Here is a 56,975-nt window from a genome sequence, read left to right as displayed (position 1 = left end):
TTGATTGTCTCAAAAAATAGTTGCAGTTCCTATGCGAATTAGTTAGAATCCTTTTTTGTGTTTGGTAATCGCGATTTTTAAGTCGTTAGGCTAGTGACTTATTTATAAAATCTAGTGTAATTTTCAGTACTTCCGGTTCAAAAAATGTGTCGGTGCCATGATCGCTGTACTTAATCTTGTAGAAAGTTACATTTTGATGATGGGCACGCAAAGCATTGTAAAATAAAACACTTTGTTCAAATGGGACTAGTCACCCCTTGTTACCATGCATAATTAAGAAAGGCGGTAATGGTTTGTCATCTACATAAGTAATTGGATTTCCTTGTTGAACTAGTTTTGGAACATCATACAAATCTTGAGTACCAAAGAACTCACCTTCCAGGCGGTGTGACGACACGTGATCTTGGGATGTAACTAAAAATTTAGTAACGAGCTTAAAAATAAAATTATTAAAAATAATAATCAATCTGAAACACTAAGCGATCAAGAATTTTTGACTTAGTAACTAATCAATTTCTTTATCAATGACAGAACGCAAAACCTGTTCGCGTATTTTGAGAGAATTAATGTGGTATGTAATGGTATACCCAGTGATTAGTAAGTCGCAAATACATAGTTGAGAAATTTTTCCAGAAAGTGAGCCGCCATTCATTAGAAGTTCTTCAACAGTAGTTTGAAGAACTGCATCTCCTTTTTTAGCAATTGGAGAAAGTAAGTGGTTAGTTATAACAATAATTTTTGCGCCATTTGCCTTAGCAATTCTACAAGAATCAAAAGTGTCTTTGGTACGTCCGGAAAGACTAAAGGCAATAATCAGGTCCTCAGAAGTCATCAATGACGCATTTTGGGCTTGATAGTGAGAATCAGTAATGGCCTCAGCTTGAATTCCTTCTCGAAGAAAACGAGATGCCATATCCACTGCCGTAACACCACTAGCACCAACTCCAAAAATAAAGATTCGTTTGGAATTGCGAATAAGCTCTATTCCTTTATTTAGTTCTTTTGTATTGATCAATTGAATTGTAGACTTGATTGCGTTTATCAACCGACTACCAACCAAAGCAGTATATGAATCAGGCGCTTCTTCGTCACTACCTTTTTCAAATGCGACTTTTGCAATAGCAATTTTTAAATCAGAAAAGCCTTGATAGTCGAGCTTTTGACAAAATCGAATAATTGTTGCATCTCCCACACCGGTGGATTTTTTTATATCGGTTAAGGTTTGGTTAATGATTTTTTCCCCAGAGGAAAGAATGTAATCAGCAACTTTTTTCTCGGATTTTGTTAAATCTTCATAACGTATCTTTATATTTTCTATATAATTCACTTTAATTTCCTCCAATAATCTGCTACCAACTATATTACACTTCAAACTTAATAAATAAAAACAATTTATTGAATGCGTTTACAAAAGTGAAACAAAGTGTTATTCTTCTTTTTGGAGTTATTATCCAAAAGAAAGAAAAAATGGAGGAAAACGAAAATGAACAAAAAAGATTTTGTTAATCAAGTAAAAGGAAATCTAATTGTATCTTGTCAAGCACTGCCAACAGAACCTATGTATACAAAGGAAGGCGGTATAATGCCACTTTTTGCTAAAGCTGCAGAGGAGGCTGGGGCAAAGGGAATCAGGGCCAATTCAATTCGCGACATTAAACAAATTCAAGCTGTAACAAATTTGCCAATTATTGGCATTATTAAACGTGATTATTTACCTGAAAAGCCATTTATTACAGCAACTCAAAAAGAGATTGATGAATTAGTGAAAACTGGAGTAGCCGTAATTGCATTTGATTGTACAAACCGTCCTCGACACGATGGGCTTACCGTACAAACGTTTATTCAAAAAAATAAACTCAAATATCCTGATCAATTATTTATGGCAGATATTTCAACATTTGAAGAAGGAAAATTAGCGTATAAGTATGGAGTGGATTTTGTAGGAACAACATTGAGTGGTTATACCGAAGAAAGTCAGACTCAAACAGGTCCTGACTTTCAACTACTACAGGATTTAGTGTCGGCAAACATTCCTACGATTGCTGAAGGACGAATTCATGATCCACAAATGGCAAAAAAAGCTTTGAAGTGTGGAGCGCTTAGTGTTGTTGTTGGTGGAGCAATTACGCGGCCAAAGGAAATTGCAGAACGGTTTGTCTCAGCGATTCTTAAGTAAAGAAAGAAGGAATACTTATGTTTAAAAAATTTTCACAATTGGGTCGCGCCTTTATGTTGCCGATTGCGATTTTACCTGCGGCTGGATTGCTATTAGGGCTTGGTGGAGCGTTAACAAATAAAGCTGCATTAAATGCGTATCCGTTTTTAGATCAAGCATGGCTACAGACGATACTAACAGTAATGAATGCAGCTGGTAATATTGTTTTTGAGAATATTGCTTTAATTTTTGCGATTGGCTTGGCTGTAGGGTTGGCAAATGGTGATCGAGGTACTGCAGGATTGGCTGGCGGCGTTGCTTTTCTAGTATATACTGCTACTATTAGTGCTTTACTACAGTTGTTTTCAGCTAAAGGCGCAACTATTGATACAGGGGTGGTAGGTTCTATCGTGGTTGGAGGTACAGTTTCTTTTCTGCACAATCGCTATCGAAAAATTGAATTACCACAGTTTTTAGGCTTCTTTGGTGGCTCACGGTTTATTCCAATTGTTTCATCTTTTGCGGCTATCATTTTAGGGGCAATTTTCTTTATCATTTGGCCACCAATTCAAAATGTTTTAACATCAGCTGGTGTTGAAATTGCCCATATGGGTAGCTTTGGGACTTTCTTATATGGATTCTTACTGAGACTTACTGGAGCAGTGGGTTTGCATCATACGATTTATCCAATGTTTTGGTATACATCTTTAGGTGGCACTGCTACGGTTGCAGGTAAAACTGTTGTTGGAGCCCAAAATATCTTTTTTGCACAGTTGGCGGATCCTAATCATACAGGACTATTTACTTATGGAACACGCTTCTTTGCCGGACGTTTTGCAACCATGATGTTTGGTCTACCTGCGGCAGCATTTGCAATGTATAGAGCAATTCCAAAGGAAAATCGAAAAAAATCTGGGGGTCTTTACCTAAGTGGCGCGTTGACCTCATTTTTAACAGGAATTACAGAACCACTTGAATACACTTTCTTGTTTGTTGCCCCATGGCTTTACGTTATTCATGCTTTTCTTGATGGATGTTCATTTTTTATAGCAGATATTTTAAGTATTCGAATAGGAAATTCATTTTCTGGTGGTTTGATAGATTATCTCTTATTTGGTGTGTTACAAGGAGAAAGTAAAACTAACTGGATGCTTGTTATTCCTGTGGGTATTGTTTGGGCCCTAGTTTACTATGTTGTATTTAGCTTCTGTATTCGAAAATTCAAAGTCGCTATTCCGGGAATGGAAAGTGATAGAGATCAGGCAATAAACACGGTAACATCAAGTGATGGTACTTTGACAGATGATGCTAATACAATCATTAAGGCACTTGGTGGTGCTGCGAACATTGAATCGGTTGAAGCTTGTGCAACTAGACTTCGAATTTCGGTTAGAAATGCAGAAGCGGTTGACTTAGCAACGATTAAAAGTATTGGAGCTACTGCTGCATTTAAAGTACAAGATGGAATTCAGGCCGTTTTCGGTGGCAGAGCAGATTTGCTTAGTCAAGAAATTAATCAAATATTAGGTACAGATGATTAAAGGAGAGATGTTATATGTTTGGTTTTAAAAAGAAAGATTCAACTGTAAAGCTATTTGCACCAGTTGATGGTGAATTTGTGAAAATTGAAAAGGTATCGGATCCAGTATTTTCAGAAAAAGCAATGGGTGATGGATTTGCGGTTCGGCCCAGTTGTAGTACAATTGTTTCTCCAGTTTCTGCAACCATTAAAAGTATTTTTAGAACGAAGCACGCGATTGGGTTGGTTACAAATTCTAAAATAGAAATTTTACTACACATGGGATTAGATACAGTAGAATTAAATGGTGCACCATTTAAAATTTCTGTCCATGAAGGCGATCAAGTAGCTGCTGGTGATGTTTTAGGTAGTATGAATATTGACTATATTACTGAACATGATAAAGACCCGATTGTAATTACTATTTTGACAAATATGGATCTTATTCAAAATTTTTCAACGAATACTTCAGGCAAAGTAAAAGCTGGTGATGAAGTTGGAAAGGCAGTTTTAAAATAATAATCGATTTTTAGATTTATACAAAAAAGTAGCCTCTCAATGTGCTATAGTTCCCTTGTAATTAACAGATGAAATAATACAAATTTCATTTGTTAATTACAAGGGGATGTATCGCACAGTATTTCAATAAGAGCCAACCTCCTTAATTGAAGGTTGGCTCTTATTGTTTGGATTGGACGGTTTCAATTATGCTATGATTTATTTACCTAGAAATTTAACAAGCTAAGGAAGACGAATTCATGATTACAGATGAAACATATTTATATCTTAAACGAAATTATAGCGATTGTAGTAGTTGGGCGCTTTGGAATCACAAAGATCTTAAACAAGATTCTCATATGCATGCTAGCGACTGCCGGTTAGATCCTTTCGATAAATTATTAGAGGATTCTAGTTTCCGAAAAACACACCTTAACAGTAATGCGATATACCTTGGCCTTAATTTTTCAGAACGTGACAAAAAGGACATCACGCCTGATATTCCATGGTCAGCCTTTCATGATATTACGCCACGCAGAACGCATGATTATAATTCATTACTCATTTTGCAGGGAACAAAGTTTGAGGGTTGTTATATGACGGATCTGATTAAAAATTATCGTCAAACCAAAGGCTCAGAAGCACTCCGCTATATTAAAAAGACTGAAAATAGATCTAAACTCATTGAAGCTGCTCATGTGTTACAAGATGAAATCGATCATATCAAACCAAAATTCATTTTTACTTGTGGCAATGACACTAATAATTTGTTCCAGGAACTGCTGCCTTCAGGCAAATATAAGTTGCTCAATATTTATGATGCTCGCGTTGAGCATATTACCCACTGGTCTAGCCAACAAGCAAGTAGGGACGAATATCTTGCAATTAACAAAAGGCTAAGACAGTTTTAAGTTATCTATTAACAGATACCTTAAAATCAAAAAATGTGTTCTAGTTTTCACACCCAGTACATACTTCTGTAATCATATTTTTAATGGAATCGCATACCGCCATCCACTTGCAGAGACTGGCCTGTCACATAGCCAGCGGCTTTAGAAGCAAACCAGGCGACCACTTCAGCTACATCAGCAGGAGTTGCTTCCCGGCCAATAGCGATTTCACTTAAACAATTAGCCTGTTGTTGGGCAACAGTTTCATGTTTGAGACTGGCAGTTTTTTCATCAATCGCGTCTCGCATTTTCGTGCGTACGATACCAGGATTATAAGCATTCACGGTAATTTTGTCTTTAGCTAATTCCTTGGCGGCAGATTGTGTTAATCCGCGAATCCCGAATTTTGAAGCGGAATAAGCACTTTGTAAGGCAGAAGCTTCATAACCAGCAAGGGATGCGGCATTGATAATGCGTCCCCCGTGGCCCTGTTTTTTAAATTGCGTGGCCGCAGCCTGAATTCCCCAATAAGTTCCCTTGAGATTAACGTCTAATAAACGTTCGACGTCATTTGGATCGGAGTCGATAAATGAATCAATAAATGCAATTCCGGCGTTGTTCACATATACGGCAAGTTCGCCTAAGTCTGCAACTGCATCAGCGACTAATTGGAAAACTTGTTTGCGATTTGCGACGTCTACTAAGTAGGCCTTAGCAGAATATCCCTCGTCTTGTAAGCTTTGTGCGACTTTGTTGGCGGTACTTTGGTTGATATCAGCAACAGCAATTGCATAACCGTCTTTGGCTAAGCGATGCGCGATACCTTCGCCGATACCTTGACCGGCACCTGTAATAATAGCTAATTTACTCATATTTTTTCCTCTTTTTCTCTAATTTAAAATATTCAGCTAGTAACAATATCTGATTTTTAACAGATTTTATTTATATAGTCGTTAAATTGATAACGTTGAGCTTTATGATCTGGAACTTCACCTCCATTTTTTAATTTAAAACAAAAAAAGCAATTTCACCCTTAATCTTTCTATAGATTAAGGACGAAATTGCTTTTCGTGTTACCACCTTATTTTGAACAACTCTCACAAGTTATCCCTTTTCGAGTACGCTTGAATACTCTAGCGTATTATCGGACGCACCCGCTGTCACCTAACTGTTTAGCTCAGTGGCAAAAAACATTAATTTAAGACCATCTTCAATTATTAGTTCCTACTGCCTTACACCAAAATGACAGTTCTCTGTGAGAAAATAATAATTTACTCATCTATTTGTTTGCTTATATATTAACTTGATACAGCATATTATTATACGAAAGAATGTGTGTGTCAAGTGCTTGATTAAAAAAAGATTAGGAAAAACTCTTTGAGCCAGACGTGTCTGAAGACTTGCTGGATTTTGTAAATAGTGATCCAAAATAGCGAATTACGCAGTTGATGAAACACAGTACAATTCGCCATTTTTATATATGCTGTTAGGTAAGTCGCCACTTAGGTAATTTATTTCTAATATCCTTAATTAGGACACTAACTTTTGTTCATTTTTACTTAAACAAAATGTGCTTACAGAATTGATCTGTTTCGGAAAAATTAAATTGTAAGTTGTGCATATAAAAATTATAATAAGCACATGGATAACTTAAAGAAATTATCTTTAGTGCTTATAACAAAAGGTTAGTGCTTAAAGCTTGGGGATACTAGATGAAATCAACAGATAATATATATAACTTTTTAATAAAAGAACACCCTGATGATAAATTGACAACTCAACAAATTGCGAGTTCAGTAGGATTAAGTAGGGGAGTAGTGAGTAGCTATCTTTCACAACTTTATCGTGAGAATAGACTGGTTAAATCGGGAACACGACCGGTATATTGGATGGTTAGGCGTGAAGTTACTGAATTTTCAAAAGTGATTGGTTATAACGGTAGTTTGGCCAAAATTATTAAGCAGTGTACAGAGGCAATTATTTATCCCCCGAAAGGATTTCCACTAATAATTACTGGGCCTAGCGGCATTGGCAAGAGTTATTTGGCCAAGATTATCTTTGAAGAGGCAAAACGGCGAACGATAATCAATAAAGATGCCAACTTTGTAGTACTTAACACAGCTGACTATGCTAATAATCCGGAACTTTTATCATCAATTTTATTCGGCTTCAAAAAAGGGGCTTTTACTGGAGCCGATAAAGACACACCAGGATTAGTTGATCAAGCAAATAATGGCTATTTGTTTTTAGACGAAATTCATCGACTACCAACTGAAAGTCAAGAAAAGCTATTTTCATTACTTGACTCGGGAAAGTTTTATCCTCTTGGAGAAAACAAAGAAGCTCATAAGGTAAATGTAAGATTTATTTTTGCAACAACGGAAAAACTTGATAATTTTATGTTAAAAACATTTATGCGGCGCGTTCCAATGCACATTGATTTGCCGGCTTTTAGAAGAAGGCCATTTATAGAAAGATTTGAACTTGTTTTTCACGCATTTCGTAATGAAGCTAAAAGAACCGGACGGTCTATTGAAGTTTCACTGGATCAACTTAATCGACTAGTACGTACAGATAAGCCTGGTAATATAGGCGCAATGGAAAATGATGTTCAATTGATTTGTGCTTCTGGTTTTGAAAACGTAGATGAAAATGAATGTATTTTCGTTGGAAAGCCGGGGGAACCGACTATTTTTATTAACGCAAATAGTTCCTTTGAAAAAACTTCTTATTATAGTGATTTGATCAAAGATCAAGTAATAAAATTACAGAAGAAGACGAGTAATTTATTAAACAGAGAGTCCAGTCTGGATGACTTAAGCTTAGCGGTGGACCAGATGTTGAAAGCTACAAAATTAATGGTAGATGAAGTTCTTATAAAGGATTTAAAAATTAAAGTTTATAAGAATCTAAAGGAATTTTTAGGAGAACGTTATGGCGTAGATCTTAATCTTGATGAGGAAAAGGTTCAACAAATTGCCAGTGCTTTTAGTTTGGGAGAATTATTTAATGAAGATACGGTACAACTGAGTAAAAATGAGTTACAGAAATCTTTCAAAAAAAGATACCCACGTTGTTTTTATTTGTTCCGACAATTTATCCTACACACATTTAAAAGGTCAATACGGGAGATGGATTTATTTTGTTTTCCACTTATGTTTCAAAATAAGTGTGTTGAATTAGAGAGTATTCATTTTACTGGTATTTTGCTGGCACATGGTAGAAATACGGCTACAAGTATTCAGAGTGTCGTAAATAATCTTTGTGGAAATTATATCTTTGAGGCCTTTGACATGCCAATTGACGTTTCAATACACGATATTAATGAGAAGGTTCAACATTATTTAAATCAAAAAGGGCAATCCAAAGATGGCATATTTGTATTATTTGACATGGGATCACTCAATCAAATGTTTAAAGAAATTAAACATTCATCAGATGACGAGCTTCTCGTTATAAATAATCTAACGACAGCTATGGCTTTAGATATTGGCATTCGCATCCAAAGAGGCGATAGTTTCAAGCAGATTACAAAAGCAGCCCAAAAATTTGGAGATGCAACAGGAGTTCAATATTATGAGGGATTATCTGATCGAGATAATATAATTGTATCTTGCATGTCAGGGGTAGGTATTTCTGAGGAAATCAAAAAAATGATGGCAGAAAGCCTGTCGGGCAAAGAACAAATTATTACGATGGATTACAAAGATTTACAACATACATTAGATACGCACGAACAAGACTTTTTTCATAAGACCAATTTGGTTATTACAACGACAAATATTGAGACAAATTTAGATATTTCCATTATTAATATCTATGACATTATGGAAAAGCCAGGCTATCAGGAACTAAAAAGATTGCTTATTGAGGCTGGAGAAACGCCGGGAAACGTTGATCATCTAATGGAGAGCTTGCTTAAGTTCTTTTCATTGGAGGGGATTAAGGATCGATTACAGTTTCTTAATCCTGATGTCGTCATTAATGAGGCTCAACAAATCACTGCGAAATATCAGGATTATTATCAAGCCGAATTTGAAGGAAAAGTTCGCTTGAATCTCTATATGCACTTGTCTTTAATGATTGAGCGAATGTTAATTCGTTCGCATAAAGATAATGAGTATACTGAAATTCCTCTAAACAATGAACAAGAAAAAGAATTTTTTTCTGTCTCACACGCTATTTTTAAAGGAATTGAAATAAAATACAATTTCAAAGTTGACGATTATGAAATATCGCTAATGTATCAGTTGCTGAAATCATATATATAGATAAATAGTGCTTAATTTTAATTGAGCACTATTTTTTTATATCCTTAAAACAAGGGTGTTATAAGGTTGGCACGCTTTTTGCTTATATATAAGTGAGGGCATACGAGGAGGAAATTAAATGCGAAAGTATATTATTGCGTCTCATGGAGAATTGGCTAAAGGAATGAAAGATACATTACAGCTTTTTGATAGAGATTTGAAGAATGTTGAAGTGGTTACGGCTTATATGGAAAAAACGACAGATATCGAAACGCAAATTCAAACTGCGTTGTCTGAAATTCAGCAAGACGATCAATGTATTATTTTTACAGATTTATATGGTGGAAGTGTGAATCAGAAAATCGCTCTCAGCACCCAAAAAATGGAAAACGTTTTTGTGATAGCTGGATTTAACTTACCAATTATTTTGGAATCGGTTTTATCAACAGAGCCCATCTCACAGGCATATATCAATAATCTTCTAAAGAAGGGAAGAGAAGGATTACAACAGGTGTGTCTTGAGCAAAAAGTAGATAATGATGATCAGGATTTTTTTGAATAATGAAAGGGGAAAATAATTATGATTAAAGCTTTACGTATTGATGAACGATTAATCCATGGACAGATCGCTATGGTTTGGTCAAGGGAGCTCGATATAGACGGTATAGTTGTCGCTAATAATGAAACTGCAGAAAACAAAACTCAGCAAATGGCACTTAAAATGGCAGCACCTTCGAAATTAAAAGTAATTGTCAAAACAATCACAGGTGCTGCTAATCTACTGAATGACCCAAGAGCTGCAAATATGAAGTTATTAGTCTTAGTTAGAACAGTTGCAGACGCAGTTGAGCTGGCAAAACAGATACCACATATTGATTATGTAAATGTCGGAAACGTTGGAAAATCAGTTGAAGAAAGACGAACAACGTTAACACAGTTTGTGATGCTAACAGATAGTGAGCTTTCAGCACTTAAAGAATTGAGTCAATTATATCCAGATACAGCTTTGCAAAATTTACCAAGTGACAAAAAAGAACTAGCAAGTGGATTTGTTGAAAAGCTAAATCTATAGGGAGGAAATATCATGTATGAAGCGTTTATAGTAGCACTTGTTGTATTTCTAACAGTCGGGGGACAAGAATTATTTGGGCTAACTATGCTAGGACGACCAATCGTAATTGGACCACTTATTGGCGTTTTGCTTGGTGATATACAAACTGGTTTAACGGTTGGAGCATCTCTAGAAACAATTTTCATTGGAATAGTAAATATTGGTGGTGCGAGTGCTGCAGAACCTGGTCTTGCGAGTGCTTTGGCAGTGGCCTTTGCAATCACTCTGCACAAGGGACTAGCAGTGGCATTACCCTTAGCAATTCCTTTAGGTATTATTGGATTACAGATCAAAACTTTGCTTTATGTTGCAGTAGTTGGCCCTTTTGCAAGTAAATTTGATAGTATGGCATCTAAAGGAAATCAAAAGGGCATTGTACGATTACACTTTGGTTTATGGGGATTACAATGGTTTCTTTATTCATTAATTCCATTCTTTGCTATGTTATTTGGTTCTCATGCGACGCAAGTAGCCTTAAAAATGATTCCGCAGGTTATTGTAAATGGCTTGACGGTAGCTGGAAATGTGTTACCAGCTGTTGGTATGGCTATGTTAATGAAGATGCTGTGGGATAAAAACATTTCTGTTTTTTATTTTCTGGGATTCGTTATTGTTGCTTACATGAAGTTGCCTTTGGTGGCAGTTGCAGTAATTGCAATTATCATTGCTGTCTTAATTGCACAGCGTGACTATCAATTACATAAACTAACTGAGCAAGTGAACGCAAAGCCAGCCGTTCAGTCCACAAATGATAAAAGTTCAAATTCTGAAGATGACGATTTCTTTAATTAAAAGAGGGGTAAAAAATGTCAAAAATTACTAAAAAATTGAGTTCAGATGAAAAAAAACTAATACGTCAAATGTACTGGCGCTCTTTCACTTTGTATTCGGCTGTTACACCTGCAAAGCAAGGTGCGTCTGGATTCGAATATTCAATGCTACCAGCAATTAATAGGTTTTACAAAAATGCGGAAGATAAAAGAAAAGCTATGGTACGTCAAATGTCGTACTTTAACACTAATATCGCAATGGTTCCATTTGTAATGGGAATTGCAGCATCTATGGAAAAGAAGCGGAGTGAAAATAAAGACTTTAATGAAGACTCTATTAACGCGGTAAAAACTAGTTTAATGGGACCACTGGCTGGAATAGGTGATTCATTAACCTGGGGTGTTCTTAGGGTTTTAGCGGGAAGTATTGCAATTAGTCTGGCACAAGGTGGAAATATTCTTGCACCAATCATCTATTTATTAATCTTTAATATACCAGTCCAACTAGTGCGCTGGTACGGTGGCCAATTAGGGTATACGCTTGGTTCTACTTTAATTAGTGATTTATACGAAAAAGGCTTAATCAATATAATGACTAAGGCTGCAAGTATCGTCGGACTAGTAATGGTTGGTGCAATGACCAGTAGTATGGTCAAATTTAATCTAGCTTGGAATTTGGTGGTCAAAGGAAAAACTATTTTAAAATCACAAGCATTACTTAATCAAATATTCATAGGACTGTTGCCCCTGTTAATTACTTTACTTTGTTTCTATCTATTGAAAAATAAAAATGTGTCTATTAATTGGTTAATCATTGGTGCAATTGTGATTTCGATTATCCTTGCATTGATTGGAGTGGTTTAGATTGGCAAGAAGTGATTGGTGGAAGAAAGCAGTTATTTATCAAATTTATCCTAAAAGCTTTAAAGATAGTAATGGCGATGGTTATGGCGATCTGCAGGGCGTGGTATCTAAACTGGATTATTTAAAAGATTTAGGTGTCGATGCTTTATGGCTGAGTCCAATCTATCTTTCACCTCAGGTGGATAATGGATATGACATCAGTGATTATCGAAAAGTTGATCCAATATTTGGTAATAATCAAGACTTGGAAACACTTATTAGTGAAGCCCATAAACGAAGTATCAAGATAATTATGGATATGGTTGCAAACGACACATCCGATCAGTCTATCTGGTTCAAAGAGAGTCGAAAATCCAAAGACAACTACTTTAGCGATTTTTATATTTGGCGGGATCCTAAGCCAGATGGGAGTGAGCCTAATAATATGGGGTCGAATTTTGGTGGCTCAGCATGGACTTTTGAACCAATGAGAGATCAATATTATTTACACTATTACTCGAAGGAACAGCCAGACTTAAATTGGGAGAATACAAAAGTTCGGCAGGCTGTCTATGACATGATGAGATATTGGAAGGCACATGGGGTAGACGGATGGCGCATGGACATTATTACATCAATCTCCAAAGATCAGTCATTTCCGGATAATCCCAATCCGCATGGCATCAAGTTCGTAGTAGCTAATCAAAATAATGGCCCTAGATTGCACGAATTTATTCAAGAAATGAACCAAGAGGTACTTACACCGTTTGATATGATGAGTGTAGGTGAGTCTCCAGATGCCAAAAGTGAAGATGCAAGAAATTTTGTTGATCCGGTCAGAAAAGAATTAGACATGATTTTTACTTTTGAGCATATGCATGTGGATCGCGTACCAGGAAGTGTTAACGGGAGATGGGCCATTCAACCAATTGATGTCGTTCAATTAAAGAGAATATTAGCTAATTGGCAAAATACACTACGAGACCATGGTTGGAATGCGCTATATTTTGAAAATCATGATAGGGCAAGGACACCATCACGATGGGGAAATGATAAGAAGTACCGCTATGAGTCTGCAACGGCATTCGCCACTGTATTACATGGTTTGCAAGGAACTCCGTTCATTTATCAGGGGGAGGAAATTGGGATGACAAATCCTAAGTTCCAATTAAGTGATTACGAAGATATTGAACTAAAGACAAATTATAAGAAGTTAGTGGAACAAGAGAAGACAATAAACTCGGAGGACTTTTTGAGAGCGGCAAATAAGATAAGTCGTGATAATGCTCGTACTCCTATGCAATGGAATGGTTCAAAAAATGCAGGTTTTAGCGAGACAAAGCCATGGTTCAAATTGAATCCTAATTACACAGAAATTAATGTTCAACGTGACCTTGATTCAGAAAAATCAGTATTTAATTATTTTAAGTCTTTAATTGACTTGCGACACAATAATCTGCTATTGACTGAAGGAAAGTTCAAGCTTTTATTGCCAAATCATCCCCAAATCTTCGCGTATTTAAGATATTCGCAGGAAAAGACTTGGCTGATAATCGCTAACTTATCCGATCACCAGGTTGATAATAATTTAAGCAATGAGTACAGTTATGGAAAAATACTGCTCCATAATTATCGTAACAAAATTACTTTTAACAAATTGAATCCGTATGAGGCGGCAATTATTGAAATCACAGTAAAGTAGGATTAAGAGTAGCGTAACCAAAACAGCGAAAGCTTTTAACGAAATCGAAAACAATATAACGAAATACAATTAACCCCCAAGCTTAGGCACTAAATCCAAGCTTGGGGGTTAATTGTATTCCGTACTTTTTAATTTTTTTCTTTACCTAAATGAAATTTAAAAGTCCTCGTCCTTACCGCTTTCTGGCAAAAAAACATATTGATAAATACCACTGTGCCCGGCTTCAATTACTTGTTTGATGAGGTCAGGCATCTCCGACTGCTCTCTTCTAATGAAGAATTCTAGGAGCATAGGAATATTGACTCCAGTTACAATTTCTAAGGAAGGGTTTGTTTGGGTCATTTTGACTAAAATATTAAATGGAGTGCCGCCCTTTAAATCAGTCAAGCAAAGAAGACCATCGGAGAGATCTAAACCTTGAATTTTGCTTTCCAAATCGGCCATTAACTTATCAGGAGATTCTCCCATGGTAAATGGGATGCTAGCACAATTTTGCTGTTTTCCGCAAATCATTTCTGCAGAGGCCACTAATTCTTTTGCTGACTTTCCGTGAGTACAGACTAAAAGTGCCTTCATAAATAACACCTCGCTTTAATATTTAAGTTGGCGATAATAACGACGAATATCCATTGGGTGTCGATTAATATATTCGATATGAGCATCGATTCTATTGTTAATGGCATGAAAGACAAACGGTGAAAGTGTCCCACGATATTTTTCGGAAATTCCAGGTAGATCATATTCTTTAGAATCAATAATTGTATAATTTCCGCAAATTTGTGGCAAGAAATTAGCCACACGTTCGCTTAAAGGCCGTTGTGTATCTTCACCAACATAAACAGTCACTGGTGTATCACGTTCTACAATTTCAAACATACCGTGGAAAAATTCGGCAGCTTCAATTGATTTCGTTTTGAGCCAGTGTTGTTCTTCCCAATAGCACATCGCATAAGAATAGGTAGCTCCCCACTGATTACCGGCACCAACAAAATAGTGAATGTCGTCTTCGTGATGTTTTTCTGCAAATTTAAGGGCAAAATCATCAGCCTTTTTTTCAACCGCCACAATATCTTCAGCAAAATGCGTATCTAATTCTTTATAGAAGTCTTCGTAATCAGGAAATTCACCAACCAGATTCATTAGACGATCTCCGACCATAAAGAATTTAAGTTGTTCATCGGTAGGATAAGAAATTCGATAATCTACCATTGATGCAAGTGGGGCATTTTCATTATCAATAAAACCTAAAATAGTGGCGTGAACTTTTTCGAGCTTTTTAACGGCCGCTACAATTTCTTCGGTGCTACCACTGACGGAAGAAATAACCACCAAGGTTTTACTAGTAATCCGTTTGTTACCCGTAACTACGTACTCAGCAGCATTTTGATAGAATGTTTCAATGGCAGATTTTTCTTTCATATGAATAACCGCCTGCATAGCCGAAGCGTAAGTACCACCAATTCCTAACCAACAAACATTGGAATAACCTTCTGCATTTATTTTATCAACCACTTCGTTAATTTTTGGGCGTAAACTTAAAGCACCATTCATATTTTCTAATAAAGCTTGTTCGTTAAATTTTAGCATTTTAATTTCCTCTTTTCTTATATTTTGGAGCCTGTAATTTTATCAAAGTCAGGGTAGGTGGAAACTTCAAGATCATTCTTTTTCCTTTGCGATAAACGATAGGCTAAAAGATGAACGGGAATCGTTAAAAAGAGCGAAGCTAGTAGTTCATCTGTGTCAATTTTGAGTGCGAGATCATCTATCTTAGTTGAGCCATCATTAGCAAAAATAGTTGATATGTGTGAAACGTGTTCTTGTAAGAATTGTTTGAGTAAGTCTGCTCGATGTTCTAACTTTCCATGTGGTTCGACAAAAATGATACGATCAGTTTCATGCAGTCCTAAGTAAGGGCCATGCATATATTCTTCTAATTCTTTACCAAGAGAGGTGATTCGTACAGTTTCTGTGATTTTTGTTTCCCCTTCACGTGCCACCCCATAAGCAGCTCCGTAACCAATAAACCATATTCGATTCGCCTCTGTGTATTGATCAATGACTTTATTAACCCAATTGGTAGATTTTCGGATGACGTCCGGAATTGCAAGCGTAATTTCCTGAATTTTTTGATGACAAGCTTCAACTTGACCTATTGTAATTGTCTGACGCTTTTGACTAATAGTTAATGCAATTAACATGAGATCTAGGATGGTGACGCTGTAACCGGCACTTACGTAAGGCATTTCTTCTACGGGCATTCCCATGGAAATCACATTTTTACTTGTTGTCGCAATGGGACTCTGTAAATCACTTGTTAAAACAAACACCTTTTGCTCGTGGCTTTCTAATTCTTTAACCATATGAATGGTTGAATAGCTGTGGCCACCTTGAGAAATTGCAAGATAAAGGGTGTGTTTATTAGCGTACAGTCCGTAATTTGCTGCAATAGAAGGCTCTTCTACATATACGGGCATTTTTAAAATTTTACTCATAAAGGGGCGGGCACTAAAAGCGGCGTTAGAGCTAGATCCCGTTGCATAAATTACAATATTATCAATTTCATTTAGATTAATTTCATTAAAACAATTTGCGAACAACTGGTCTTTATTTGTTAGAACGTCTTCATAAAATTGTGCTTCTAAATTGACATAATCTTCAATACTCTTCATTTTTCTCCTCCTAACCTAGAATGCCGCTCCAAGCACCGAAAATACCGATAGCTGCTATTAATAGTAGGATCCATTGCGCTTTAACACCTTTGCTATTTAGCCAGTAAATAAAGAAGGTAAATAGCAATGGCAGGATTCCAGGAACAATACCGTCAAAAATTTTAGTAATGGATGTAGCTTCAGCACCGGAACCAATTTTTAAAGGCATTTTAACTGTGACCATCGTAGCTACCATAGCGCCTACAACACCCAGTCCCAGTACCGAAGCACCATAAGAGAGACGATCCATCAAACCGGTTTTTTGGACTTTCTCTATGAAAGAGGCACCAATGTTATAACCGATATAAAGCCCATAATATCGTGCTAATAGTGCTGGAATGTTGAAAATTAAAAGAAATAGTAATGGACCAAGAATATTACCTTGTAAAGCAAGTGAAGTTCCGATTCCAGTTGCAATTACACGTAAAGTACCCCAGAAAAAGGAATCGCCTAGCCCGCTTAAGGGTCCCATTAAAGCAACTTTAATATTATTGATGGATTTATCATCAAAATCCGGGTGCAAGGCATTTTGCTCTTCCATAGCGATGGAAATTCCTAATGGAAAGGTAGACAGCCATGGCGTCACGTTAAAAAATTCGAGATGACGTTTATATGCATCTGTCAATTTCTCTTTATTTCCTTTGTAAATCTTTTTTAACGCAGGAATCATGGAGTAGGTATATCCTAAGTTCATCTGACGTTCATAATTCCAGGCCCATTCCATGGTGAAAGAACGCCAAAAAGTTTTACGTAGATCCTTTTTTGTAAGTAACTTAGAACTCTTCATCTTCATAGTCGATTCCTCCCTTGTTGTTTTGATCTTTGTTAGCGCTTGCATTTTCCGTTATAGGTTCGTTTTGTCCCTTGAACGCCGCATATCCTGTCAAAATCAAAGCTAAGCATGCCCCAAAGATAGCAACACCCGTAACTGGTACCTTAAGGTAAACAGCTAAAGCAAAACCAAGAATGAAGAATACAGCATTGTTTTTATTGATCATCAATTTCATGAGTAGTGCAAAACCATAAGCAGGTAGGAGGCCAGTTGCAATGCCTAAGCCGTCAATGACAAACTTGGGAATAATAGCGAGAAAAGCTTTAATCATTGGGCTACCCAGCAAAAATGAAATACCAACAATTAAACCAATTGGTAAATTGATCGAGAAAAAACCACCTAAAATATTCATACGGTCTAGCCCTTTGTCATTTGCCTCTGTCGCATAGCGATCTGCCTTATGTACAAAATAAGGAAGTACGAAAATAAAACAAAGATTTTTGATGACCAATACCAAAGAAGCAATTGGAATGCCAAGTGTTAAGGCTACTGCCGTGCTTTTGCCAGCGCCGATTGCAAATGCAGTTCCTAAAATACTTCCAGAAATAATTTCTGGTGGGATGGAAGCACCAATTGAAAAAGAACCAATGAAAGCTAATTCGAGGGTGGCTCCCATGATAATTCCTGCGGTCATGTTACCCATGATTAATCCAGCAATAGTACATGTAACAAGCGGTCGTGAAAGCATTGATGATCCTAGAAAATATTCACCATTAGCTAACATAGCCGTTAAAGCCAATAAAATGGCAGTGATAACAGGGTTCATTATGAACACCTCACTTTCTATTTTTGTTCAAAGACTTGCTTTTTGTCATTAGGAACTTGTTGAATGTAAACATCAACGTGATCATTTTGCAATTCGGTTAGCATCCTGGCTTCTTCTGGAGTTAGGTTAACGGCTTTAGAATAATTCACAGTTCCTTCTCTAGGCTTTGTGCCACCGATGTTCAAAGAAGTGATTTTTTCATCACAACCGCGTATTAATTTGTTAGCATCTGCAACAGATTCTACGGTGATCAGCATTTTATATTTATTTGTAACACCTGAATTAATGGCCTGTACACTATCATTAACTGACTTCATAACCAATTTTGCATTTTCTGGTTTGGCAAGCCGAATAGCTGATTTACGAAAGTCATCTTTTGCTACAGCATCATTAGCCACTAAAATGGTGTTGACATCTAGTGAATTGAACCAAGATACAGCAACTTGACCATGTAACAAACGATGATCGACTCTTAACAATTTGATCATATTTATTCCTCCATTTGAATTAGAAGTCTACAACATACTTAGTTTGAAGTGCATTTTCATATCGAAGTTCGAGGGCAATGGGCAAGCCTTTTGCATTAAGTGCACGATTCACAATCTTGAATATAGGATCATTTTCACGAACATTAAGTTGTTTGGCATTCTCTTTGTCAGCAACAATTAATTGCAGCTCTTGCTCCAAATCAACGACTTTTTCTTTTCCTAGGTTCATCATCTCCAATACGGTAAGAATTTTTAAGCTTGATAAACTCAATTCTGGAAAATTTTTTAATGGCAAGATTAAAGTTTCTTTAGTGATTGAGGCGGAATTAAATTGTATAAAGTTAATGTAATAAATGAGTTCATCAGTTTTAATATTTAAAATTTGACTATAATAATTACCCGCTTTACGTAAATAATGTTCTTTAAAAATTTGTTTGCCTTGTGACAAAGAGTCAGGCTTCATAATACCTGTCATTTCTAAGATGTTTTGCGTTGAGATTTCAGGAGCTACAAACAGACCAACTCCCTTTCTCCGTGTAACCTGTTTGTTTGTTACTAATATGTCAATTGCTTTGCGAATGGTTGTACGACTGGCACCATATGTTTTCTGCAATTCACCTTCATTGGGTAGTACACTTCCAGATGAATAGTCACCCTTGATTATTTTATTGGATAAATCTTGTGCAATTTTTTCAAAAAGACTCATTGTCATCATCCTCCTGATAATCAAGGACATTTTTAGCGTATAAGCTATATTTGAAGAAGTTACTTACTAAATACTGTTTTGTATATTCAATAGGTGTATCTTGACTGTCGAAAGTAAAACTTGAAACTTGATATAATGGTGTATCTATTGGAACTTTTAAAATTTCTCCTTTTAATTTGTCAGCTAGTGTATAACCAATTTCTTCGTGGCCATAAGCAGGAGTTGTGTGGTAAGTTCTGTCTAAAACCTTATAAAGAGATTGGTCTGTGAAATCGATTGTCAATAGTTTTTCATATTTCTCTTTGAGTAAAAAGGCTGTTTCAAAGGTTGCCGGATGGTCTTCAAAAGTTCGAGAACGACTTATTTTAATCAGCGCTGTATTTTTCTTTATATGGAAAAAATTAGTCATTTTTTCAGAAGCAGGTACTACCTGACTATTCAAAAATTGTATGTGAGTAGAACGGTCTGATGTATTTGAAACAATTTGACTACTCATAGAATTCATACCGAGCATACTGATGTTGACTTTTTTATTCACATGCATGCCTTGTCGCTCTTGACTTAAGATGATACCTTCGTCGCGTAAAGTTTGAAGCGCACTACGTAGAGTACTGCGACTAACGCCAAGTTCCTCAACTAATTGACGTTCGGACGGTAAGGATTCGCCATTTTTTAAATTTTGAACTTTTAAACGAAGTTCTTCTTTGCAAAGATTAATTGGTGTTAGATCTTTATATTCCAAAACACCATCTCCCAACTGTTGGTTTATATATAATCAATAGATATATCTAAAAACACTAAGACGTCTTTGATACCAAACATACAAAGCACAAAGAAGACATCTGCGCCTATATTTGATACCAGTTACAATATAAGCGCTTACATAATTTTTGTCAATAGTTTCGAGTGAAAATATTTTTTGATAATCGTCAGATGAAGATCAAAGGTTTTTGATCTTTTCATTTAACAAATCTAAAAAAGTCGAATTTGTCTATTACAATGAAAAATTGATTCATTAGTTGTAAACGCTTTAATAAATGTGATAAAGTTAACGTGTTAAGTTCGGCGGCTTTAAAAATGTTTACGAAGGGATAATAATAATGACTAAATATATTGTAGGTGTGGATCTAGGAGGCACCAGAATAAAAATCGGATTAGTAAATACAAATGGCGATATTGTTCAGGAATGGAGCATTCCAACAAATAAAGAAAAAGAAGGGTCAATGATACTTCCAGATATAGTAACTGCGTTAAATAAAAAGTTTGAAAGAAAAGAAATAGTTAAAAAAAGTATACTGGGCATTGGAATTGGTGTTGCCGGGAATGTAGATTATAAAACGGGTTATGTTAGAGGCGCGTATAATCTAAATTGGAAACATAAAATTTCTGTTAAAAGTGAATTGCAGGAAAAAATGGGCGTACCGGTTTTTGTTGAAAATGATTCAAATGTCGCGGCACTTGGCGAACATTTGGTAGGAAATTGTAAGTTGGATGACAGCTTTGTATTAATAACTCTTGGAACAGGTATTGGGGCCGGAATGGTAATAAATGGAAATCTATATAGAGGAGCAACAGGGTGTTCTGGAGAGATAGGGCATGATACTGTAGTACCAAATGGGCCTTTGTGTACTTGCGGTAAACGAGGTTGCTTAGAGACGGTTGCAAGCGCTACTGGTGTTGTGAATGTTGCTAAAATGCTGGCTGAACAAACGTCCCAAGTGTCCCAGATAAAAGATTCGTTAAAAGAGCATAAAAATATTTCAAGTAAAGAAATTTTTGAAGCAGCAGAATTTCAACATGATGAATTTGCAAAAGAAGTGGTTGATAAAATTGCGGATTATTTGGGGCATGCTAGCGCTGATATTGCAAACATGCTTAATCCAAATAGCATTGTTTTTGGTGGTGGTGTATCTGCAGCGGGGGAGTTCTTGAGAAGAAGAATTGAACATTATTATCACTACTATGTCTTTAAACCAAATGAAGAAGCAACCAAAATTAAAATGGCTGGTTTGCAAAATAATGCTGGGATTGTTGGTGCTGCAGCTTTAGTGATGGATGAAATTTAAAACGTAAAATAAATTAAAACGAGTTCTCAATATTAAATTTGATGTTATTGAGAGCTCGTTTTTAATTTTATTTAAATACTGTTTAAAATGGCAATTGCTTTTTTTATATTTTTTTTCGTAGTTCCAATGTTAATGCGAAAGTATCCCTGACCGTTAGAACCAAATATACTCCCCATTTGTATACCTAATCCGAGTTTAGTTATTTTTCTGTAGAATGCATTATCATTATAGTTGATTGGTGTGTGAATAAATAATAAAAATGTGCCTTGGCTAGGCAAAATGCTATATTTTTTGTCTAAATGTTTTTTTATATAACAATAGTTTTGGAAAATATATTCGTTCAAATTATCAAGATAAGCATCACCATTATTGAATGCAGCGATGGTTGCGGTTATAGCTAATGTGTTTAATTTAGGGTAGTTATCAATATCGTGTAAACGAGTAAATGCTTCTGTGATTTTAGGATTATAAGAAATCATAAAGCTACTTTTAAGACCTGCAATGTTAAATGTTTTTGTTGGTGCACTCAGAGTGAAAATGTTCTTTTTGTACGCACCTGCAAAAGTAATTAGTGGATTAAAAGATTCGCTAGGAAAAACTAGATCCCCATGTATTTCGTCGGAAATGATTGAAATTTCATACTTTTTCATAATTTGTAATAATTTTTCTAATTCTTCAGGGTCCCATACTCGGCCTCCGGGGTTATGCGGATTGCAAAATAATAATACTTTTGGTTTGCAATTTTTAATTTGTTGTTCCAAAAGATTGAAATCAATCATTAGACCCTTTTTGCCGTACTTTAAGTCGCAATAAATAGGTTTTCTTTTTAAATTGCATATAGTATTGAAAAAAGGAAAGTAAACGGGACTAAAAACTAGAACAGAATCGTTAGATTGTGTTAATGATCTTAGTAACAGATTTATTGAAGACATGACGGTTGCGTTGGCAACAATATTTTGGGATTTAATACGAATTTTATGGCGCCTTAAGTACCAGCTAGTAATAGCTTTAAAAAAATCAGACGGTACAAATGTATACCCTAAAGGGGAACTTGAAACACGTTCTATTATGGCACTTGTAACATATTCAGGCGGCATGAAATCAGTGTCTGCAACCCACATTGGCAGGATATTGGACTGTTTGAAGACATCTTCGCTTAAATCCCATTTTTCTGAAAAACTTTGAGTTCGATCGACCGTTTTATCAAAGTTACAGTTCATTGTTAAGGCTCCCTCGTGATTTGTTGTTTAAAATATTCTGGCAATTCAAAGCTAGTAATATATTCTACTTCTCGATTATGCACTTTGTCCGTAGTTGTTCGCTTTTGAATTAATAGAAGTGCACGGCTGTTTAAATGGAGCAACTGTAAGATTTGGGGGTCTTCAATGTAACCAATAGAATCAATTTCTTTATACGCTAGTTGATACGGATTTATTTGAAAATCTTCACGTAAACGATTGTAAATTGAGGTGAAATTTTCTTTTTTGGAGATTAAGTCTTTTTTTACAAGATTACTTGGAATATACGAAATAAAAGCTTCAGTTACAATGTTCTTAATTTCCCTAGTACGCACAAAAACAAAATAAGTTTCCTTTGATTTCAATCCTAATTTCTTTAATATATTCTTGTCGTTGTCTTCCGTGATACTAATTACTCTTACTTTTACTATTTCCCCCGGAAATCTTTCGATATTCGATAAACGAACTAATTCATTTTTGTCGCTTTTGGAAATGAAGCTACCCTTGCCTTGAATGCGCACGATAATATCACGGCTAGCAAGTTCGTTTAAAACTTTTACTGCAGTTGTTGAACTTACATTGTAAAGCTTCTTTATTTCTGCCTCACTGTAAAATTTATCTCCTCGAAGAAAAAGTGAATTACCGATTTTGCTGATTAAATCATCAACAATAAGAGCGTATTTTGGTTTATCCATAATAATTTCCTCCACACTTAATATATATTTCATCTTATAGTATATACCTTTGTGGCATTGACGTGTTAATTAAAAAAAGTTTTGAAAGGGCTTGCAATACTTTGTGCATGGTATTACTATATACTTGTTGTTGAACTTAACACGTTGAGTTAGGAAGCGAGCCGAAATGGAATATATTGTTAGTGCACATGGAAAGTACGCAGAGGAGATGGTAAAGAGTTGTCAGTTGATTACGGGAAAGGTTGGTCAATTTCACGTATTCAACTTCTCAGTTGATATGGGTATAGATGATGTTGTATCTGGTTACGAAAAAATAGTATCCGGTTTTTCCAAAAAAGAGAAATTTTGTTTTTTAACCGATATTAAATCTGGAACACCTAGTAATGCAGCACTTATTTACTGCCAATTAAGTAATAAAGGAGCCGTTTACACTGGTACTTCTTTAGAAATATTAGTTTTTCTTGCTATGGGTGAAAAAATCGATGATATATATAAAAATATTGAGCAATTTACAGGAAAACTTGAAATTAGAGATGATTCAGATGAAGAGGAGGAAGAATGATGAGTATTGCAGATAAGGGCATTAAGAATATCCGTATTGATGAACGTCTTATTCATGGGCAGGTTGCAACAATGTGGACAAACAGTTTGCAGGCTAGTCGGATTATGGTCGTGGATGATGATGTTGTAAACAATAAAATCGAAAAGATGGCTTTAAAGACAGCGGTTCCTATGGGGATTAAACTAAGTATTTTAACAGCAAAGGGAGCTGCAAAGCGAATTTTGGAAGATAGGTATATTGGTCAGAAAGTATTTCTACTAGTGAAAAAACCGCAAACTTTAGTGGAGTTAATTGATTATGATTTGCCGATCAACAAAATTGTAGTTGGAAATATGTCATCTAGGGAAGGTAGGCGTTCAGTAAAAAAATCAGTTGCGGTTTCTCAAGACGATGTTGAGGCATTTAACTATCTTAAAACAGCTGGTGTTCAAATTGTTGCGCAAATGGTCCCGTCAGAACCAGAAGTAGATTTTATGAATTTATTAAAATGAGAAAGAAGGCATACTTATTATGCATATAACAATACTGCAGATTATTTTGTTAACAGCTTTATCTTTCTGGATGATTATCGATCAGCTGACAGTTGTTGTCATTGGTAATTTTCCGCTTTTAGTAGGTCTAATCGCTGGTGTAATTATGGGTGACGTTAAGATTGGCTTGGCAGTTGGAGGAACGTTGCAATTAATGGTGTTAGGAGTTGGTACATACGGTGGTGCAAGTATTCCAGACTTCTTAACTGGGGCGGTAGTTGGAACTGCATTTGCGGTTACGAGCGGTAAAGGGCTGAATTTTGCCATTGGGCTTGCCGTGCCTGTTGGTTTACTAATGGTACAACTTGATGTTTTAGCGCGCTTTAGCAATACTTATTTTCAACATCGAGTAGACAAATATATTAATGTAAATGATACCAAAGCCGTGGAACGCAATATTTTGTATGGGACTATTCCCTGGGGACTTTCTCGCGCACTTCCAGTATTGATTATGTTGACTCTTGGAAATGGAATTGTAAATGTAATTATTAAGCGTATGCCCGAATGGTTAACTGGTGGACTTCAAGTGGCGGGTGGAATTTTACCAGTCGTTGGTATTGCAATTTTATTGCGTTACTTGCCAACAGCTAAATTTGTCGCATACCTAATTATTGGTTTTTTCTTGGCCTCATACTTGAAAGTTCCGATGTTAGGTGTTGCGCTCGTTGGCGTTGCACTTGGCTTTATTTACTATGAAAATCATAATAAAACAATTGTAAAAGGTGCTAACCAAGAAGAGTCACAAGAAGGGGAGGACTTAGACGATGGCGAATACGAAGACTAACCAAGTTACTACCAAACAATTACATCAGATTAACCGGCGCTGGTTGTGGAGCAGTCAAATATGTTGGAATTACGAAAAAATGATGGCAACGGGATATTTGTACACCGTTATGCCAGTCTTGAAAATGCTGTATAAAGACGACGAATTGCGAGAAATGATGATTATGCATAATCAATTCTTCAATACTAATCCTTTTATAGGCCAGTTGATTATCGGTATGGATATCGCTATTGAGGAAAAAGAAGGTATAAAGTCAAAAGAAGCTGTTGCTGGTTTAAAAACTGGATTAATGGGTCCATTTGCCGGTGTTGGAGATACGATTTTTGGAGTTATTATTCCTACAATTTTTGGATCTATCAGTGCATATATGGCATTGAGAGGGAATCCAATTGGAGCGATCATTTGGATGCTGGTGAATATCGGCATAGTTTTTCTGCGTTATCCAATTTTGAAATTAGGCTATACACAGGGAGCAAAGATTGTTAGTGAATACAGTGAACGTTTGAATTTGCTGACAGATTCGGCAATTTTACTTGGATTAACTGTGGTTGGGGCGTTAATACCAACCGTAGTTACGGCAAAAGTGCCATTTGTGTATCGTTCAGGAAAGGTTGTACTAAAATTACAGACAATTTTGAATCAAATAATGCCTGGGTTAATCCCTGTACTACTCGTTGCGCTGGTGTACTGGATGTTAGGTAGAAAAAAAGTAACTTCTACGAAAATGATTATTTTTGTAATGGTTTTGGCGATTGTGTTAAAGGCACTTAATATTTTAGGATAATACGGAGGAAAATTATAATGACATTAGAATTTTTTGACGAGGCTCGTAAACTTACAGATGAGTTGGAGAGAGATGAAGCACAGCACATTCATGATGCGGCCGTAATAGTTGCACAAGCAATTGAAAATGGAGGGATCACACAAGCATTTGGATGTGGGCACTCTTATGCCGCTGCACTTGAAGTAAGTGGTCGTGCAGGAGGGTTGATTCCATCAAAGATTATTGAAGATCCTGCTGGTGGATTTTATGAACAATATGAAGGAGTAGGAAAGCATTTAATGCATCAAGTAGATTTGCAAAAGCAAGATGTTTTATTTTTAATTTCTAACTCAGGCAGAAATCCAATGATTCTTGAAATTGCGGATATTGCAAAAAAAATGGGTGTTAAAATTATTGTTGTGACGGCTTTGCAATCTTCAAAACTGTCTAGCTCACGGTCTTCGTTAGGGACATTGCTATATCAGTATGGTGATGTTGTTTTAGATAATCATTCGGTTTATGGAGATGCAGCGTTAGATATTGACGGGTTAGATACGAAAGTTTGTGGAACCTCATCTTTTGCTGCTGTGTTAATGTTGCAACAAGTAATTTATGAAGCAATTGACATCATGGTTAAAGATGGACATACGCCTCCAGTATACAAGAGTGCAAATATTGATGGGGGTCCTGAATTTAATGAAGCCATTGAAGACAAGTTTGCCGCAAGAATTTTTCATCAATGATTGATATCAGCGGAAAAATTTAAGAACAAAAAATCTGTAAAAGATTAAATTATTAAATGACTAAAAAATATTGAGAGTGAGTTAGTTTTTATCAATTTTTTAAAATTAAAAATATAGCCAAAATGATGCAAAGGTTAATAAATAAAACCTTTGCATCATTTTTTTGCCGTTTTTAAACTGTTGCAAGAATTTCGTTAATTTGAATTTGGTTTTTTATATTTTGAAAATTTTGTCTATGGATATAACCAGTTTTGGTTTCCATAGCGTTTGCAGTACCTGCTGCCATTGCTGATTTCATAATTTCAATAAAATTACTGTGTCGATCTAATGCATTAAGAATACCACCAACAGTTGCATCACCTGAGCCTTCAGTGTTAACAGCATGTATTTTAGGAATTTTAACGGTATAGAATTGTGAGTAATGTTTAACAAAACCACCATTTTCACCCAAAGAGACAAAAATATTGGGAATCTTTTTTAGGTCACTATTATTAATATTTTTCATTAGAGTTAGTGGATCTGTTGTTACTGGTTTATCGAGTATTTCAGCCAATTCGTGTTCATTAGGTTTTATAAAATCTGGGAATTGAGAGGAAGAGACGACATCCTTCAATGAATTTCCAGAGGTGTCTAAAATAATTTTGATTTTGGAATCAATTGCATGAATGAATTTAATCAAATCTACATAACTATCAGTGGGCATGCCAGTGGCTAGACTCCCGTTAATTGAAATAGAAGAAACATCGGTAGTATTTAATAATGCATGCAAACGAGATCTTAGCACATACATATTTTTAGGAGTAATTAAAAATCCAGTTTCATTTATCTCCGTTTTATTTCCATTTTTTTCAATGATGGTATAACAGTTTCTAGTCTCTCCGTTAACTTGAATAAAATCCGGAACGAATTGTTCTCGTCTAGCAGAATGTAATACAAATTCTCCGTTTTCGCCACCTAAGAACCCACTTGCATAAGTTAGAGTGCCTAAAATTGATGCAACACGTGCTGCATTAATGCCCTTCCCACCAACCATTTTTTTGATTGTTTCTACTCTATTAAGCTTACCTGGTTGAAATTTATTAACTGAGTATAAACGATCTACTGATGGATTTACAGTGATTGTAATAATCATACAACCTCACCTCGTACTATCATTTAATGAATAATTTTAGTATATTTTGAATATTTATCTAATAGTTGTTTGTCTATATTAGAGTCAGTTACAAGATAATCAAATTCAGATAGCTTCCTAAAAGTGAAAGTGTCAGATTTGTCAAGTTTTGTATGGTCAGCCACAATGACTGTTTTGTTTGCATGTTGAAATGCAGTGTTTTGTATACCACCTTCTTGACTGTTATTTGTTGTGACTTGATCATTGATAATACCATTCGTACTTGCAAGCGCGATATCAATATTTATGCCATCAAAAACACGTTCAGCGATAGGACCAAGAAACTCACTTGTGTTTTTATAAAGTTCTCCACCACTTAAAATAACATGACAGTTAACTTTATTTAATTCGGAAAAGGCGGGAAGGCTGTTTGTAATGAAGGTTAAGTCTTTGTCTTTAAGAGCCAAAACTGCGTAAAGTAAAGTGGTTCCTGCACCTAAGAAGATAGTCGAATTGTCGGGAATTAACTCTACTAATTTTTTTGCAATGTCTTTTTTTTCAAGAACATTTTTATTCATTTTTTCATCAGTTGTGTATTCTGAAACAGAATTAGTGACACTTTGTGCGCCACCATACACTTTAATAATTTGTTTCTGATTATTAAGATCATTTAAATCACGTCTAATTGTCATTGGTGAAACATTTAACTGAATGGCAATATCTGATGTCGGAATGTAACCTGTTGAGTCAACCAGGGATTTAATGCGCTTTAGTCTTTCACTTCTTGAAGCCATTATTCTAACCTTCTTTCATTATGCAATCATATCATCATTGATACTTATACATATTATTATATTCCAAAAAGCAAAATATCTTAACCCACACAAACTATAACATTAAAATTAAAATGTTCAAGTACAAACAAATAAAAATCATAGTCGAACATAAAATGATCGAAAAGATTACAAAAGTGGTTGACAACGCTTACAAAAGGAACTATCATTCTTTTTGTAAAGTATTAAAGAAAATACAGAAAGGAAAGTGACAAGTAATGATTAATCAAATGTTTGATATAGACTTGATAAATTTGAATGTCGATGTTGAGGATGAACAACAATTGTTTGACTTTATCGGTAGCGATGCCATCGAAAAGAATTTTGCTAAGTTAGGTTATATTTCGGGGCTCGAAAAACGGGAACTGTCTTATCCGACCGGATTACAATTTCCGGATATTCCAATAGCTTTACCACACGTTGATAGTAAGTATATTGGCAAACCATTTATTTACATTGCTAGAACGAAAAAAGTGCTTAAGGTAAGGCAAATGGGTGATGGTCGGGAAATGAGCACAAATAATTTTCTTTTTCTTGGAATTAAGAATGCTTCTAAGCAACCAGAGTTATTGGCACATATGATGAATGCTTTTCAGAACAAAGAATTTGTTCAAACTTTTTTAAAAATAGATTCAAACGAACAGATGCTTAATTTAATGAATACTACTTTTGAAAAATTAGAAAATGTAAAAAATTAAAAGGAGGAACAAATAATGAAAACAATTTTAGTATGTTGTGGATCAGGGGTTGCTACAAGTCCTCAGGTTGCAAATAAAATTAATGAGTATTTAGCAGATCAAGGTTTAGATGAGGTGGCTAAGGCAACGCCTAAACCTGTGGAAACAGCAAAATCTACAGTAGAAAATGATCCCAGTGTTGTAATTTATGTGGGCATTGCTCCTGCAGATGCCGAATTACAAGAAACACTAGATGCAAATCATGTAGTTGGGATGGTTGGACTGCCATGGTTGACCGGAATGGGGGAAGATGCTGCAGATGAAAAAGTAAAGACAGTTTTGGCCGGATAGAGATTAGTACAAAAATATATAGTTGGGAGTGAATAGAATGGACTGGAATAGTGTTGTGCAAGCAATTTTGGGCGTGGGTGCACAGGTGTTGATTCCAATTTTGATTATTATTTTGGGATTGATTTTTGGAATGAAGCCTTCAAAAGCTGTTTTATCAGGTTTGTACCTTGGTACAGGTTTTATCGGAATGACAATGGCTATCAATCAATTAACAGCCGCCGTGAGTCCAGCAGCCAAAGCGTTAGCTAAATACACAGGAATCAATTTGCCGGCCGTAGATTTTGGTTGGACAGGTGCAGCTGCAATTACTTGGGCATGGCCATTAGCTTTTACATTTTTCGTAATTGAAATTGTGATTAATGTAGTTATGCTATTGATGAAATGGACTAACACCATGAATGCTGATATGTGGAATGTCTGGGGCATCGCTTTAACCGGTTATATGGTTTATCAAATGTCAGGTAGCTTGATTTGGGCATATGTAGCCGGTGGTATTCAAGTGGTTATTAGCTTGAAACTTGGTGATATGTGGGCTCCGGAAATCAAAGATATGTTAGGTTATGAAGGAGTTACAGTTCCTCATATAGAGGCATTTACTGCTGTAATCATGTCACCGGTTAATAAAATAATGGATTTCATTCCAGTTTTTAACCGAAAATGGGATGCAGCTTCTTTAAAAAGAAAGATTGGGGTTCTAAGTGAGCCGGTAACGATGGGCGCCATTATTGGCCTGGTACTAGCCTTGGCCGGTCATTATAGTATTGGTGATGCTTTGAATTTAGCTGTTACAACAGGCGCAATCATGGCAATCTTTCCTGTTATGGCAAAGTTCTTTATGGATGCCTTAACACCCTTTGGGACACAGATGAGCAATTTTATGAAAAAACATGTAAAAGGCCGAGATTTTGTAATTGGTCTTGATTGGCCAATTCTTGGTCAGAGTACGGAACTATGGGTAACAATGGTTGTTTTAATTCCTGTAGCCATTTTATTTGCAGCAATTTTACCAGGAAACACGATTTTACCTTTAGCTGGAGTAATTAATTACTGTATTGGCGTTGGTGGTCTTTTACTGACGGGTGGTAATTTATTAAGAATGCTGGTTCTTGGTGTTATTTATCAGCCGCTGTTTCTTTATGGTGCCACCTACTTTGCCAATATTTTTACAAAATTGGCAAAAGAAACAGGTGCAATTACCGTTCCAAAAGGTTCAAGTGTTTCATGGAGTTCTATTGAAGCTCCGGAATTAAGGTTCTTAATGGGCTTATCTGGTCGCGGTAACGTTTGGGCGATTGTTGGACTTGTAGTGCTGCTAGCATTGTTTGTCTGGTTATATAGGCAGTTTATGAAAAATCCGATTCCAGCGAACAAATATAGTAAGTTAATTAAAAAAGAGGCTAAATAGGTTTCTAGAAAGAAGATATGGAATATGAAACTTTTTCTTGAAAGTAGATCATTTTGGACGGGATTGAGTTTTCTGACGTTTTTGATTTTTGCAGTGGCAATTGTATTTCATATTTATTGGATAAATATATTCGTTATTATTTTAGGATTAGCTATAAATAAATATGCTTCGCCTATTCTATTTCCAGAACAGACAAAGCATAAGAAGATGCAAGCTCAACGACTTGAAGAATTTCGGGCAAGGAAAGACTACAAAATTCGTTGAGTAAAATAAGAAAGGAAGTAATTTTATGAATTACGCAGCAGGTCGTATCCCATTTGAATTTGAACGTGAGGATTTAGCAAAGGTTGTTCGAGAAACAATGGAACGCAGAGATACTAATATTGTTGGTGGCAATATTAGTATCAAAGTTAAAGATGAGAAAGGTAATCCCTTTTATGTGATGACACCAACAATGATGTCAGAAGCTTACCTAGGTCATTTATCACCAGAACAAATTTTAGTTATCGAACCTCATACGCGAAAAATTGTTTCTGGAGTTGGTAAACTAACTCGTGAAATCAATATGCATGAGGCTGTCTACGATGCAAATCCAGAAATTAAATGTGTTTTTCACTCACATGCAGATCAATCGATGTTTTGGGCAACAAGCGGTCTGAACATGCCAAACGTCACAGAAGCTACTCAAAAGCTGAAAGGAATTCGGACTCTTGAATGGCATCCAATGTGTACAGAAGAGCTAGCACAATATGTTGCAGGTGAAATCACAAAATTAGGCGATAAAGCCTTGCGCAACGGCTTCCTTCTTAACTCACATGGTACACTATTCACCAGTGGTGGTGCAAACATGGATCCCTTAACAGCGTTGCATAAATCATTGGCAGATGTTGATATTACTGAATGGAACGCAAAAGTAGCATATCGACAAACTGTATTGCAGCAAAACGGGCAATTAGATGGATATTATTCTGAAGGAGTTAAAATTGGAACCTGGCAAGATGTACTCAACGGAGAAGCTCTTTATAATGAGAAGACATTGCAGGCAGTAAATGGCGATTAGTTTAAACATTAATTAAGGTTAGTTGATACGGGCAGGAAACTACCTGTATTTTTTGTTATCTAAATAAAAAATCACACTTTCTAAAGTAGAAAGGTGATTTTACCAACCGGCTAGCAGTTTATAAATAAATTGTCATCGGAATCATTGTTAGACCTTATTAATATAAGTATTTGGATGAATTAAATAAAAGCAATTTAATTTTGATGGTTGAGACTAACCAATTTACTACGCAGTTTCTTATCCTCAGCAAAAATATAAAGACCATGTATACCGCGTTTCATCAGTACGTTAATAGAATTTAGAATAATTTGTTTTTTTGCTAGCTCACGATTTGAAAGATCATGTCGACCGCGAAAGGCATCAGTATCTTTGTATTTATTTGGGAGTATTTTCAATTCGTTTTTGTGTTCATCAAATGAAATAGATGGACCAAGAATGACACCTACATAATTTAGATCGGCCCCTTGTATTGTGTAAATAGATCCAGCTTCATTAATTGTTTCATCCCGTTCAGCCCAAGAGTTATCATTATTAGTTGTGTTCCATGGTAGTTCTAAAGTACCAGCCTGAACTTTATAGGTGGCTTCTTTTTCACCAATTTTACTTTTCTTAGGAATATGATATTCATAATCAAATGTTGATACTACTCTTGAGAGTTTACACTCGCGATTTCTTTTTTTGATTGCTTCGAACATATCATTGCCATTATTAAATATTCTGAAATCGTAACTTTTCCCTTGCTCATGGATTTTTGGAAATTCATCAATTTTACAATTTACAAAGTCGTTGATCCAGTGAAGGACACTTGGTCCAGCATTGATACGAAATTGTTCGGTTAAACAAAATTCTTTATGTTTATATTTTTGTTTAAATGGTTGTAAATCAGATTCATTCCAGTAACTTTTAAGTTTGAGGAATTGATGGGGATCAAAAAATAAGACAGTTACTTTACTTCTTTTAATGACCTCTTCTAATTGGTTTTGATAAATAAAATTATTGTACTTATCTTTAGAGGTCAACAATAAGTGTGCTTCATCAACTAAGGTAACATCCGCAATATCATGCTTTCCCTTATCTATTTCATTAATAAAAGTAGTTGGTTTAAGAATATGGTTTTTAGATAGGTTTTTTAGACGTTTGGCTAAATGATGATATTGTTTAAGCATTTCGTTGTGGTTTACTAACAAATAATTATTGGTTTGATAAAGGGCATTTTCTTTAACATTTTTATTATGTGAAATGTTTTGGATTTCATTGTAGATAGAGCTTAAAACGACGCTTTTTCCAACGCCGGCATCGCCTTTGACAATATAAATAGCCGGCTTTTGGTCTTGATTATAACTTTTCAACCAATTTTGAGAGACTTTGATGACTTCCTCTTTCAGTGTTAGTTGACTACTGGATAATGATTTAAATGGTGAAATTTTATAGACGTCACTGTTTTCAAGAAAGTCAATAGATTCATTAACTAAGTGCCGTTTTCTTAAGATAGCCCATAAATCTTTTAAAACGACGTCATCATAATACTCTTTTTGATAGTAATCATTTGTTGATAGAAGTTTGGTTTGTTTAGTATTTGAAAGCTTGAAGTTATCCGCTAAAAATAGATTGATTAATCTAGTTTCTAGGTTAACAGTGGCAGATTTGTTAAAAGTTTCTTCACCGATAACTAACATATGATGTAAATTATTAAATTTAGGTTCGTGTTTGTTATCTTGATCGTCAAGAAGATGTTGTTGAGTTCGTCTAACTATTGAGTTAGTTTCTCCAATGTAAGCATATTTGGCCTTTGATAGAGTATAAATAACATATAAAACCGGGAAATTGTTAATATAGTAATCTTTTGAACCGTCAAGATTGTATAACTGTTTTTCAAATGAATCATTATAATCGACTTCTGTAATGTGCAATTTTGTCATTATTTCACCAAACTATTTATCAAAATTCCATTTTCTGTGATTATTAACATTTAATTTATTCTGAATAATCTCATATGGATTAACTCCAAGCTTATCACACATATAGAATGCATAAATTAGAGTATCTGCTAGTTCATCTTCTAGATGCTTTTGATTCTCATCAGAGAGCTTATTATTCTCATCTTGCCACTGGAAAATTTCTAAGACTTCACTTGCTTCTAAATTTAAAGAAATTGCGAGATCTTTTAGATTATGATATTTTTGCCACCCGCGATCGTCACGAAACTTCAATATTTCTTGTCGAATTTGTTCATAATCCATACTGTGTCACCTCTAATAATTGATATCAACATAATTATAACGGATATTTCTATGGAGTACAGCATGTTTAAATAATCATTCGTATATTCTTATTTAAAAAAGAGTTGGTATGTACAGTTAATTAAAGAAATTAAAATTCATCAATTGACAGCGCTTTCTTAGTGTGTTATATTGAGCTGGTAAATTAAATAGTAAACGGCTTGTAACTAATTCGATTAGGCAATACCGCTAGTTTATTCTAGTGGTGTTGTCTTTTTTTGATTAGAAAAGTCAAAAGGAGGAAGTTTAGTATGAAAGTTTTTCCAGAAAAGTTTCTTTGGGGCGGTGCAATTGCAGCAAACCAGGCGGAAGGGGCCTGGAACGTCGATGGGAAGGGAGTTGCTATCACGGATGTGACTGCTAATGGCATAGCTAAAAATATTCATGATCAAAAAGTGGAGTCTGGAAAGTTCTATCCAAGTCATGAAGCGATAGATTTCTACCATCGATATAGTGAAGATCTTGAATATATGGCAGAACTTGGCTTGAGATGTTTTCGAACGTCTATTTCTTGGACGAGAATCTATCCAACTGGTGAAGAAGAAAAACCGAATGAAGCTGGACTAAAATTTTACGATGAACTTTTTAATAAAATGTTATCTTTAGGAATTCAACCAGTTATTACGATTTCACATTATGAAACACCATTGAACTTATATCATAAATACAATGGATGGGAAAGTAAAAAACTTATTCCGCTTTTTGAAAAATATTGTCGAACTATATTTGAACGTTTTGGAAATAAAGTTAAATATTGGATGACATTTAATGAAATGAATAATGTTCATACTATTCCTTATGCAGCTGCGGGAATGGATTTATCGGGAGATTATGCACATCAATTATTACAGGTTTATCAGGCAACCCATAACATGTATGTAGCAAATGCTTTAGCCAATAGACTTGCTAAAGAAATAATGCCTGATGCACATATGGGAATTATGCTTTCGTTAAGCCAAGCAGCTGTTTATCCAGCAAGTCCTAACCCTAAAGATGTGTGGGGAACACTTCAATTGCAAAGGAGAACATTTGTAAGTGCGGATGTTCAATTAAAAGGAGAATATCCGGGGTATGTAAAGCGCATTTGGCGAGACTACAAAATTCAACCAGATATTACAGATGATGAACTAAAATTAATCAAAAAATACACCTCGGAATATCTTGCATTTAGTTATTATCGTTCTAGTACTTTTGAAAATGGAATGAAGATTTATGGTGATACTGGTGGTGTTGTTGGTAAACCTAACCCGTATCTTAAAGATTCTGCTTGGGGTTGGCCAATAGATCCGCTTGGCTTGCGATGGATGTGCAATTTAGTTCAAGATCGGTATGGTTGTCCCATGTTTATCGTTGAAAATGGACTCGGTGCAGCTGATACAGTTGATTCAGACGGAAAAATACACGATCAAGAAAGGTCAGACTATCTTATTGAACATTTGAAGGCGCTTGGGGAAGCTATCAAAGACGGTTGTGATGTGATCGGATATACATGGTGGGGTCCTATAGACATTGTTTCTGCCGGAACAGGTGAAATGAAGAAACGTTATGGTTTTGTCTATGTAGACCGTGATAATAAAGGAAATGGTTCTCTGAAAAGAATAAAAAAAGATAGCTTTAATATTTATAAAAAAATTATTGCATCTAATGGTGAATCCTTGTTTGAAAGTTGATTGGTGTTTTTATGCGAATTACAAAAATTCTTAACAATAATGTTATTGAAGCGAAAGATGAAAGCTCAAATCAGGTGATTGTTATAGGACGTGGGATTGGTCACGATCGAAAACGAGGTGATAATATTTCGCAAAATGAAGTTGAAGAAATGTTTATTATGACTAATAAAAAGCTTTTTCCAACGGTTAAGAATTTATTAACAACAGTGTCTACTGACTTAATTGAAACAAGCAATAAAATTGTGAACTATGGTCAACAAAAGTTAGGTCATAAAATCAATCAAAATATTATTATTACTCTAACTGATCATTTAAATTATGCGGTTAGAAGAACACGAGACGGATTTAATACGCCGAATCCACTTAATCGAGATATAAAGAAATTTTATCCAGTTGAATATGAAATTGGAGAATATGCTCGCAAAGTAGTAAAAAAATATCAATTTACCGACTTATCGGAGGATGAAGCGGGTTTTGTGGCTATGCATTTTGTTGATGCTTCAATTGGTGGTAAAGAGCACCATAATGTGGCAAAAATCACGAAAATAGTTGAATTAACTTTAAGCGTCGTAGACAGGTATATAGTTAAACCTGAGTTGAATTCACTTTCATATAGTCGATTTATCAGACATATACAATATTTAGCAATCCGATTATTAGATAACGTAGAAACAGAAGTTGAAATTGATGGTGAGATTAAAGATTTAGTTTTTAAAAAATATCCACAAGAATTAAAAATTGCTCAAAGTATAAAAGTAATATTACACGAAAAATTTAATCTGACAATTGGTAATTCCGAATTAATGTACATCACAATGCATCTAGTAAGGTTACTTAAAGTAGGGAGTGACAGTAATGAAACATGAAAAAGAGATAAAAGACATTGTTGAAAATATTGGTGGTGCTGCAAACGTTAAAAGAGTAACTCACTGTATGACACGATTAAGATTCAATTTAATAGACAATGGTAAAGCTGATTTAAACAAAATCAGTGAAATTGATGGGGTTTTAAATACTCAAATTCAAAATGATCAACTGCAAGTTGTAATTGGACCAGCCGTTGCAGATTGGTATGATGAATTGTTAGAAGTAACGGGACTATCAGAGAGCTCAAATACGGCTTCAAATGAAGAGAATAAAAAAGGAGTCATCAGTCGGATACTTGATGTTTTATCCAATATTTTTCTTCCCGTTATTCCAGCAATTGCTGCTGCTGGGATGTTAAAGGCTATATTAGGACTATTATCTACTTTTGCCATAATTTCTGCCAAATCCGACACTTATATTGTTCTAAATTTAATGGCCGATACCACATTTTATTTTTTACCATTTCTGCTAGCTATCTCGGCTTCTAAATTATTCAAAACCAATACAATTTTAGCTGCAGTACTGGCTGGTGCATTATTATATCCAACACTAATTAATGAGGTTGGAAAGATTAGTTCTTATCATTTCTTGAGATTGCCTATTCCAGTCATCAGCTATAGTTCTTCAGTTATTCCTATTATTTTATCGGTTTGGTTAATGAGTTATATTTACAAATTTGTAAATAAGCATATGCCAGATATGTTAAAAGTTATTTTTGTGCCAACTGTGGTTTTGTTAATTACAATTCCAATTGAATTAATTGTTTTAGGGCCACTTGGAAATTATGTTGGTGAATTGCTTTCGGGATTTTTTATGAGTCTTTTCTCATTCTCAGGTCTAATTGCAGGATTTGTTATGGGAGCATTACGTCCGTTGATGGTTATAACTGGGATGCACCAAGCAATCACTCCAGTTGTTTTTCAAAATTTTGCTTCTAAGGGATACGATGTATTAATGCCAACAATGTTAATGTCCACATTTGCGCAAGCGGCTGGTGTTTTAACGATGATAATTAAGGTAAAATCTGTTAAGGAAAAATCCGTTATTTATTCATCCGGACTTTCTGCGTTTCTAGGAATTACCGAGCCTGCACTATATGGCGTAATAATTAAGTATAAACGCGTGCTATTATCTGTTTGTATTGGAGGAGGACTTGGTTCTGCTTACGTTTCAATGATGGGTTATCATTTAGGAAGTTTCACACCATCAAATGTATTAAGTCTGGCAGTTTATGCAATGTACCCTAAATTTATTCATATTGTTATTGGTGCTCTTATCTCTGTTGTTTCTACGGTAATATTAGTATTCGTTTTGCAACCCGTAAATCCGATAAAAGATAAAAAACCAATTATTAAAACTAATAGTATAAATAGCACAGACGAAAGTGATGAGGTTGAAGTTTATGCCCCCATTGAGGGGAAACTAACAAGTCTTCAAAATGTTCCAGATACAACATTTTCTTCAGGAGCGATGGGAGATGGATTTGCTATTATACCTGAAAAAGGTGTAGTGGAAGCACCTTTTGATGGTACTGTAGAAGTAATTGCTAATACAGGACATGCTGTTGGTCTTCGTAGTAATAATGGAGTTGAAATTTTGATTCATATTGGGATAGATACAGTTGAATTAAATGGTAAGTACTTCACTGTGCTAGTTACACAGGGAGAGAAAGTTACTCAAGGACAGGAACTTGTTAAATTTGATTTAGAAGCTATTAAGAAAAATTATAATGTAATTAGTCCAGTGATAGTTACAACTGGTAAGGTAGCAACCGATAAAAAACATGAGGGAATTGAAATAAAGCCATCTGATCTAATTACTGTTGCACACCCGTAAGTATATTTTTCAATTTTCTTAAACAAAAATATTCCTCAAATTAATCTTTGGGGAATATTTTTAATCTTAAATGATATTATTTTTACAGCATACCACGTTCCTTCAAATTTTCCTTATAATAATATTCCATATCCAACTCATCAAAACGAGCGTTATCTGGATTCATAGCTTCAAAAATTTAGTGCATAATTCGAATTAGAATTTCGCGGCAGCTTATATATTGCGTTTTTTTTGGTTTTGGTGACTTAGGTACGTGCGTCAATAAATAATTTGTTGGCTGATCAATCTGAATTTGACAATTGAACTGTTTACTCATGTATTTGGTAATATCAACTTAAAAATCATAATATATACGTACTGTGACCAATCTTTTTTGTAAATACTCAAAATTCACTCGAATATTCAAACGGAGTCCATCGTTGAATAATAAATAAAGTCTTTTTGGATCCGCCTGATTCAGATAAGCATCTTTAAGTGATAAAAAGCAATCCAATTTGCAGGGCACGACTGGCACTCCTCGCGGTTAACTGTGTGTTTTCAAGTACGTATGGCCAGCAATTTCTGACTTCTAGCTGATGACCCATTATCTGCATTAACATAAAATGAGCTTCTTTCGATCGAGCAAAGGTATTTATTAATTGCTTGGTCGTTTTTTATGGATCCTCGATGAGTATCAAAAACGATACTGCTACAATCGGTATTTTAATGTGATGTGTCATGAATATAAAGTATTGCTGGCTCGTAAATATCCTTTTTGTTGATAGTTTGGCCTGTGTCCGCAATGTGATCGAGATGACTCACACTTCTTCTTTCAACAACTTCCTGCAATTCGTTTAGTTTCTTCAAATGTCCAGCATCGACTCAAATACTTTCTGTATACAATTGATAACGGTCTATGAAGATAACAGATTTACGTTTTTGAAACTCTGATGGTTTATGAGTGAAGTATGAAGAGCGGTTGCATTTAATGAGCAATTCGAAAAGTAATTTAAAAAATTTATTTGACAAGCCTAAAGAAAACGGTTACAGTTATGAACGTAAAGAAAATATTTTCGTAGACATGTGACTGGTAATGCAGGCAGGATCTATTAAGCTAAGGTGACGACCGTAGCTTTTTGGATCCTTTTTTTTATATTTAGGAGGAATGATCATGGACTTTAAAAAAAGTGCGCAAGAAATAATCAAAGGAGTTGGCGGAGCTAGTAATGTAGCTAGCTTAATCCATTGCTCAACTCGCTTACGTTTCAGTTTGAATGATTTTGATAAAGCTAATTTAGATGCGTTGAAGAAAATTGATGGTGTTCTGGGTGCAGTCATTGCCGGTGGCCAATGTCAGGTAATTATCGGTAATGATGTTGTGGAAATGTTTGATGCGGTTCAAGGACTGTTAGGTGGTAAAGAGAATACCGGTAAAGCACAAAGACAGCCAATAGGACGCATAATTTTGGACTTTATTATTGGTGTTTTCCAGCCCTTGGTACCAGCTATTGCCGGTGGCGGAATTCTAAAATCTATTTTGATGCTGATTGCAATGTTTGGTTGGATCAGTGATAAAAGTCAGACTTATCAAATTTTGAACTTGATTGGTGGAGCACCACTTTATTTATTGCCATTATTAGTAGCGATTACAGCGGCACAGAAATTAAAAGTCAATCCGTTAGTGGCTGTATCTACAGTTGGTGTGTTGATTCTTCCCGATATTGCTACCATGCTTGAAAAAGGAACGACTTTGTTTGGAATGCATGTTTTAAATGTGACATATAGTTCACAAGTTTTTCCAGCAATTTTAAGTATTTTATTATATGCAGTTATGGAACGTTTCTTCACTAAGTATTCACCAAAGCCAATTAGAATATTTTTTGTTCCAATGATGGCTATGCTAATTACAGCACCTCTAACTTTATTATTCCTTGGTCCTCTAGGCTATGTGGTGGGACAATATTTTGTCAGTGCAATTTTGTTTTTAAACGCTCATTTAGGCTGGTTGGCCACAGTGCTATTGGCAGCTGTATTACCATTTATGGTTGCGACTGGGATGCACAAACCAATGATTCCTTATGTAGTAGCAACGTTCAGCACAGTTGGTAGAGAAACACTATACTTGCCAGCATCACTTGCTCATAATATTTCAGAGAGTGGTACATGTTTTGCGGTAGCACTACGCACAAACGATTCGAAAATGCGTGCAACAGCAATCTCTGCTGGAATTTCCGCGTTTTTTGGAATCACTGAGCCAGCTTTATATGGGGTCACACTACAACATAAACGCGCGTTGGCTAGTGTGATTATTGGTGGTATTTTTGGCGGTGCCTATATTGGAATTAGCGGACTAGCAGCCTTTACACTTGTTGGTCCTGGCTTAGCAAGTTTACCCATGTTTGTTGATAAAGGTAACCCAATGAATTTAGTTAATGCTATTATTGGTTTTGTGATTTCTTTTGCAGTTTCGTTTATTGCTGGATTATTGCTTTGGCAGAATGAAGCTAAATCGATCGAAAAAGAAGATACTGAGAAGGTAAACATTGCTAAAGAAGATTTAGATGTTCCTGTTCCCGGACAAGTAATGCCACTTTCACACGTGCCAGACGATGTTTTCTCAAAGGGTCTATTGGGTAAAGGGGTTGCTGTTGTGCCAAGTGAAGGTAAATTAGTGGCACCGACTTCTGGAACCGTACAAATGGTTTATGAAACTAAACACGCGTTAGGAATGACAACCGATGCAGGGGCGGAACTACTTTTCCATATTGGGCTAGATACCGTCCAATTAAAAGGAAAATACTTTGACGTTCATGTTAAGGTTGGCGATCATGTTGAAAAGGGCGACTTACTCGAAACTTTTAATTTGCAAGACATTAAAGCTGCCGGTTATAACCCGGTCACAATGATGGTTGTCACCAATCAGGATCATTATGCAATTGATGTGGATGAGACAGAGACTTCAACACCACACACAGTCATGAACATTTCAAAAATGGAGGCATAAATAATGGGTTTAAGAAAAGATTTTCTTTGGGGTGGCGCAATCGCGGCCAATCAAGTAGAAGGTGCTTGGAATGTTGATGGTAAGGGGCCATCAGTGGCGGATGTGGCCACGTATAAACCAAACGTTGATGTAAAAGACTATAAAAAGCAAGTTCAAATTACCCAAGACAGTATTAAACAAGCAATGGCCACGAAAGATACAACTTATTATCCTAAACGTAGAGGAATCGACTTTTACCATCGTTATCCAGAAGACATTAAATTATTTGCTGAAATGGGATTCAAGACGCTTCGTATTTCCATTGCATGGTCACGTTTATATCCGACAGGCGAAGAGGAGGAGCCTAATCAAGCTGGTGTCGATTTTTACAAAGCAGTGTTTAAAGAGATGCATAAATATCATATTGAGCCGTTAGTTACTTTATCGCATTATGAAATGCCATTAGCTTTAGCACAAAAGTACAATGGTTGGGCTGATCGCCGCATTATTGATCTGTTTGTGAGATTCTGCCGCACTTGTTTTACAACCTATCGGGATGACGTCAAGTACTGGCTCACTTTTAATGAAATTGACAGCGTGACACGGCACCCATTTACATCGGCAGGAATTATTCCGGATCAGTCAGATAATCTCTTACAAGACGAATATCAGGCCTTTCATCATCAATTTGTAGCATCTGCGTTGGTCACCAAAATCTGTCATGAATTAATTCCAGGGAGTCAGGTAGGTTGTATGTTGACTAAATTGACAGATTACGCAAATTCGGCCGATCCGCGCGATGTTTTGGCATCGTTTAACAAAAATACTATGAATTATTTTCCGGCTGATGTGCAGGTGTTTGGACGTTACCCAGAGCTTATTTTAAATTATTTCAAGAAAAATAATTTGCACATTGTAATGGCCGATGGGGATTTGGAAATCTTGGCAGCTAATACTGTAGACTTTGTTTCCTTTAGTTACTATATGTCTATGGTCTCGTCGTATGATGAAAATAATTTAACACTTACAAGTGGCAACACAGTTGTTGGTGGTAAGAATCCCTATTTAAAATCTACAGATTGGGGTTGGACAGTGGATCCAGTTGGACTGCGAATTTCCTTATTACAGCTCTATGATCGTTATCACAAACCGTTGTTTATTGTTGAAAATGGGATGGGAGCACAAGATGAGTTGACAAGTGACGGAAAAATCCACGACGATTATCGAATTGATTATTTCCGTAGTCATTTTGAAGAGATGATTAAGGCTGTTGATGCAGGAGTAGATTTAATGGGATATACGAGCTGGGCACCAATTGATCTAGTGAGTGCCTCGACTTCTCAAATGTCCAAACGATATGGGTTCATATATGTTGACGAAGACGATCTTGGCCGAGGATCGTTAAATCGTTATAAAAAGGATTCCTTTACGTGGTATCAGAAAGTGATTCGTTCAAATGGGGAAGATTTAGCTTAATTGTTGAGGAGGTGAAAAGTGTGATGAAAATCAAAAAAGTGCTTAATTCTAGCGTAGTTTTGGCGGTAGATGACAAGCAAAAAGAATTTATTTTACTTGGAAAGGGAATTGGTTACGGCAAGCGTCCCGGAGCTTCTGTTACGAATAAGTCTTTTGACCAAGTCTTTATGCCAGTAAACGACACTAATGTCGAACACTTTTTGACGATGATTGCCGAAACATCTCCGGAACTTATTGATATTACACAGCAAATTATTAAATATGCTAAGTCAAATTTGAACACCAAATTAAGTGATGCTCTGTATGTATCCTTGCTTGATCATTTAAAGTTTGCTTTGGAAAGATTTCAACAAGGAATTACGATTACAAATCGCGTTTATTGGGAAATTAAAACTTATTATCCGAGTGAGTTCGGAATTGGTAAATATGCTGTTCAGATTATGAACCAGCAGCTAAAGACCAATTTTTCTGAACAAGAAGCTGCAAATATTGCCGCACATATTATCAACGCAGAAAATGGCACAGATGAACGGAAAGATGCTTTAAAAGCTGGGCAAATTATTGGGCGAATTATTAATATAATTAAATATCAGTCTCAAGGCAAATTGGATGAAGATAGTCCTAATTACCAACGATGTGTCGTTCACGTAAAGTTTTTAGTGGAACGTGCGATTGCAGGAAGATTGCTAAAAGACGCGGATCCTGCAATGGTAGCAATTGTTGAAAGTCAAAATGAGCGTGCTTTTAGAATTGCCAAGAAGGTGTCTGAGTATATGGACATCAAATTTGGTCAAGAATTACCAGATGAAGAAGTAATGCTGATGGCTATGCAGATTCAGCGAATATTAAAATAAAATAGATACTTTGTGCTATAAATTGAACAGTTATAGTGCAAAATATCTTTTTTTATGGTTTGAAATTGTATAAATTCAAAAAAAATACAAAAACAAACAATTATTTGCCGATATGGTCACAATTCTTTTGATTTGAAGCGTACTGCCAAAAAATCAATAAGTAGATGGAAAAATCCGGAAAAATAAGGTTCTAATTGTGAACTATTTTGTAAATGAGATAGTGAGTAAACACAATTAGAATGAGTAGATAACCAACTATCTAAACTATTTGTAAATGAGATGATTGGGGTCTGGATAAGAATTGGTAACTTAAGGAAGTCCTTGACAACTGCATTCTCACCTGATGCTGAGAATATAATTAGCAAGTCATCTGCGCTTACACTTTCTGCAATTTGTTTATTCAGGATACTACCACTGTTTGAAGGTAATAAGACCATGATAATTCCTAGCTGGAGAAACCGTTGCTGAAGATCTCTAGCCTGATACTGTTGATTTAGTCCAGTTGCTAAGATAAAGATTCGTCGTGCATTATTAAAGTATTGAACAGTCGTTGTAACTGTCGGTTCACTTAGCGTTGCGATCATCTGAGTTACAGCATTTCCAATCATTTTTGAATTTAAGTTCTCTTGAACTTTTGTAGTGTTTTCATTCCATGATAAAAAATATTTAAAGTCGGAAAAGCCATGAAAGCCTAGCTTTTGCGCAAATCTTAAAACTGAAGACGTAGATACAAATGCAGCGTCTGCAAGGTTGTTAATACTCATTGCACACACCTCTTCTTGATTTAGTAAGACATATTTTGCAATTTGCTTATCAACGTTAGAGAAACTAGTTTCGCTTTCCTTAATTAATTCTTCTATTGTTTTGTTCATTAAAATTCACCTCTTAATATATACAAGCAACGTTTATGTTTTCAGCACAAACGTTTTTTGCATTACTGGAAACTATTTCATTGCCAAAGAAATGGTAAAATTCCCAAACAGAAACAATTGTAATAAAAGTGCGAACAAATACCGTATACTATGCATGTGGATTTCTAAAAGCGCTTTTAGAACCGACCACTAACTTATTTGGGAGGCAACGTCATGAATAATGCAGAAGTGGCAAATAAAATTATTAACCTTTGTGGAGGAAAAGATAATTTTATTAGTGTTGAGAATTGTATGACACGTTTAAGAATTAAATTTAAAAATAAAGATCTTATTCAAATTGAAGAGTTGAAAAAAGTACCTGGAGTTCTTGGAATTAATGATGCCGATACGTTTCAAATTGTTGTTGGACCAGGAAAAAGTACTAAAATTCATGAAGCTATTATTGAAATTTTGGGTAGTGAATACGATGCAGGGACACAAGAAGAAACAAATTCTAAGGATCAAAATCAGTCAATGGATCAAACGATTCAAGAGACTAAAACAAAAGCAAGAAGTCATACCAGCGGCAGAATGAAAGCATTTTTGACCACCTTATCTAACATCTTTGTTCCAGTTATTCCAGCAATTATTGCTTCTGGTTTTGTGCAAGGTATTAATAACATTATGACTAGTAATGCTACGAACACAGCCATTAGAGAAGGTATAAAAGCTTCCGGTCAGTTAACTAATACACAAGTTGTTTTACAAAATTGGCATCTGTTACAAGTAAGCACGGTTTTTGGCATTATCGGTACTGCCGTATTGAGTTTTTTAGCCATTTATGTCGGAGTCACGTCGGCAGTTCAATTTAAAACCGATAAATTGTTGGGAGGTGCAATTGGTGCCATTACATTATCACCTGCTTTACCGGCTTTGGGTCTTAAAGCAGGTGAAGGAGGCTTGTTCGGCGTTATTTTGGGAGTTTGGATTTTGGCAAAATTTATGAAAATGTTTCATAAAATTATTCCCGACGTTTTAGATGTTGTCTTAACACCTACTCTTTCTTTGCTATTATCTGCAGGTGTGTATTTCCTAACAGTGATGCCAATAATGGGCTTTTTATCAGACGGTTTAATCAAAGGTATTTTATTCTTGATTAATGAATCTGGTGTCGTAGGTGGATTCGTTTTGTCAGCTTTGGCACCCGCGTTAATTTCAACTGGGTTACACCAAGGGCTAACACCAATTAACTTACAATTGATTGCTCAACATGGATCAACACAGATCAATGCGTTTCAAATTATGAGTAATGCTGGTCTAGTAGGCGCAGGACTTGCACTTTGGATTATGTCCAGAAATCAGCAGGTCAGAAATGTTGCTAAGGCAGCTTTACCGGCAACAATTTTGGCGGTTGGTGAGCCAACGCTGTTTGGATTGGTTATTCCATCAGGATTTGGATTTATTACAGCATCTTTGGGAGCTGGATTCGGTGGTGTTATGGTCAGTTTGTTAGGGGTAAAGTGTTCAGCACTTGGGGCTGCCGGCATGTCAGCTATTCCATTAATTGCAGATGGTAAATATATTCAGTATTTAATCGCTTATGTTGTGGCATGTGCTGCTGGTTTTATTTTGACATATGTCGTTGGCAAGATGCGTCATTATGCATAACAAGTTTTAAAGAGAGGAAGAGTTAGTATGCGAGCCATTATGATTATGTTTGATACTTTGTCAAAAAGGTTTCTGTCCAATTTTGGTAATGAATGGATAAAAACACCAAATTTTCAACGTCTTCAGAAAAAGATGATTACGTTCGATAATTTTTATGGCGGGAGTTTACCTTGTATCCCAGCCAGACGGGAATTGCATACAGGAATGTATAATTTCCCATTTAGATCATGGGGACCACTAGAGGTTTTTGATCAATCAGCAATTGAAAAATTAAAGAACAACGGTGTCTATGCACATATCGTAACTGATCATTCTCACTACTGGGAAGATGGTGGGGCAACATATTTGCCACGTTATTCTAGTTGGGAAGGCTTCCGCGGACAAGAAGGAGATCGATGGGTTCCTCGAATGGAAGGTGAAGTTAATCAGAACAAGAATGCCTTAAATAAAAAAGGCGTTTCGGTTGAACAACATATGGCGAATATTACAAGAATTCATGATGAAAAAGATATTTCTAGTGTTCAAACTATTAATGCAGGAATTGATTTTTTAGAAAAAAATCATGACAAAGAAAATTGGTTTCTTCAAATTGAGTCATTTGATCCCCATGAACCATTTTATGTACCGGATAAGTACCGTCAGATATATGACTGTATTAAGTCAGAAGACATTCCATATTGGCCAACTTATCAAAAATTAGTGGATGATCGATTTAAAGATGACATCGAGGATCTTAAAAAAGAGTATGCAGCTCTGATAACTATGTGCGATCGCTATCTAGGAAAAATTCTAGATGTTCTAGATCAAAATGATATGTGGAAAGATACCTTGGTAATCGTGAACACTGATCATGGCTTTTTACTAGGCGAACATAATTGGATTGGAAAAAATATTTCTCCTGTTTATGACGAATTAGTTCATTTGCCATTCTTTATTCATGATCCAGCGCATCCGGAACGGGACGGAAGTGTTTGTGGACAAATTGCCCAGACAATTGATTTACCGGAAACGTTGCTAGATTACTTTAGTATTCACGATGATACTGTTCGTGATGGACAATCAATTTTAAAAGTCCTTGATGAAGCAGCTAAGAGTAATGAAAAAAATGTTAAGGAACGTGACATTCTATTTGGTGTAAATGGTAGTTTTGCCTGTGTCTATGATGGCAAATATGTTTATATGCGCGCTTCACAAAATCCAGATAATGAGCCATTAGTGAATTATACATTGGCTTTTACAAAGATGCGTGGATTTTACAGTCCGGAAGATATGAAGAGTCTTGAATTAGTAAAAGGTAATCGATTTACTCAAGGAATGGCTGTGGGTAAATTATCGTTACGTAATCATATGGACTCTTACGCTTTAGGAAACTATTTGTTTGATATTGTTAAGGATCCGAATCAAGAACATCCTTTGCATGATGAAGCAATTGAAAAAATTATGGTTAAAAAACTGACCAAATTATTAAAAAAAATCGAAGCACCAAAAGAAGAATTTATTAGACTGGGGCTTAAATGACTTTATGGTGTAAGGAAGGAATTGAGACAGAATTATGTTGAAAGTAAAGGATGAAACGGAATTTAAGATAATATCTGGTGGAAAGTTCGATATGGGCACTAACGATCAAATAGGTTTCCCGGTAGATAGGGAAGGACCGATTACTAGCATTGAACTAGCTTCTTATCAAATTAGTACGACAACCGTTACAATTCGTGAATTTAAAGAGTTTGTAGATGAAACTGGGTATGAAACACAGGCCGAAAAGCTTGGCTGGTCATATGTTTTTTTCAAACTTCTTGATCAAGAAGAGCTAGAAAAAACTAAGGCTACAAAAGATATGCCATGGTGGCGTGCTGTTAAAGGGGCTTGTTGGAATCATCCAGAAGGTCCACAAAGTAGTGTTTCAAAACGATTAGATTATCCAGTAACCCAGGTATCGTTAAATGATGCAATTGCTTATTGTGTATGGGCAGGATATCGTTTGCCAACCGAAGCTGAATGGGAAAAGGCCGCACGTGGTGGCAAAGTCGGTCTTAAATATCCATGGGGTAATAATCTGACTGAGAATCACGAATTTCATGCTAATACCTGGCAAGGTAATTTTCCAAGTGAGAATTCGTTAGAAGATGGTTATTTAGGAACAGCTCCTGTAAAAAGTTTTCAACCTAACGACTTCGGACTGTATCAAATGATTGGTAATGTCTGGGAATGGTGTAGTAATTCGCGTGGTATACCTTTAACAAGTTTTACTGATCACCAAAGCCAGGAGTTTTGGCAGGAAACCTTAAACGTTCACGAACCACATCAAATGGCAATTCGTGGAGGGTCATTCTTATGTCATTGTAGTTTTTGTAACAGATACCGAGTTGGCGCAAGAAATGGTGAAGTAAGTGATTCAGCTAGTTCTAATCTTGGATTTAGAGTGGTTAAGGATATCTAAAAGAGAGGTAATAAAATGGGTTGGTTTTCAAAGAAAAAAGAAACGATTGACATTGTATCACCAGCTGAGGGCGATGTAATTCCAATTACGCAAGTACCTGACGAAGTTTTTGCCGGTAAAATGATGGGCGATGGTTTTGCTGTCAATCCAACGAATGGTGAAATTGTTGCGCCAGTAGCTGGTAAGGTGACGTTCATTGCGGACACTAAACATGGAATAGGGCTAACTAGTGATACCGGCATGGAATTGATCATTCATATGGGAATTGATACGGTAAGTTTAAAAGGCAAGCCCTTTAATGTATACGTAAATTTGAATGAAAAAGTGCATGCAGGGACACCGTTAGTGACTATTGATCTTGAGGTGGTTAAGAAAGCTGATTTGAATCCTGTAATTATTGTTGCTATTACTAATTTCACAGATTTAGAGAAGAGGCTTGATCTTCAAACTGGATTAACTAAAGCCGGGAAAAAAGTGGCCATGTTGAGTTAATTTAAGGGGAGGTTTGTGATGATCTATATCACGTATGCATTAGTCATCTTCTTTGCCAATGTAATTGGTGCTATCGCGGGGATGGGCGGAGGTGTCATTATCAAACCAGTTTTAGATGTCATCGGTGCCCATCCATTAATCCAAATAAATTTTTTCAGTAGCGTAGCGGTTTTTACAATGGCGGTTACGTCAACGTACAAGCAAATAAATTTAGGACTCCATCTCCAAAAAAAATTTGCTTTTGCTATTTCATTTGGAGCAATTATTGGTGGCTTGCTAGGAAATTCGACGTTTAATTGGTTAGAGAAAGCCGTAGCAAACGATCATATAATTAATCAAATTCAGGTAGTACTAACAGTTTTGACACTTTTATTTGCTTTAGGTTATTCAATTGCTCCATATTGGCATTTTAAAATTACCAATATATTGCTGTTAATGTTAATCGGTATGTTTTTGGGATGGGTTTCAACGTTACTTGGAATTGGTGGTGGCCCCATTAATGTGGCAATGCTGATGCTTTGTTGTAGTTTTCCAATCAAAGAGGCAACGGTTTATTCCATTATTGCCATTCTATTTTCTCAATTTTCAAAAATATTGGCTGTTGTTTTCTCAGGAATGATTTGGAATTTTGACTTAAAAACATTGTTATTTATTATTCCGGCGGCAGCCATTGGTGGCATAGTAGGTGCAAAATATAGTCATGTAGTTGATACAAAAAAAATTGAGCTAGTATATCGTATGGCAATTTTGTTAGTTATTTCAATTAATTTATTTAACAGTTATCAAGTCATTATGGGCATTAGTTGATGCAACCAGCCTTGCTAGATTGCTGATGGAGTGAAACTTTATATTGAAAAATTTAAAAGTAAAAAAAATCACACCCCGATTACTCGAAGTGTGATCACCTACAGGAACTCTAGTTTGCAATGCATACAAACTAGCCTCTTTAGTAGGATACCAAATGATAGCTGAGTTCGCAATATATTTTTTAATTTAGGCTGCTAATTATGTGTAATTGCATAGTTGGCGGCCTTTTAAAGTACGCCCTTATCCTTAACCGCTTGTTCATAAAAATCATCTAATTGATTTTCATCAATATACTCTGGATCAAATGAGTGTTGCACAAAGAACATCAAATATTTAACTAATTCACGCGAACTGTCATATTCAGAGTATGGCAATCTCGGCGATTCTGGCATTCTTGTAAATAAGTAGCTGTCAGGGGTTGAAAAACTGAGTTTGGTGTTGAATTGCTCAGAAAAATACTTAGTTAAGTTCATTTGTAAGTCGTAATATTGACGAACCTTAGTCATACGATTGTGTAGTTGTTTAAAGTCTAAACGAATATTTAGTCGAAAGCCCTCTTTGAAAAGAAGAAAAAGGCGTTTTTCGTCGTCATGATCGTGATAAATATCTTTTAAGTGGTGAACTGCAATCCAGTTAGTGGACAGCTTGCTAGCACCGCTCGTTTGCACAAATTGAGTGTTACCAAATACATAAGGCCAGCCACTTCTGATTTTAAGAAAACGACCCATTGCTTGCATCAACAGAAAATTAGATTCATTTTCGCGAATGAACATGTTAATTAACTGCTTACTGGTCCTTTTTGTTTTGTGAACACCACGGTGCATATCAAAAACAATGCTGTTGTAGTCGGTGTTCCAGTGCGAGGTGTCATGGATATAGAACGTGGTAGACGGGCATATATCCGTTTTGTCGATAGTTTGAGCATTGTCTAAAACCTGCTTAAAGCGGCTCATTGTGCGTCGTTCGACGACTTCGTGTAGCTCGTTAAGTTTTTCAAAATGAACTGTGTCCATGGACTCTCTCCCTTGTTGTAACAAATTTTTAATGGTGTCTATCATCAATAGGTGATTCTTGACACTTTTTCGAGTGTACCAAGGAAGAAGGTATTTGACAAGCCGAAATCCCGCATTTGAAACGAGAAATATTTGGCATTTTGTGGGAAAAGAGACTTTTTTATAGATATTTATGAGAAAAATTATAGCAAATTAAGTAACTAAACATTTACTTAATAAATAATATGATTTCTCTACATAAGCTTTACAATTGTATAATGGTTCTCTCCGTAATGTTTTTAAAGAAAAATATCATAGTAGACTTTGTGCATTTAAATTTTTACAATATCTGATTTTAATTCAAATGATTGACTCGCTTCTTGAACTGTAAAACTAAGATCATAATTCAAAACCATCATCTTAAATTCTGGGTCTAGACTAATCGTAGAAGGTCTATTCAAGTATAAATGGGTGACATTTCTACAGCAGTCCGTGTTTTTTCAGCATGTCATTATAAAATATTTCCATGTCGTCGAGTCTGATCCGATCTTCAGGGTTCATTGTTTTACAAACCTGGAATAAAATTTGTATCAAGATTTCTCGACAATTTTGGTACTCTATTTCTGGCAACTCAGCAGTTTTAGAAATACGTGTAAATAGATAACTATTAGCTTGAGGTGCGACAAATTCGGTCGTAAATTGGTTGCCCCAAAATTTGACCAAACTTACCTGGAAGTCATAGTATTTTCGCACGGTTTTCAATTTACGCTCTAAATGTTTCAAATCAATTCGGGCATTCAAACGGAGGCCTTCATTGAATAACAGTAGAGTCGTTTTGCATCTTCCACATCCTGATAATCATCCTTTAAATGATGAACGGCAATCCAGTTAGTCGAAGTATAAGTGACACCACTCGTTGGCACGAATTGCACGTTGCCTAATACATAAGGACAGCACCGTTTGACATTGAGTTGGCGTCCCATTTCCTGCGTCAACATAAAGTTGGCTTCTTTAGAGCGGGCAAAACTATTTATCAACTGTTTAGTTGTTTTCTTCGTTTTATGAAGGCCACGGTGGGCGTCAAAAATGGTGTTGTTATATTCGGTGTCCCAATGTGAGGTGTCCTGAATATAATAAGTCGTGGTCTCACAGATCTCGGTTTTGTCAATCGTTTGGGCATTGTCTGCAATTTCTTAGGATTTTTAATTCGTCAATATATGTATAATACGTATGAAAAAATTAACTATAAAAAAATAATGCTTTTATCTTATTCGATGATCAATTAAGTTTTAGGGTGAAATACGATTTTTAAATAATTGATCAGAATTTTAGTTACGCGACTTAAGAGACAGCTTTCGGCACAAAATAAATTTTTTTGGAAAAATAATGGATCGGTTAAATTCTAACTTGTATTTATTCTTTTATGGTTTAATAAAAGTTAGTAATGTTAAGTGAAGCGGGGGATAGACATGTACCAACATGAAAAAATTGACATAGACAATTCAGATGTTCCTGTCAAATTTATAGTTCAAAGTGCAAACACGCAGAATATTTTACGACACTGGCATCAAGCATTGGAGATTGATATGACTATCCAGGGTAAGGCAGATTTTATCATTAGTGGCAAAAGGGTTCAGGAGAATCCTAATAATGTTATTATCGTAAATACTGATGAGATACATGCGGTAACCAATATTCAGAATACTTCTAATGTGATCGCTTTAACTTTTTTATTTCCATATCAATTTTTAAAGCGAGAAATCCCTAATTACGATTACTATTGGTTTAGAATTGCCAATGCCAATTCTGACGAAAGTAAACAAAAAATTGAACAATTAAGGCGAGTACTTATTCATTTTTATAGATTACAGAATAGTACACTAAGGCCGGAACAGAGAAGGTTGGCTCAAATGAATGATATTTTTTCAATTTTGAAGGAGTTAACCATTAATTTTAGTGAAATCAAGTCAGAGACTAGTAATCTCTCTATTACGACAAATCTAAGAATTTTATCGCAAGTACTAGATTATATGGGAAAATATTATAAAGAAAAGCTATATTTATCGACAATAGCAAATAAATTTCATTTGTCAGTGGGCTATTTATCTCGTTTATTTAAAGGCCAAATGGGAATGAGCGTTATGGCATACTTGCGTGAATTCAGACTTCAGCAAGCATTTAGGATATTAACGAATACAGAGAAAAAAGAGAATGAAATTGCCGATTCGGTTGGTTTCCCAAATTCCAAGTCATTTCGAATGGCGTTTAAAAGAAAATATGGGCTGACGCCAATTAAATACCGTCAAAATATAAAAAGGTCAAAAAATGGCCTTTAATTGGTTACTATGGAGCCACTTTTGAAAAGGCTTTCATTATATAATGTGTTTTGTGATCAAGCTTGATACAAAAATATTAGGAAGTGATTAACTTGTCAAAAGTAAAATCAAAATCCGTGATTTTTAAAATAGCCATTCTGTCTATTTCATTATTACTCATGATTGCGCCAAATATTGCAGCCGCGATTCCGTTAATGGATAAGACATTTAAGTTCCAATCAGCTTCTGCGGTTGAAACTCTTTCAACGATTCCAAATTTAGGAATTATTATTGGAATTTTTTTGAGCAACGTGATTATCTTAAAAATAGGTCAAAAAAAGACCGTTTTAGTTGGCCTGGTGGTTGCTCTTTTTTCAGGATTAGCTCCAGTAATTTCAAGTAACTATATGATTGTGCTATGTTCTCGACTTTTGCTTGGCCTAGGAATCGGCGTTTTCAATTCTCTTGCGATTAGTATGCTATATGATTTTTATAAGGATGAGGAATTGGCAACTATGTTAGGATTTCAAAATGCTGCAGGTTCACTGGGAAGTTCCATTTTGTCATTTGCAGTTAGTTATTTATTGAGATTTGGTTGGCATGCAACATTTTTGATATACATTATCTGTCTGCCTGTTCTAATTTTATTTTGGATTATTGTCCCCGACGTGGGAGAACAGAAGAAAGTTTCAAGGAAAATGAGTAGTGCAAAAATACACACACATCAACGTCTGAACTTCCCTGTTATTTTAATTTCGATAATTACTTTCTTTCTGTATGCATTTTTCCTGGTTATTACTGTAAAATTGGCCGATCTATTCACAGTAGAAAAAATCGGTTCACCAAGTATGGCTTCTACAGTACTTGGAGTGTTTACGCTAGTTTCACTACTGACTGGTTTACTTTATGGTGTTATCTATAAATATTTAGGACATAAAAGCTTACCGTTTGGGTTGCTTTTAATGTCAATTGGCTTTTTTATGATTGGAAGTTTGAAAGCATTTATACCTATTGTATTTGGCGTAATTATTGCTGGGGTTGGATTTTCCATGACAGTACCAACACTATACACATTATTAGGTGAGGTTGCGCCGGAAAATTCAAAGAACTTAGCAACTTCAACAATTTTGATTTTGACTAATATTGGTGTGTTTATGTCACCAATTTTAATTAATTTTTTTACTAAATTTACCGGGAACGATAGTCCAGCATCTAATATGTTGGTATGTAGCATTGGTCTGATTGTTTTATGCTTAGTTACTAGTTTGGAATTAATTTATCAGCAGAAAGTAAATAATAAAGAAGCTATAAACAAATTATAGAATTAAAGAGGAATTTAAAGATGAGTAAAATTAAATCAGATTTAATGAAAAAAGTTGCCGTTCGAAATGCAGATTATACTATGAAGTTGGTTCCGGGAATGAAAGAAGAAGGTTTTTTTGATCCTAAAGCACGAGAAGAGATTGATGCATCTGTGAATAACAATGATACAGGTGGATTTGGCAGTAATAATCAAAACCAATCACTTGAGGAAATTCGTGCCGGAATGGGGTGGAAAAAGGCTAATTATGCACCTAGTCATGAACTGACAATTAAAAATCAAACTTTTGATACAACTGTCCCAGCACGTACATATGTACAGACGGCTTTAAAGGATAGCAGTTTACCGACAATTATTTTTGAGCATGGCGGTGGTTTTTTTGGAGGGTCACTAAATAATGTGGAATTTCCCTGCCAAGCGTTAGCTGACTATGGTGCAGTACGAGTTGTATCGGTAGATTACGGGTTAGCACCAGAACACCCATACCCAGTTGGACTTTTGGATTCATATCGTGTTCTACGGTGGATATATGAGAATGCTGATAGTTGTGGTGTAGACTCAAAAAAAATAACCGTCATGGGTGATTCGGCAGGAGGGACACTTTCTTATAATTTAGCTACTTTGGATTGTGAATTTGGCACAAATTATTTGAACAAATTGGTCGCTTTATATCCTGTCACCTACGGAGGTAAAAAAACAGAATTACGTAGTAGGTTTGATTCACCAGAGGGTCTCAAAGCTAAAAAAGACCAAAGCCTAATTGCTCAATACATCCGTAATTTTAATGGCAGTAGTGCGTCAATTGATGATTGGTATATTCATGGTGCTGATAATGAGAACATGTATTTATCACCACTCAACATTCCCAGCAACGTCTTAGTCAATTTTCCCAAAACATTATTTATGGTGGGTGAATTTGATCCACTCCGTTTGCAAGGGGAAGCATTCTACCAAAAAATGAAGTTGGCAGGTGGCAATATTCAGTATATTCGATACAACGGAATGGTCCATGCATTTATGGATAAAGTTGGTGACTTTAGACAAGCAAACGATGCATTACAGGAAGCTATACAATTTGTTTTGAAATAGCTTATTGTAAAGTAAAAATATGTGTTTAATTTGTTTATCATTGACATTGGTTTTTTATTGAAAATTAAANACGCGAATTTTATAATCAAGTTAGCCACCTTGTAAAAATGGTCAAATAAAAGACACCAAGACGAAAAAATCAGGTATCATTGAAGTTCCTACACTAAACAATGAAAGAGGTTTTCGTCTTGGTGCAAGAACAGCTTACCATATCTCACTCAAAGGGTCATCATCTAACACCAATTGAACGTGGAAAAATTGCGGGATTGCTTGCCGCAGGCAAATCTGCTCGTCAAATTGCGACGGAACTTGGTGTTTGCCATCAAACTATCAATAACGAACTCAAACGTGGCTGTGTTCAACAGGTAAAGAAGATTAATGGTAAAGAACAGTACTTCAATATCTATGCTCCTGATACAGCTCAAATTCGTTATGAAATGAATCGTCAGCACTGTCATCGACCCTTAAAATTCAAACACATTACTAATTTTTTGGCCTACTTTGATGATCATTTCCATCAAGATCATTGGTCACCTGATGCAGCAGTTGGCTTCGCCCACAAACATCATTTATTTAAGCGTACAGAGATGGTCTGCACTAAGACACTCTATAACTATATTGATGCGCAATTATTAGAAATCCGCAATCTTGATTTGCTTGAGAAAACCAAGCGACGTACGCAACATCACTGGTCGCATAAACATCGACGCTTGATTGGTAAAAGTATTGAAGAACGGCCTAAGCGTGTCGACAAGCGCAATGAATTTGGCCACTTTGAAATTGACACCGTGGTTGGTAAACGTAGTGGCCATGAAAGTGTCCTATTGACCTTCACTGAACGTAAAACTCGTTTTGACTTTATTCGTTTGATTGAAGGTAAAGATGCTGACTCCGTAGCCTATGCCATTAAAGGGATTTGTGCTGAATTTGGTGATCTGATCAAATCCATTACTGCTGACAATGGAACGGAGTTCACAACCTTGGAAGAAGCTTTAAC

Annotated in this window: 55 protein-coding genes; 35 read left to right on the top strand and 20 right to left on the bottom strand. The window is 35.6% G+C overall.

The genetic code is table 11. The features are described from left to right. Positions 1-505: 505 nt before the first annotated feature. Entirely contained in the window at positions 506-1,327 is an 822-nt protein-coding gene (locus IV80_RS09445) for a MurR/RpiR family transcriptional regulator (protein ID WP_057752761.1), read from the bottom strand. Between the two features lie 156 nt (positions 1,328-1,483). Here IV80_RS09445 and IV80_RS09440 point away from each other — a divergent pair, with 156 nt between their 5' ends. From IV80_RS09440 to IV80_RS09425, 4 genes are all read left to right on the top strand, one after another. Then, positions 1,484-2,176: an N-acetylmannosamine-6-phosphate 2-epimerase gene (locus tag IV80_RS09440; protein ID WP_057752759.1), complete on the top strand. Its 693-nt coding sequence runs from the start codon at positions 1,484-1,486 to the stop codon at positions 2,174-2,176. A 17-nt stretch (positions 2,177-2,193) separates the two neighbouring features. Then, positions 2,194-3,696: a PTS transporter subunit EIIC gene (locus IV80_RS09435; protein WP_057752757.1), complete on the top strand. Its 1,503-nt coding sequence runs from the start codon at positions 2,194-2,196 to the stop codon at positions 3,694-3,696. A gap of 14 nt (positions 3,697-3,710) precedes the next feature. Continuing rightward, positions 3,711-4,193 carry a PTS sugar transporter subunit IIA gene (locus IV80_RS09430; protein ID WP_057752755.1) on the top strand — a complete coding sequence of 161 codons (483 nt, stop codon included), beginning with the start codon at positions 3,711-3,713 and terminating at the stop codon, positions 4,191-4,193. Positions 4,194-4,432: 239 nt separating this feature from the next. After that, positions 4,433-5,083 (top strand): hypothetical protein, encoded by a 651-nt coding sequence (locus IV80_RS09425; RefSeq protein WP_057752753.1) that lies wholly within the window; start codon positions 4,433-4,435, stop codon positions 5,081-5,083. A gap of 80 nt (positions 5,084-5,163) precedes the next feature. On the opposite strand, the gene IV80_RS09420 is transcribed toward IV80_RS09425, so the two are convergent. Then, entirely contained in the window at positions 5,164-5,934 is a 771-nt protein-coding gene (locus IV80_RS09420) for an acetoin reductase (protein ID WP_057752751.1), read from the bottom strand. 840 nt (positions 5,935-6,774) lie between these two features. Between IV80_RS09420 and IV80_RS09415 the strand changes: the two genes are divergently transcribed. The 6 genes from IV80_RS09415 to IV80_RS09390 all read left to right on the top strand — a co-directional run bounded on the left by IV80_RS09415 (position 6,775) and on the right by IV80_RS09390 (position 13,738). Further along, positions 6,775-9,333, top strand: a complete 2,559-nt coding sequence (locus IV80_RS09415; RefSeq protein WP_057752748.1) for a sigma 54-interacting transcriptional regulator — start codon at positions 6,775-6,777, stop codon at positions 9,331-9,333. Positions 9,334-9,451: 118 nt separating this feature from the next. Then, positions 9,452-9,874: a PTS sugar transporter subunit IIA gene (locus tag IV80_RS10210; protein WP_057752747.1), complete on the top strand. Its 423-nt coding sequence runs from the start codon at positions 9,452-9,454 to the stop codon at positions 9,872-9,874. An 18-nt stretch (positions 9,875-9,892) separates the two neighbouring features. Next, positions 9,893-10,384 (top strand): PTS sugar transporter subunit IIB, encoded by a 492-nt coding sequence (locus IV80_RS10205; RefSeq protein WP_057752745.1) that lies wholly within the window; start codon positions 9,893-9,895, stop codon positions 10,382-10,384. A gap of 12 nt (positions 10,385-10,396) precedes the next feature. Further along, positions 10,397-11,215, top strand: a complete 819-nt coding sequence (locus tag IV80_RS09400) for a PTS mannose/fructose/sorbose/N-acetylgalactosamine transporter subunit IIC (protein ID WP_186806044.1) — start codon at positions 10,397-10,399, stop codon at positions 11,213-11,215. A gap of 14 nt (positions 11,216-11,229) precedes the next feature. Further along, positions 11,230-12,057, top strand: coding sequence for a PTS system mannose/fructose/sorbose family transporter subunit IID (locus IV80_RS09395; protein ID WP_057752741.1), 828 nt, complete (start codon positions 11,230-11,232; stop codon positions 12,055-12,057). A 1-nt stretch (position 12,058) separates the two neighbouring features. Next, positions 12,059-13,738 carry a glycoside hydrolase family 13 protein gene (locus IV80_RS09390; protein ID WP_057752740.1) on the top strand — a complete coding sequence of 560 codons (1,680 nt, stop codon included), beginning with the start codon at positions 12,059-12,061 and terminating at the stop codon, positions 13,736-13,738. Positions 13,739-13,894: 156 nt separating this feature from the next. On the opposite strand, the gene IV80_RS09385 is transcribed toward IV80_RS09390, so the two are convergent. The 8 genes from IV80_RS09385 to IV80_RS09350 are packed head-to-tail and all read right to left on the bottom strand — an operon-like array spanning position 13,895 to position 19,983. Next, on the bottom strand, positions 13,895-14,314 hold the full coding sequence (locus IV80_RS09385; protein WP_057752738.1) for a PTS sugar transporter subunit IIA: 420 nt from the start codon (positions 14,312-14,314) through the stop codon (positions 13,895-13,897). A gap of 15 nt (positions 14,315-14,329) precedes the next feature. Next, positions 14,330-15,325, bottom strand: coding sequence for an SIS domain-containing protein (locus tag IV80_RS09380; protein ID WP_057752737.1), 996 nt, complete (start codon positions 15,323-15,325; stop codon positions 14,330-14,332). Positions 15,326-15,342: 17 nt separating this feature from the next. Continuing rightward, a complete protein-coding gene (locus IV80_RS09375; RefSeq protein WP_057752735.1) occupies positions 15,343-16,410 on the bottom strand; it encodes an SIS domain-containing protein in 1,068 nt (355 codons plus the stop codon). A 10-nt stretch (positions 16,411-16,420) separates the two neighbouring features. Beyond that, a complete protein-coding gene (locus IV80_RS09370; protein ID WP_057752733.1) occupies positions 16,421-17,242 on the bottom strand; it encodes a PTS system mannose/fructose/sorbose family transporter subunit IID in 822 nt (273 codons plus the stop codon). Then, positions 17,223-18,047: a PTS mannose/fructose/sorbose/N-acetylgalactosamine transporter subunit IIC gene (locus IV80_RS09365; RefSeq protein WP_057752730.1), complete on the bottom strand. Its 825-nt coding sequence runs from the start codon at positions 18,045-18,047 to the stop codon at positions 17,223-17,225. The genes IV80_RS09370 and IV80_RS09365 overlap by 20 nt, the downstream gene beginning before the upstream one ends. Positions 18,048-18,064: 17 nt before the next feature. Continuing rightward, positions 18,065-18,535 (bottom strand): PTS sugar transporter subunit IIB, encoded by a 471-nt coding sequence (locus IV80_RS09360; RefSeq protein WP_057752728.1) that lies wholly within the window; start codon positions 18,533-18,535, stop codon positions 18,065-18,067. Positions 18,536-18,554: 19 nt separating this feature from the next. After that, positions 18,555-19,241 carry a GntR family transcriptional regulator gene (locus tag IV80_RS09355; protein ID WP_057752726.1) on the bottom strand — a complete coding sequence of 229 codons (687 nt, stop codon included), beginning with the start codon at positions 19,239-19,241 and terminating at the stop codon, positions 18,555-18,557. Then, complete coding sequence (locus IV80_RS09350; RefSeq protein WP_057752724.1) at positions 19,228-19,983, bottom strand: GntR family transcriptional regulator; 756 nt, start codon at positions 19,981-19,983, stop codon at positions 19,228-19,230. Before IV80_RS09350 ends, IV80_RS09355 begins: the two co-directional genes overlap by 14 nt. 358 nt (positions 19,984-20,341) lie before the next feature. Between IV80_RS09350 and IV80_RS09345 the strand changes: the two genes are divergently transcribed. Continuing rightward, entirely contained in the window at positions 20,342-21,307 is a 966-nt protein-coding gene (locus IV80_RS09345; RefSeq protein WP_057752722.1) for an ROK family glucokinase, read from the top strand. Positions 21,308-21,378: 71 nt separating this feature from the next. Here the strand turns inward: IV80_RS09345 and IV80_RS09340 are convergent, their stop codons facing one another. Next, positions 21,379-22,527, bottom strand: a complete 1,149-nt coding sequence (locus IV80_RS09340) for a MalY/PatB family protein (protein ID WP_057752721.1) — start codon at positions 22,525-22,527, stop codon at positions 21,379-21,381. A 2-nt stretch (positions 22,528-22,529) separates the two neighbouring features. After that, on the bottom strand, positions 22,530-23,240 hold the full coding sequence (locus IV80_RS09335) for a GntR family transcriptional regulator (RefSeq protein WP_057752719.1): 711 nt from the start codon (positions 23,238-23,240) through the stop codon (positions 22,530-22,532). 166 nt (positions 23,241-23,406) lie between these two features. Here IV80_RS09335 and IV80_RS09330 point away from each other — a divergent pair, with 166 nt between their 5' ends. Genes IV80_RS09330 through IV80_RS09310 form a run of 5 tightly spaced genes read left to right on the top strand, consistent with a single transcriptional unit; the run spans position 23,407 to position 26,622 of the window. Continuing rightward, positions 23,407-23,802, top strand: coding sequence for a PTS sugar transporter subunit IIA domain-containing protein (locus IV80_RS09330; protein ID WP_057752717.1), 396 nt, complete (start codon positions 23,407-23,409; stop codon positions 23,800-23,802). After that, on the top strand, positions 23,799-24,293 hold the full coding sequence (locus IV80_RS09325; protein WP_236699598.1) for a PTS sugar transporter subunit IIB: 495 nt from the start codon (positions 23,799-23,801) through the stop codon (positions 24,291-24,293). Before IV80_RS09330 ends, IV80_RS09325 begins: the two co-directional genes overlap by 4 nt. A gap of 19 nt (positions 24,294-24,312) precedes the next feature. Further along, positions 24,313-25,116 (top strand): PTS mannose/fructose/sorbose/N-acetylgalactosamine transporter subunit IIC, encoded by an 804-nt coding sequence (locus IV80_RS09320; RefSeq protein WP_057752715.1) that lies wholly within the window; start codon positions 24,313-24,315, stop codon positions 25,114-25,116. Beyond that, the gene (locus IV80_RS09315) at positions 25,097-25,900 is read left to right on the top strand and encodes a PTS system mannose/fructose/sorbose family transporter subunit IID (RefSeq protein WP_057752713.1); all 804 of its coding nucleotides are present in this window, start codon (positions 25,097-25,099) and stop codon (positions 25,898-25,900) included. Before IV80_RS09320 ends, IV80_RS09315 begins: the two co-directional genes overlap by 20 nt. A gap of 17 nt (positions 25,901-25,917) precedes the next feature. Further along, a complete protein-coding gene (locus IV80_RS09310) occupies positions 25,918-26,622 on the top strand; it encodes an SIS domain-containing protein (protein ID WP_057752711.1) in 705 nt (234 codons plus the stop codon). 172 nt (positions 26,623-26,794) lie between these two features. Here IV80_RS09310 and IV80_RS09305 read toward each other — a convergent pair whose 3' ends face one another. Together IV80_RS09305 and IV80_RS09300 are read right to left on the bottom strand one after the other, a co-directional pair. After that, positions 26,795-27,754, bottom strand: coding sequence for a 1-phosphofructokinase family hexose kinase (locus tag IV80_RS09305; protein ID WP_057752710.1), 960 nt, complete (start codon positions 27,752-27,754; stop codon positions 26,795-26,797). 23 nt (positions 27,755-27,777) lie between these two features. Then, entirely contained in the window at positions 27,778-28,527 is a 750-nt protein-coding gene (locus IV80_RS09300; RefSeq protein ID WP_057752707.1) for a DeoR/GlpR family DNA-binding transcription regulator, read from the bottom strand. Between the two features lie 257 nt (positions 28,528-28,784). Between IV80_RS09300 and IV80_RS09295 the strand changes: the two genes are divergently transcribed. The 4 genes from IV80_RS09295 (at position 28,785) to IV80_RS09275 (ending at position 32,059) form a co-directional block, all read left to right on the top strand. Then, the gene (locus IV80_RS09295; protein ID WP_057752705.1) at positions 28,785-29,264 is read left to right on the top strand and encodes a PTS sugar transporter subunit IIA; all 480 of its coding nucleotides are present in this window, start codon (positions 28,785-28,787) and stop codon (positions 29,262-29,264) included. 15 nt (positions 29,265-29,279) lie between these two features. Beyond that, positions 29,280-29,594 carry a PTS sugar transporter subunit IIB gene (locus tag IV80_RS09290; protein ID WP_057752703.1) on the top strand — a complete coding sequence of 105 codons (315 nt, stop codon included), beginning with the start codon at positions 29,280-29,282 and terminating at the stop codon, positions 29,592-29,594. A 37-nt stretch (positions 29,595-29,631) separates the two neighbouring features. After that, positions 29,632-30,999: a PTS galactitol transporter subunit IIC gene (locus IV80_RS09285; protein WP_057752701.1), complete on the top strand. Its 1,368-nt coding sequence runs from the start codon at positions 29,632-29,634 to the stop codon at positions 30,997-30,999. Positions 31,000-31,288: 289 nt separating this feature from the next. Then, positions 31,289-32,059: a class II aldolase/adducin family protein gene (locus IV80_RS09275; RefSeq protein ID WP_057752698.1), complete on the top strand. Its 771-nt coding sequence runs from the start codon at positions 31,289-31,291 to the stop codon at positions 32,057-32,059. A gap of 194 nt (positions 32,060-32,253) precedes the next feature. Here the strand turns inward: IV80_RS09275 and IV80_RS09270 are convergent, their stop codons facing one another. Together IV80_RS09270 and IV80_RS09265 are read right to left on the bottom strand one after the other, a co-directional pair. Beyond that, entirely contained in the window at positions 32,254-33,978 is a 1,725-nt protein-coding gene (locus tag IV80_RS09270) for a DNA/RNA helicase domain-containing protein (RefSeq protein ID WP_057752696.1), read from the bottom strand. 12 nt (positions 33,979-33,990) lie between these two features. Further along, on the bottom strand, positions 33,991-34,299 hold the full coding sequence (locus IV80_RS09265; protein WP_057752693.1) for a nucleotide pyrophosphohydrolase: 309 nt from the start codon (positions 34,297-34,299) through the stop codon (positions 33,991-33,993). Between the two features lie 290 nt (positions 34,300-34,589). On the opposite strand from IV80_RS09265, the gene IV80_RS09260 reads away from it, so the two are divergent. The 6 genes from IV80_RS09260 to IV80_RS09235 all read left to right on the top strand — a co-directional run bounded on the left by IV80_RS09260 (position 34,590) and on the right by IV80_RS09235 (position 44,003). Beyond that, complete coding sequence (locus IV80_RS09260; protein ID WP_057752691.1) at positions 34,590-36,008, top strand: glycoside hydrolase family 1 protein; 1,419 nt, start codon at positions 34,590-34,592, stop codon at positions 36,006-36,008. An 11-nt stretch (positions 36,009-36,019) separates the two neighbouring features. Continuing rightward, positions 36,020-36,874, top strand: coding sequence for a PRD domain-containing protein (locus IV80_RS09255; RefSeq protein WP_147186358.1), 855 nt, complete (start codon positions 36,020-36,022; stop codon positions 36,872-36,874). Next, complete coding sequence (locus IV80_RS09250) at positions 36,864-38,711, top strand: beta-glucoside-specific PTS transporter subunit IIABC (RefSeq protein WP_057752685.1); 1,848 nt, start codon at positions 36,864-36,866, stop codon at positions 38,709-38,711. Before IV80_RS09255 ends, IV80_RS09250 begins: the two co-directional genes overlap by 11 nt. Positions 38,712-39,861: 1,150 nt before the next feature. Further along, positions 39,862-41,694 carry a PTS beta-glucoside transporter subunit IIBCA gene (locus IV80_RS09245; protein WP_057752683.1) on the top strand — a complete coding sequence of 611 codons (1,833 nt, stop codon included), beginning with the start codon at positions 39,862-39,864 and terminating at the stop codon, positions 41,692-41,694. Positions 41,695-41,697: 3 nt separating this feature from the next. Beyond that, on the top strand, positions 41,698-43,149 hold the full coding sequence (locus IV80_RS09240) for a glycoside hydrolase family 1 protein (RefSeq protein ID WP_057752681.1): 1,452 nt from the start codon (positions 41,698-41,700) through the stop codon (positions 43,147-43,149). Positions 43,150-43,172: 23 nt separating this feature from the next. Then, entirely contained in the window at positions 43,173-44,003 is an 831-nt protein-coding gene (locus tag IV80_RS09235) for a PRD domain-containing protein (RefSeq protein ID WP_236699597.1), read from the top strand. 116 nt (positions 44,004-44,119) lie between these two features. On the opposite strand, the gene IV80_RS09230 is transcribed toward IV80_RS09235, so the two are convergent. Continuing rightward, positions 44,120-44,875 carry a MurR/RpiR family transcriptional regulator gene (locus tag IV80_RS09230; protein ID WP_057752676.1) on the bottom strand — a complete coding sequence of 252 codons (756 nt, stop codon included), beginning with the start codon at positions 44,873-44,875 and terminating at the stop codon, positions 44,120-44,122. Positions 44,876-45,088: 213 nt separating this feature from the next. On the opposite strand from IV80_RS09230, the gene IV80_RS09225 reads away from it, so the two are divergent. Genes IV80_RS09225 through IV80_RS09205 form a run of 5 tightly spaced genes read left to right on the top strand, consistent with a single transcriptional unit; the run spans position 45,089 to position 50,261 of the window. Beyond that, complete coding sequence (locus tag IV80_RS09225) at positions 45,089-46,522, top strand: PTS transporter subunit EIIC (RefSeq protein ID WP_057752673.1); 1,434 nt, start codon at positions 45,089-45,091, stop codon at positions 46,520-46,522. Between the two features lie 27 nt (positions 46,523-46,549). Further along, on the top strand, positions 46,550-48,040 hold the full coding sequence (locus IV80_RS09220) for a sulfatase (RefSeq protein WP_057752670.1): 1,491 nt from the start codon (positions 46,550-46,552) through the stop codon (positions 48,038-48,040). Between the two features lie 34 nt (positions 48,041-48,074). Further along, entirely contained in the window at positions 48,075-48,962 is an 888-nt protein-coding gene (locus IV80_RS09215; RefSeq protein WP_057752667.1) for a formylglycine-generating enzyme family protein, read from the top strand. A 15-nt stretch (positions 48,963-48,977) separates the two neighbouring features. Next, entirely contained in the window at positions 48,978-49,454 is a 477-nt protein-coding gene (locus IV80_RS09210; RefSeq protein WP_057752664.1) for a PTS sugar transporter subunit IIA, read from the top strand. 18 nt (positions 49,455-49,472) lie between these two features. Next, the gene (locus tag IV80_RS09205; RefSeq protein WP_236699596.1) at positions 49,473-50,261 is read left to right on the top strand and encodes a sulfite exporter TauE/SafE family protein; all 789 of its coding nucleotides are present in this window, start codon (positions 49,473-49,475) and stop codon (positions 50,259-50,261) included. Positions 50,262-50,488: 227 nt separating this feature from the next. On the opposite strand, the gene IV80_RS09200 is transcribed toward IV80_RS09205, so the two are convergent. From IV80_RS09200 to IV80_RS09190, 3 genes are all read right to left on the bottom strand, one after another. Next, complete coding sequence (locus IV80_RS09200) at positions 50,489-51,274, bottom strand: hypothetical protein (RefSeq protein ID WP_057752659.1); 786 nt, start codon at positions 51,272-51,274, stop codon at positions 50,489-50,491. A 459-nt stretch (positions 51,275-51,733) separates the two neighbouring features. Beyond that, on the bottom strand, positions 51,734-52,054 hold the full coding sequence (locus IV80_RS09195) for a hypothetical protein (protein ID WP_057752656.1): 321 nt from the start codon (positions 52,052-52,054) through the stop codon (positions 51,734-51,736). Next, positions 52,051-52,251: a hypothetical protein gene (locus tag IV80_RS09190; protein WP_057752653.1), complete on the bottom strand. Its 201-nt coding sequence runs from the start codon at positions 52,249-52,251 to the stop codon at positions 52,051-52,053. The genes IV80_RS09195 and IV80_RS09190 overlap by 4 nt, the downstream gene beginning before the upstream one ends. 471 nt (positions 52,252-52,722) lie before the next feature. Between IV80_RS09190 and IV80_RS09185 the strand changes: the two genes are divergently transcribed. The 4 genes from IV80_RS09185 to IV80_RS09170 all read left to right on the top strand — a co-directional run. After that, complete coding sequence (locus tag IV80_RS09185; RefSeq protein ID WP_057752649.1) at positions 52,723-53,589, top strand: AraC family transcriptional regulator; 867 nt, start codon at positions 52,723-52,725, stop codon at positions 53,587-53,589. Positions 53,590-53,681: 92 nt separating this feature from the next. Beyond that, positions 53,682-54,890, top strand: a complete 1,209-nt coding sequence (locus IV80_RS09180; protein ID WP_057752646.1) for an MFS transporter — start codon at positions 53,682-53,684, stop codon at positions 54,888-54,890. A 20-nt stretch (positions 54,891-54,910) separates the two neighbouring features. Then, positions 54,911-55,978, top strand: a complete 1,068-nt coding sequence (locus IV80_RS09175) for an alpha/beta hydrolase (protein ID WP_057752643.1) — start codon at positions 54,911-54,913, stop codon at positions 55,976-55,978. A 170-nt stretch (positions 55,979-56,148) separates the two neighbouring features. After that, positions 56,149-56,975: IS30 family transposase (locus IV80_RS09170; protein WP_057752765.1), on the top strand; the 827-nt coding region annotated here is incomplete at its 3' end.

Origin of the sequence: Pediococcus cellicola (assembly GCF_001438655.1) — a bacterium.
Lineage (GTDB): Bacteria > Bacillota > Bacilli > Lactobacillales > Lactobacillaceae > Pediococcus > Pediococcus cellicola.
This window is presented reverse-complemented; position numbering and strand designations above follow the sequence as displayed.

Coding starts and splice junctions, on each gene's coding strand:
- IV80_RS09370 (WP_057752733.1), bottom strand. CDS start 17,242: ATGAAGATGAAGAGTTCTAAGTTACTTACAAAAAAGGATCTACGTAAA.
- IV80_RS09245 (WP_057752683.1), top strand. CDS start 39,862: ATGGACTTTAAAAAAAGTGCGCAAGAAATAATCAAAGGAGTTGGCGGA.
- IV80_RS09175 (WP_057752643.1), top strand. CDS start 54,911: ATGAGTAAAATTAAATCAGATTTAATGAAAAAAGTTGCCGTTCGAAAT.
- IV80_RS09425 (WP_057752753.1), top strand. CDS start 4,433: ATGATTACAGATGAAACATATTTATATCTTAAACGAAATTATAGCGAT.
- IV80_RS09340 (WP_057752721.1), bottom strand. CDS start 22,527: ATGAACTGTAACTTTGATAAAACGGTCGATCGAACTCAAAGTTTTTCA.
- IV80_RS09385 (WP_057752738.1), bottom strand. CDS start 14,314: ATGAAGGCACTTTTAGTCTGTACTCACGGAAAGTCAGCAAAAGAATTA.
- IV80_RS09365 (WP_057752730.1), bottom strand. CDS start 18,047: ATGAACCCTGTTATCACTGCCATTTTATTGGCTTTAACGGCTATGTTA.
- IV80_RS09305 (WP_057752710.1), bottom strand. CDS start 27,754: ATGATTATTACAATCACTGTAAATCCATCAGTAGATCGTTTATACTCA.
- IV80_RS09230 (WP_057752676.1), bottom strand. CDS start 44,875: ATGAACAAAACAATAGAAGAATTAATTAAGGAAAGCGAAACTAGTTTC.
- IV80_RS09265 (WP_057752693.1), bottom strand. CDS start 34,299: ATGGATTATGAACAAATTCGACAAGAAATATTGAAGTTTCGTGACGAT.
- IV80_RS09395 (WP_057752741.1), top strand. CDS start 11,230: ATGTCAAAAATTACTAAAAAATTGAGTTCAGATGAAAAAAAACTAATA.
- IV80_RS10205 (WP_057752745.1), top strand. CDS start 9,893: ATGATTAAAGCTTTACGTATTGATGAACGATTAATCCATGGACAGATC.
- IV80_RS09220 (WP_057752670.1), top strand. CDS start 46,550: ATGCGAGCCATTATGATTATGTTTGATACTTTGTCAAAAAGGTTTCTG.
- IV80_RS09315 (WP_057752713.1), top strand. CDS start 25,097: ATGGCGAATACGAAGACTAACCAAGTTACTACCAAACAATTACATCAG.
- IV80_RS09275 (WP_057752698.1), top strand. CDS start 31,289: ATGAATTACGCAGCAGGTCGTATCCCATTTGAATTTGAACGTGAGGAT.
- IV80_RS09185 (WP_057752649.1), top strand. CDS start 52,723: ATGTACCAACATGAAAAAATTGACATAGACAATTCAGATGTTCCTGTC.
- IV80_RS09290 (WP_057752703.1), top strand. CDS start 29,280: ATGAAAACAATTTTAGTATGTTGTGGATCAGGGGTTGCTACAAGTCCT.
- IV80_RS09310 (WP_057752711.1), top strand. CDS start 25,918: ATGACATTAGAATTTTTTGACGAGGCTCGTAAACTTACAGATGAGTTG.
- IV80_RS09345 (WP_057752722.1), top strand. CDS start 20,342: ATGACTAAATATATTGTAGGTGTGGATCTAGGAGGCACCAGAATAAAA.
- IV80_RS09360 (WP_057752728.1), bottom strand. CDS start 18,535: ATGATCAAATTGTTAAGAGTCGATCATCGTTTGTTACATGGTCAAGTT.
- IV80_RS09210 (WP_057752664.1), top strand. CDS start 48,978: ATGGGTTGGTTTTCAAAGAAAAAAGAAACGATTGACATTGTATCACCA.
- IV80_RS09240 (WP_057752681.1), top strand. CDS start 41,698: ATGGGTTTAAGAAAAGATTTTCTTTGGGGTGGCGCAATCGCGGCCAAT.
- IV80_RS09270 (WP_057752696.1), bottom strand. CDS start 33,978: ATGACAAAATTGCACATTACAGAAGTCGATTATAATGATTCATTTGAA.
- IV80_RS09420 (WP_057752751.1), bottom strand. CDS start 5,934: ATGAGTAAATTAGCTATTATTACAGGTGCCGGTCAAGGTATCGGCGAA.
- IV80_RS09330 (WP_057752717.1), top strand. CDS start 23,407: ATGGAATATATTGTTAGTGCACATGGAAAGTACGCAGAGGAGATGGTA.
- IV80_RS09285 (WP_057752701.1), top strand. CDS start 29,632: ATGGACTGGAATAGTGTTGTGCAAGCAATTTTGGGCGTGGGTGCACAG.
- IV80_RS09235 (WP_236699597.1), top strand. CDS start 43,173: ATGAAAATCAAAAAAGTGCTTAATTCTAGCGTAGTTTTGGCGGTAGAT.
- IV80_RS09205 (WP_236699596.1), top strand. CDS start 49,473: ATGATCTATATCACGTATGCATTAGTCATCTTCTTTGCCAATGTAATT.
- IV80_RS10210 (WP_057752747.1), top strand. CDS start 9,452: ATGCGAAAGTATATTATTGCGTCTCATGGAGAATTGGCTAAAGGAATG.
- IV80_RS09300 (WP_057752707.1), bottom strand. CDS start 28,527: ATGGCTTCAAGAAGTGAAAGACTAAAGCGCATTAAATCCCTGGTTGAC.
- IV80_RS09335 (WP_057752719.1), bottom strand. CDS start 23,240: ATGGATAAACCAAAATACGCTCTTATTGTTGATGATTTAATCAGCAAA.
- IV80_RS09380 (WP_057752737.1), bottom strand. CDS start 15,325: ATGCTAAAATTTAACGAACAAGCTTTATTAGAAAATATGAATGGTGCT.
- IV80_RS09375 (WP_057752735.1), bottom strand. CDS start 16,410: ATGAAGAGTATTGAAGATTATGTCAATTTAGAAGCACAATTTTATGAA.
- IV80_RS09320 (WP_057752715.1), top strand. CDS start 24,313: ATGCATATAACAATACTGCAGATTATTTTGTTAACAGCTTTATCTTTC.
- IV80_RS09430 (WP_057752755.1), top strand. CDS start 3,711: ATGTTTGGTTTTAAAAAGAAAGATTCAACTGTAAAGCTATTTGCACCA.
- IV80_RS09400 (WP_186806044.1), top strand. CDS start 10,397: ATGTATGAAGCGTTTATAGTAGCACTTGTTGTATTTCTAACAGTCGGG.
- IV80_RS09440 (WP_057752759.1), top strand. CDS start 1,484: ATGAACAAAAAAGATTTTGTTAATCAAGTAAAAGGAAATCTAATTGTA.
- IV80_RS09255 (WP_147186358.1), top strand. CDS start 36,020: ATGCGAATTACAAAAATTCTTAACAATAATGTTATTGAAGCGAAAGAT.
- IV80_RS09260 (WP_057752691.1), top strand. CDS start 34,590: ATGAAAGTTTTTCCAGAAAAGTTTCTTTGGGGCGGTGCAATTGCAGCA.
- IV80_RS09415 (WP_057752748.1), top strand. CDS start 6,775: ATGAAATCAACAGATAATATATATAACTTTTTAATAAAAGAACACCCT.
- IV80_RS09355 (WP_057752726.1), bottom strand. CDS start 19,241: ATGAGTCTTTTTGAAAAAATTGCACAAGATTTATCCAATAAAATAATC.
- IV80_RS09435 (WP_057752757.1), top strand. CDS start 2,194: ATGTTTAAAAAATTTTCACAATTGGGTCGCGCCTTTATGTTGCCGATT.
- IV80_RS09190 (WP_057752653.1), bottom strand. CDS start 52,251: ATGTTGACGCAGGAAATGGGACGCCAACTCAATGTCAAACGGTGCTGT.
- IV80_RS09215 (WP_057752667.1), top strand. CDS start 48,075: ATGTTGAAAGTAAAGGATGAAACGGAATTTAAGATAATATCTGGTGGA.
- IV80_RS09325 (WP_236699598.1), top strand. CDS start 23,799: ATGATGAGTATTGCAGATAAGGGCATTAAGAATATCCGTATTGATGAA.
- IV80_RS09250 (WP_057752685.1), top strand. CDS start 36,864: ATGAAACATGAAAAAGAGATAAAAGACATTGTTGAAAATATTGGTGGT.
- IV80_RS09225 (WP_057752673.1), top strand. CDS start 45,089: ATGAATAATGCAGAAGTGGCAAATAAAATTATTAACCTTTGTGGAGGA.
- IV80_RS09200 (WP_057752659.1), bottom strand. CDS start 51,274: ATGGACACAGTTCATTTTGAAAAACTTAACGAGCTACACGAAGTCGTC.
- IV80_RS09295 (WP_057752705.1), top strand. CDS start 28,785: ATGATTAATCAAATGTTTGATATAGACTTGATAAATTTGAATGTCGAT.